General features: G+C 70.3%; 51 protein-coding genes and 3 pseudogenes (1 of these 54 running past the window's edge). 24 read left to right on the top strand and 30 right to left on the bottom strand.

Annotated features, from left to right (window positions below; translation table 11 throughout):
• Window positions 1-558: 558 nt before the first annotated feature.
• Entirely contained in the window at window positions 559-1,260 is a 702-nt protein-coding gene (locus A4E84_RS23285; protein WP_062928444.1) for a histidine phosphatase family protein, read from the bottom strand.
• Window positions 1,257-2,573 (bottom strand): glutamate-1-semialdehyde 2,1-aminomutase, encoded by a 1,317-nt coding sequence (gene hemL, locus A4E84_RS23280; RefSeq protein ID WP_062928443.1) that lies wholly within the window; start codon window positions 2,571-2,573, stop codon window positions 1,257-1,259. The genes A4E84_RS23285 and hemL overlap by 4 nt, the downstream gene beginning before the upstream one ends.
• Before the next feature lie 510 nt (window positions 2,574-3,083).
• On the opposite strand from hemL, the gene A4E84_RS23270 reads away from it, so the two are divergent.
• Window positions 3,084-3,521 carry a hypothetical protein gene (locus A4E84_RS23270; RefSeq protein ID WP_003974483.1) on the top strand — a complete coding sequence of 146 codons (438 nt, stop codon included), beginning with the start codon at window positions 3,084-3,086 and terminating at the stop codon, window positions 3,519-3,521.
• A gap of 67 nt (window positions 3,522-3,588) precedes the next feature.
• Here A4E84_RS23270 and A4E84_RS44685 read toward each other — a convergent pair.
• Both A4E84_RS44685 and A4E84_RS23265 read right to left on the bottom strand, forming a co-directional pair.
• Window positions 3,589-3,874, bottom strand: a pseudogene (locus tag A4E84_RS44685) (site-specific integrase); the annotation flags it as partial.
• 256 nt (window positions 3,875-4,130) lie between these two features.
• Window positions 4,131-5,396: a DUF418 domain-containing protein gene (locus A4E84_RS23265; RefSeq protein ID WP_174569453.1), complete on the bottom strand. Its 1,266-nt coding sequence runs from the start codon at window positions 5,394-5,396 to the stop codon at window positions 4,131-4,133.
• A 457-nt stretch (window positions 5,397-5,853) separates the two neighbouring features.
• Here A4E84_RS23265 and A4E84_RS23260 point away from each other — a divergent pair, with 457 nt between their 5' ends.
• Window positions 5,854-7,641 (top strand): ABC transporter ATP-binding protein, encoded by a 1,788-nt coding sequence (locus tag A4E84_RS23260; protein ID WP_062928440.1) that lies wholly within the window; start codon window positions 5,854-5,856, stop codon window positions 7,639-7,641.
• Between the two features lie 9 nt (window positions 7,642-7,650).
• On the opposite strand, the gene A4E84_RS23255 is transcribed toward A4E84_RS23260, so the two are convergent.
• Window positions 7,651-8,781, bottom strand: a complete 1,131-nt coding sequence (locus tag A4E84_RS23255) for a sensor histidine kinase (RefSeq protein ID WP_062928439.1) — start codon at window positions 8,779-8,781, stop codon at window positions 7,651-7,653.
• Window positions 8,778-9,473 (bottom strand): response regulator, encoded by a 696-nt coding sequence (locus tag A4E84_RS23250; protein WP_062928438.1) that lies wholly within the window; start codon window positions 9,471-9,473, stop codon window positions 8,778-8,780. The genes A4E84_RS23255 and A4E84_RS23250 overlap by 4 nt, the downstream gene beginning before the upstream one ends.
• A 220-nt stretch (window positions 9,474-9,693) precedes the next feature.
• Between A4E84_RS23250 and A4E84_RS23245 the strand changes: the two are divergent.
• A pseudogene (locus A4E84_RS23245) lies at window positions 9,694-10,082 on the top strand (GDP-mannose 4,6-dehydratase); the annotation flags it as partial.
• Between the two features lie 63 nt (window positions 10,083-10,145).
• Here the strand turns inward: A4E84_RS23245 and A4E84_RS23240 are convergent.
• Window positions 10,146-11,195, bottom strand: a complete 1,050-nt coding sequence (locus tag A4E84_RS23240) for a helix-turn-helix transcriptional regulator (protein WP_062928437.1) — start codon at window positions 11,193-11,195, stop codon at window positions 10,146-10,148.
• Window positions 11,196-11,433: 238 nt separating this feature from the next.
• Here A4E84_RS23240 and A4E84_RS23235 point away from each other — a divergent pair, with 238 nt between their 5' ends.
• Window positions 11,434-13,020, top strand: coding sequence for an MFS transporter (locus A4E84_RS23235; RefSeq protein ID WP_237304984.1), 1,587 nt, complete (start codon window positions 11,434-11,436; stop codon window positions 13,018-13,020).
• Window positions 13,021-13,184: 164 nt separating this feature from the next.
• On the top strand, window positions 13,185-13,373 hold the full coding sequence (locus tag A4E84_RS23230) for a hypothetical protein (RefSeq protein ID WP_062928435.1): 189 nt from the start codon (window positions 13,185-13,187) through the stop codon (window positions 13,371-13,373).
• 194 nt (window positions 13,374-13,567) lie between these two features.
• On the opposite strand, the gene A4E84_RS23225 is transcribed toward A4E84_RS23230, so the two are convergent.
• Entirely contained in the window at window positions 13,568-13,927 is a 360-nt protein-coding gene (locus A4E84_RS23225) for a hypothetical protein (RefSeq protein WP_062928434.1), read from the bottom strand.
• 122 nt (window positions 13,928-14,049) lie between these two features.
• On the opposite strand from A4E84_RS23225, the pseudogene A4E84_RS41105 reads away from it, so the two are divergent.
• Window positions 14,050-14,924: pseudogene (locus tag A4E84_RS41105) on the top strand (hypothetical protein); the annotation flags it as partial.
• 50 nt (window positions 14,925-14,974) lie between these two features.
• On the opposite strand, the gene A4E84_RS23215 reads toward A4E84_RS41105, so the two are convergent.
• From A4E84_RS23215 to A4E84_RS23200, 4 genes are all read right to left on the bottom strand, one after another.
• Window positions 14,975-16,408, bottom strand: a complete 1,434-nt coding sequence (locus tag A4E84_RS23215; RefSeq protein WP_062928433.1) for a sensor histidine kinase — start codon at window positions 16,406-16,408, stop codon at window positions 14,975-14,977.
• Window positions 16,409-17,128 (bottom strand): response regulator transcription factor, encoded by a 720-nt coding sequence (locus A4E84_RS23210; RefSeq protein WP_079129083.1) that lies wholly within the window; start codon window positions 17,126-17,128, stop codon window positions 16,409-16,411.
• A 116-nt stretch (window positions 17,129-17,244) separates the two neighbouring features.
• The gene (locus A4E84_RS23205; RefSeq protein ID WP_062928431.1) at window positions 17,245-18,321 is read right to left on the bottom strand and encodes an LLM class flavin-dependent oxidoreductase; all 1,077 of its coding nucleotides are present in this window, start codon (window positions 18,319-18,321) and stop codon (window positions 17,245-17,247) included.
• A gap of 214 nt (window positions 18,322-18,535) precedes the next feature.
• Entirely contained in the window at window positions 18,536-19,429 is an 894-nt protein-coding gene (locus A4E84_RS23200) for an NADP-dependent oxidoreductase (RefSeq protein ID WP_062928430.1), read from the bottom strand.
• Window positions 19,430-19,554: 125 nt separating this feature from the next.
• Here A4E84_RS23200 and A4E84_RS23195 point away from each other — a divergent pair, with 125 nt between their 5' ends.
• Together A4E84_RS23195 and A4E84_RS23190 are read left to right on the top strand one after the other, a co-directional pair.
• Window positions 19,555-19,962 (top strand): winged helix-turn-helix transcriptional regulator, encoded by a 408-nt coding sequence (locus A4E84_RS23195; RefSeq protein ID WP_062928429.1) that lies wholly within the window; start codon window positions 19,555-19,557, stop codon window positions 19,960-19,962.
• A gap of 47 nt (window positions 19,963-20,009) precedes the next feature.
• Window positions 20,010-20,345 carry a YnfA family protein gene (locus tag A4E84_RS23190; protein WP_062928428.1) on the top strand — a complete coding sequence of 112 codons (336 nt, stop codon included), beginning with the start codon at window positions 20,010-20,012 and terminating at the stop codon, window positions 20,343-20,345.
• 15 nt (window positions 20,346-20,360) lie between these two features.
• Here A4E84_RS23190 and A4E84_RS23185 read toward each other — a convergent pair whose 3' ends face one another.
• Window positions 20,361-20,795 (bottom strand): ester cyclase, encoded by a 435-nt coding sequence (locus A4E84_RS23185; protein ID WP_062931568.1) that lies wholly within the window; start codon window positions 20,793-20,795, stop codon window positions 20,361-20,363.
• 125 nt (window positions 20,796-20,920) lie between these two features.
• Between A4E84_RS23185 and A4E84_RS23180 the strand changes: the two genes are divergently transcribed.
• Window positions 20,921-21,697 carry an SDR family NAD(P)-dependent oxidoreductase gene (locus tag A4E84_RS23180; RefSeq protein WP_062928427.1) on the top strand — a complete coding sequence of 259 codons (777 nt, stop codon included), beginning with the start codon at window positions 20,921-20,923 and terminating at the stop codon, window positions 21,695-21,697.
• An 11-nt stretch (window positions 21,698-21,708) separates the two neighbouring features.
• On the opposite strand, the gene A4E84_RS23175 is transcribed toward A4E84_RS23180, so the two are convergent.
• On the bottom strand, window positions 21,709-22,902 hold the full coding sequence (locus tag A4E84_RS23175; RefSeq protein ID WP_062928426.1) for an RtcB family protein: 1,194 nt from the start codon (window positions 22,900-22,902) through the stop codon (window positions 21,709-21,711).
• A 171-nt stretch (window positions 22,903-23,073) separates the two neighbouring features.
• Between A4E84_RS23175 and A4E84_RS23170 the strand changes: the two genes are divergently transcribed.
• The 3 genes from A4E84_RS23170 (at window position 23,074) to A4E84_RS23160 (ending at window position 26,280) form a co-directional block, all read left to right on the top strand.
• The gene (locus tag A4E84_RS23170; protein ID WP_062928425.1) at window positions 23,074-23,892 is read left to right on the top strand and encodes a DUF3558 domain-containing protein; all 819 of its coding nucleotides are present in this window, start codon (window positions 23,074-23,076) and stop codon (window positions 23,890-23,892) included.
• Window positions 23,893-24,026: 134 nt separating this feature from the next.
• Entirely contained in the window at window positions 24,027-24,905 is an 879-nt protein-coding gene (locus A4E84_RS23165) for a DUF3558 family protein (protein ID WP_237304983.1), read from the top strand.
• A gap of 115 nt (window positions 24,906-25,020) precedes the next feature.
• The gene (locus tag A4E84_RS23160) at window positions 25,021-26,280 is read left to right on the top strand and encodes a DUF2637 domain-containing protein (protein WP_062928423.1); all 1,260 of its coding nucleotides are present in this window, start codon (window positions 25,021-25,023) and stop codon (window positions 26,278-26,280) included.
• 53 nt (window positions 26,281-26,333) lie between these two features.
• On the opposite strand, the gene lysS is transcribed toward A4E84_RS23160, so the two are convergent.
• Window positions 26,334-28,076 carry a lysine--tRNA ligase gene (lysS, locus tag A4E84_RS23155; RefSeq protein WP_062928422.1) on the bottom strand — a complete coding sequence of 581 codons (1,743 nt, stop codon included), beginning with the start codon at window positions 28,074-28,076 and terminating at the stop codon, window positions 26,334-26,336.
• Window positions 28,077-28,225: 149 nt separating this feature from the next.
• Between lysS and argS the strand changes: the two genes are divergently transcribed.
• Both argS and A4E84_RS23145 read left to right on the top strand, forming a co-directional pair.
• Window positions 28,226-29,989: an arginine--tRNA ligase gene (gene argS / locus A4E84_RS23150; RefSeq protein WP_062928421.1), complete on the top strand. Its 1,764-nt coding sequence runs from the start codon at window positions 28,226-28,228 to the stop codon at window positions 29,987-29,989.
• 172 nt (window positions 29,990-30,161) lie between these two features.
• The gene (locus A4E84_RS23145) at window positions 30,162-30,494 is read left to right on the top strand and encodes a DUF2690 domain-containing protein (RefSeq protein ID WP_418082221.1); all 333 of its coding nucleotides are present in this window, start codon (window positions 30,162-30,164) and stop codon (window positions 30,492-30,494) included.
• Window positions 30,495-30,506: 12 nt separating this feature from the next.
• On the opposite strand, the gene A4E84_RS23140 is transcribed toward A4E84_RS23145, so the two are convergent.
• Window positions 30,507-31,007: a DinB family protein gene (locus A4E84_RS23140; protein ID WP_062928420.1), complete on the bottom strand. Its 501-nt coding sequence runs from the start codon at window positions 31,005-31,007 to the stop codon at window positions 30,507-30,509.
• Between the two features lie 96 nt (window positions 31,008-31,103).
• Between A4E84_RS23140 and A4E84_RS23135 the strand changes: the two genes are divergently transcribed.
• From A4E84_RS23135 to A4E84_RS23115, 5 genes are all read left to right on the top strand, one after another.
• Window positions 31,104-31,895 (top strand): DUF4253 domain-containing protein, encoded by a 792-nt coding sequence (locus A4E84_RS23135; protein WP_062928419.1) that lies wholly within the window; start codon window positions 31,104-31,106, stop codon window positions 31,893-31,895.
• A 176-nt stretch (window positions 31,896-32,071) separates the two neighbouring features.
• A complete protein-coding gene (locus A4E84_RS43005; protein ID WP_159029613.1) occupies window positions 32,072-32,470 on the top strand; it encodes a hypothetical protein in 399 nt (132 codons plus the stop codon).
• Between the two features lie 15 nt (window positions 32,471-32,485).
• Window positions 32,486-34,894, top strand: a complete 2,409-nt coding sequence (locus A4E84_RS23125; RefSeq protein WP_062928417.1) for an ATP-binding protein — start codon at window positions 32,486-32,488, stop codon at window positions 34,892-34,894.
• A 53-nt stretch (window positions 34,895-34,947) separates the two neighbouring features.
• On the top strand, window positions 34,948-35,757 hold the full coding sequence (locus A4E84_RS23120) for an inositol monophosphatase family protein (protein WP_159029612.1): 810 nt from the start codon (window positions 34,948-34,950) through the stop codon (window positions 35,755-35,757).
• Between the two features lie 60 nt (window positions 35,758-35,817).
• Entirely contained in the window at window positions 35,818-37,758 is a 1,941-nt protein-coding gene (locus tag A4E84_RS23115) for a B12-binding domain-containing radical SAM protein (RefSeq protein WP_062928415.1), read from the top strand.
• Here the strand turns inward: A4E84_RS23115 and A4E84_RS23110 are convergent.
• The 3 genes from A4E84_RS23110 to A4E84_RS23100 form a co-directional block, all read right to left on the bottom strand.
• Window positions 37,745-38,977 (bottom strand): aminotransferase-like domain-containing protein, encoded by a 1,233-nt coding sequence (locus tag A4E84_RS23110; RefSeq protein WP_062928414.1) that lies wholly within the window; start codon window positions 38,975-38,977, stop codon window positions 37,745-37,747. The two genes, A4E84_RS23115 and A4E84_RS23110, sit on opposite strands and share 14 nt — an antisense overlap.
• Window positions 38,978-39,098: 121 nt before the next feature.
• Entirely contained in the window at window positions 39,099-39,998 is a 900-nt protein-coding gene (locus A4E84_RS23105; protein WP_062928413.1) for an SAM-dependent methyltransferase, read from the bottom strand.
• Window positions 39,999-40,118: 120 nt separating this feature from the next.
• Window positions 40,119-40,910 carry a hypothetical protein gene (locus tag A4E84_RS23100; protein ID WP_418082220.1) on the bottom strand — a complete coding sequence of 264 codons (792 nt, stop codon included), beginning with the start codon at window positions 40,908-40,910 and terminating at the stop codon, window positions 40,119-40,121.
• Window positions 40,911-40,920: 10 nt separating this feature from the next.
• Here A4E84_RS23100 and A4E84_RS43000 point away from each other — a divergent pair, with 10 nt between their 5' ends.
• The gene (locus A4E84_RS43000) at window positions 40,921-41,085 is read left to right on the top strand and encodes a hypothetical protein (protein WP_159029611.1); all 165 of its coding nucleotides are present in this window, start codon (window positions 40,921-40,923) and stop codon (window positions 41,083-41,085) included.
• On the opposite strand, the gene hemB is transcribed toward A4E84_RS43000, so the two are convergent.
• Window positions 41,079-42,080: a porphobilinogen synthase gene (gene hemB / locus A4E84_RS23095; protein ID WP_062928412.1), complete on the bottom strand. Its 1,002-nt coding sequence runs from the start codon at window positions 42,078-42,080 to the stop codon at window positions 41,079-41,081. The two genes, A4E84_RS43000 and hemB, sit on opposite strands and share 7 nt — an antisense overlap.
• Window positions 42,081-42,380: 300 nt before the next feature.
• Here hemB and A4E84_RS23090 point away from each other — a divergent pair, with 300 nt between their 5' ends.
• Window positions 42,381-43,769, top strand: a complete 1,389-nt coding sequence (locus A4E84_RS23090; protein ID WP_062928411.1) for an FAD-binding oxidoreductase — start codon at window positions 42,381-42,383, stop codon at window positions 43,767-43,769.
• 20 nt (window positions 43,770-43,789) lie between these two features.
• Here A4E84_RS23090 and A4E84_RS23085 read toward each other — a convergent pair whose 3' ends face one another.
• The 5 genes from A4E84_RS23085 to A4E84_RS23065 form a co-directional block, all read right to left on the bottom strand.
• Window positions 43,790-45,496: a bifunctional uroporphyrinogen-III C-methyltransferase/uroporphyrinogen-III synthase gene (locus tag A4E84_RS23085; RefSeq protein ID WP_062928410.1), complete on the bottom strand. Its 1,707-nt coding sequence runs from the start codon at window positions 45,494-45,496 to the stop codon at window positions 43,790-43,792.
• On the bottom strand, window positions 45,493-46,452 hold the full coding sequence (hemC, locus tag A4E84_RS23080; protein WP_062928409.1) for a hydroxymethylbilane synthase: 960 nt from the start codon (window positions 46,450-46,452) through the stop codon (window positions 45,493-45,495). Before hemC ends, A4E84_RS23085 begins: the two co-directional genes overlap by 4 nt.
• On the bottom strand, window positions 46,449-48,224 hold the full coding sequence (locus A4E84_RS23075; protein WP_062928408.1) for a glutamyl-tRNA reductase: 1,776 nt from the start codon (window positions 48,222-48,224) through the stop codon (window positions 46,449-46,451). The genes hemC and A4E84_RS23075 overlap by 4 nt, the downstream gene beginning before the upstream one ends.
• Complete coding sequence (locus A4E84_RS23070) at window positions 48,221-48,985, bottom strand: redox-sensing transcriptional repressor Rex (protein ID WP_020275182.1); 765 nt, start codon at window positions 48,983-48,985, stop codon at window positions 48,221-48,223. The genes A4E84_RS23075 and A4E84_RS23070 overlap by 4 nt, the downstream gene beginning before the upstream one ends.
• A 313-nt stretch (window positions 48,986-49,298) precedes the next feature.
• Complete coding sequence (locus A4E84_RS23065) at window positions 49,299-49,577, bottom strand: glutaredoxin family protein (RefSeq protein ID WP_174569452.1); 279 nt, start codon at window positions 49,575-49,577, stop codon at window positions 49,299-49,301.
• 162 nt (window positions 49,578-49,739) lie between these two features.
• Here A4E84_RS23065 and A4E84_RS23060 point away from each other — a divergent pair, with 162 nt between their 5' ends.
• The 3 genes from A4E84_RS23060 to A4E84_RS43845 all read left to right on the top strand — a co-directional run bounded on the left by A4E84_RS23060 (window position 49,740) and on the right by A4E84_RS43845 (window position 53,267).
• Entirely contained in the window at window positions 49,740-50,657 is a 918-nt protein-coding gene (locus tag A4E84_RS23060; protein WP_062928407.1) for an HAD family hydrolase, read from the top strand.
• Window positions 50,658-51,006: 349 nt separating this feature from the next.
• On the top strand, window positions 51,007-51,777 hold the full coding sequence (locus A4E84_RS23055) for an ECF subfamily RNA polymerase sigma factor, BldN family (RefSeq protein WP_062928406.1): 771 nt from the start codon (window positions 51,007-51,009) through the stop codon (window positions 51,775-51,777).
• Window positions 51,778-52,013: 236 nt separating this feature from the next.
• The gene (locus A4E84_RS43845; RefSeq protein ID WP_062928405.1) at window positions 52,014-53,267 is read left to right on the top strand and encodes a DUF5667 domain-containing protein; all 1,254 of its coding nucleotides are present in this window, start codon (window positions 52,014-52,016) and stop codon (window positions 53,265-53,267) included.
• 69 nt (window positions 53,268-53,336) lie between these two features.
• Here A4E84_RS43845 and A4E84_RS23045 read toward each other — a convergent pair whose 3' ends face one another.
• The 5 genes from A4E84_RS23045 to A4E84_RS23030 all read right to left on the bottom strand — a co-directional run.
• Window positions 53,337-54,392 (bottom strand): 1-acyl-sn-glycerol-3-phosphate acyltransferase, encoded by a 1,056-nt coding sequence (locus tag A4E84_RS23045; protein WP_062928404.1) that lies wholly within the window; start codon window positions 54,390-54,392, stop codon window positions 53,337-53,339.
• Window positions 54,393-54,406: 14 nt separating this feature from the next.
• Entirely contained in the window at window positions 54,407-55,468 is a 1,062-nt protein-coding gene (locus A4E84_RS23040; RefSeq protein WP_062928403.1) for an NAD-dependent epimerase/dehydratase family protein, read from the bottom strand.
• A 200-nt stretch (window positions 55,469-55,668) separates the two neighbouring features.
• A complete protein-coding gene (locus A4E84_RS41100) occupies window positions 55,669-55,767 on the bottom strand; it encodes a 30S ribosomal protein bS22 (RefSeq protein ID WP_003948845.1) in 99 nt (32 codons plus the stop codon).
• Window positions 55,768-55,921: 154 nt separating this feature from the next.
• Complete coding sequence (locus A4E84_RS23035) at window positions 55,922-56,134, bottom strand: helix-turn-helix domain-containing protein (RefSeq protein WP_004984898.1); 213 nt, start codon at window positions 56,132-56,134, stop codon at window positions 55,922-55,924.
• A gap of 129 nt (window positions 56,135-56,263) precedes the next feature.
• On the bottom strand, window positions 56,264-56,328 hold the final stretch of the coding sequence (locus A4E84_RS23030) for a phosphatase (RefSeq protein ID WP_062928402.1). The gene runs 751 nt beyond the window's last position; the window shows 65 of its 816 coding nt (coding positions 752-816); its start codon lies off the right edge, out of view; its stop codon occupies window positions 56,264-56,266.

Below are 56,328 nucleotides of genomic sequence, written 5' to 3'. Positions count from 1 at the left end.
GGGCCGGGATGACCGGCTCCGGCGGGCGGCTCAGGCTCGGGCGCGAGCCGCCGGCCCCGGCGTACTTCTCCCGGCCGGGCGGGCCGCTTCCAGCGCCGCCCCGCTCGCGGCAGCGCGCACGACTGCCCGCCGCCGACCACGAACCTCCGCTCCCGACCGCAGGTCCTCGACGGCCCGGGCGCCAGGACCGGGCCGGTCACGGCCGAGCACACACGCGGAGCCGGGCTGAACCCAGAGGGGGGCCAAGGCCCCCGGCCGCCCCGCAGGACACGCGCCCCCGGCCGGGCGGGCCGGTTCCCGCGCCGCCACGCTCGCGGCAGCGCGCACGGCTGCCCGCCGCCGACCGCGAAGCCGAAGACCACGCATCGCCCACCGCCCGCCGGCCGCTCCCGGCCGTTGCCCGCCGTCCGGTCGCGAGCCCGGGGCTCTGCCGGGTGCCCTGCGGGGTGCCGCTCACCCGGGTGGCAGGGGACGGCCGCAGGTTTTCGCGTCCGCCAGGGGGCCGGACCGGCGCCCGGGCAGGCCGCTGGTCCGTACACCCCGCACGCGTCCGCGTGCCTACGCTCCGAACGCCTTGTCCTGGCCCTTCACCGGCTTCGCGCCGGCGAGGAGGTGGGCCGGGACTAGGTCGCGGGCGGGCTCGGTGTAGCCGACGGAGACGATCCGGTCGCCCCGGTACGTGAAGGTCGTCAGCGAGGCGAGCGTGCACTGGCGCCTGCGCGGGTCGTGCCAGAGGCGGCGGCGTTCGACGTAGGACCGGACGATCCAGATGGGCAGCTGGTGGCTGACCACGACCGCCTCGTGCCCGCGGGCCTTGTCCTTCGCCGCGCTCAGCGCGCTCATCATGCGGACGACCTGGTCCACGTACGGCTCGCCCCAGGACGGCCGGAACGGGTTGACCAGGTGCTTCCAGTTGCCGGGGTTGCGCAGCGCCCCGTCCCCGACGCCGAACGTCTTGCCCTGGAAGATGTTGTCGGCCTCGATCAGCCGCTCGTCCGTGGCCAGGCCCAGCCCGTGCGCCTTCGCGATCGGCTCGGCCGTCTCCTGCGCCCGCTCCAGCGGCGAGGCGACGACGTGCGTCACATCGCGTCCGGAGAGGTGCTCCGCGACCCGGTCGGCCATGCGGCGGCCCAGGTCGGACAGGTGGTAGCCGGGGAGGCGGCCGTAGAGGATGCCGTCCGGGTTGGCGACCTCGCCGTGCCGCATCAGGTGGACGACGGTGATGTCCTTGTCGCTCTCGAGGCCCGTCACGTCGCTCATGCCGTCGCCTCCGCCGCCGCCCGGGCCGCCGCCGGAAGGGCGTCGGCGATGCGCTGCACGGCCCGCTCGTCGTGCGCGGTGGACACGAACCAGGACTCGAAGGAGGACGGCGGCAGGTAGACGCCGTTCGCCAGCAGCGAGTGGAAGAACGCGGTGAAGCGGAAGGACTCCTGCGCCTTGGCGTCCTCGTAGTTCCGCACGGGCCGGTCGGTGAAGAACACGGAGAACATGTTGGAGGCGGTCTGCAGCCGGTGCGCCACGCCCTCCTTGGTGAGGGCCTCGGTGACGAGCCCCTGGATCTCCTTCGACACGGCGTCGACCTTGGCGTACGCGGCGTCGTCGAGCAGCCGCAGCTGGGCGAGCCCGGCTGCGGTGGCGACGGGGTTACCGGAGAGGGTGCCGGCCTGGTAGACGGGCCCCGCCGGGGCGAGGTGGGCCATGACGTCCGCGCGTCCGCCGAAGGCCGCCGCGGGGAAGCCGCCGCCCATGACCTTGCCGAAGGTCATCAGGTCGGGGACGACGCCGTCGACCCCGAACCACCCGGCGCGGCTGGTCCGGAAGCCGGTCATGACCTCGTCGGAGACGTAGAGGGCGCCGTTCTCGGAGCAGATGTCCTTGAGGCCCTGGTTGAAGCCCTCGGCGGGCGGTACGACGCCCATGTTGCCCGGGGACGCCTCGGTGATCACGCAGGCGATCTCGCCCGGGTGGGCCCGGAAGGCCTCGCGCACGGCGTCGAGGTCGTTGTAGGGCAGGACGATGGTGTCGCCGGCCTGGGCGCCGGTGACGCCCGGGGTGTCGGGCAGCGCGAACGTGGCGACACCGCTGCCGGCCGCGGCGAGCAGCGAGTCGACGTGCCCGTGGTAGCACCCGGCGAACTTGATCACCTTGGTGCGCTGCGTGAACCCGCGCGCGAGCCGGATCGCGGACATGGTCGCCTCGGTCCCGCTCGACACGAGCCGCACCTGCTCCAGCGGCGCGACCCGGGCGGTCATCTCCTCGGCGAGCGCGACCTCGCCCTCACCGGGCGTGCCGAAGGACGTGCCGCGGGAGACGGCGTCCTGCACGGCGGCGATGACCTCGGGGTGGGAATGCCCGAGGATCATGGGTCCCCAGGAACAGACGAGGTCGACGTACTCCCTGCCGTCGGCGTCGGTCAGATAGGGGCCGGTGCCGGACACCATGAACCGCGGCGTGCCGCCGACGGCTCGGAAGGCCCGCACCGGTGAGTTCACGCCGCCGGGCGTGACGGCCGCCGCGCGGTCGAAAAGAGCCTGCGAGGCCGGTGCTTCGTACGGATATGCCAGTTCACTCATGACCTGCGACTTCTCCGACCTTCTCCGACGCTGTCGGGCTCCGGGTGCCAGTGACCTGTTCAGGGTAGGCCAGCGGCGTGGGTGGGCGGGGCGTGGGACAACCCGCCCCCCGGTCCCCCGGCGTCTGCGAGACTGGACCCTGATACCCACAGCTCAAACGCCCCGGGGTGGTCGGGGGCTGCGGAGATCCTGCGGCCAGATGTTTCGACGTACGTTTCGGCGGGCGGCCGTGGGGGAGGTCACTGACACGATGATCGGGTTGCGCGGCGGGGGCGACGCGTCCTAGAAAAGCAGTCGGGTGGAGATATGCATCGCGGTGGCGGACTGGGCGAGGGGACTGATGGCCTGGGTCCTCGACGTGCCCGGCGGGGAAGGCACCGGCGCGAGGCGGAGGACGCTCAGGAACCGCGTCAGACACAGGGTGTACCGAGTGAACCGGATCGGGCCGTCGGACGTACTGAACGGCAGGTCGACGATCTTCGGGCCGGGAGCAGCGGGAATGGTGGTCGGGTGGGGGTGACGTACAAGTACTTCGGTGCGCCCGACGGCGCGACCGCGGCCCGCGTCCCGATCTCGATGCGTCCCGAGGAGCTCGGCGGCGACGAGCTGGGCATGAACGGCATGTTCACGAAGATCAAGCCGGAGACGATGGCGGCCATGGTCCTCACGGGCATCGAGGGCGTCCCCCTGCACAAGGTCCCGCCCCTGGAACTGGTCGTCCTGCACCCCGACTACGCGGTGGTCAAGCTCCCCATGACGGTCGTCGACCCCCTGCGCGGCATCGGCGAGGAGGCCGTGGGCGCGGCGGCGTTCATCTGGTCGACGGTCCCGGACCGCGGCGGCCCCCGCGACGCGTTCAACGTCTACCAGCTGCTGCACGAGTGGCAGGACTTCAGCCATCGGTTGCATGAGGCGGGGCATCAGCCTTATTGCCTGGTGTGGCCCTGAGCTGGGGTTTCTTGCGGATCGGGCGGGGTCTTCGGGCCTCGCCCTTTTGCGTGCCGGGGAACGGCCGTCAGGCGGCCAGGGCACATCGAGGGCGCATTGGTTTTGCTGGGGGTGCTGATGTGCCCTGGGCGGCGGGCGGGTCGCCGTCGTTTTTCGCCTCGGTTTCTGTGAAGGCGTCGTCGATCGCCTTGCGAGTGCGGGTCTCACTGGACGGCAGCAGGTGCGTGTACGTCCGAAGCGTGGAGCCCCGGTCCGAGTCGCCGAGGTGCTCGGAGAGCGCCCTGATGCTGTCCCCCGAGTCAAGGAACGAAGGCGTAGGTATGCCGGAGGGCGTGCAACCCTGAGTGTGGAGAGGGTCTACCGCCCGACGCAGGTGATCAGCCTCGTGCGCCAGATGCGGGACGCAGGCACTGTGACGACCGAACCCCGCTCCACAAGCGCAAAGACACGGGTGTCAGTGGCGATGAACCCACCAAGGGCCGGCAAGACAGCAGAGCAGGGCGCCCTCTGGTGAACCGGTCCGCCAGGGCGCATCCAGGGCATTGAGCCCGCTTGCTGGATCCATGAGCGGTCCGGGCCGGGGTGGAGGTGGGCCACCCCGGTCGGGTCTCATCTGATGTGCTTCGCCGGCTTGGTGGCGGCGTTGAGCAGGTACTCCAGGGGGCCGCGGCGGAAGAAGCGGGACCAGATCGCGGCGAACCCGATCGCCCCGAGGATGAACATGAGCAGCGGCACCCAGGACTGCTGGGTGCTGGTCCCGGCGGGCACGGACAGCGCGGACTGTGCGAGGAAGTGGCCGACGTAGGCGGTCAGGGACATGGTGCCCACGGCGATGACCGGTTTGGCCAGGCGGCGCAGTCGCGGCAGGCGGTCCATCGCCACCGTCGCCCCGACGATCACGAGGATCGCGACACCGACGCTGCCGATGATGTCGAACGTGGTGCCGCTGTGCGGCCCGGCCGTCAGGAGCATCGACGCCGGCCGCTCGGGGAACGACCCGCTGTCGAGGGACACCGATCCACTGTCGAGGGGCAGTGAGCCCGAGCTGCCGGACGACCCGTCTTCGGCCATGCTCCGCAACGCGTCCTTTCCGGCGAGCAGCAAGGACATGCCGTATGCGGAAACGGTGAGAGTGGCACCGAGCGCGGCCAGGCGGCGCTGGACAGTGCCGGAGGACAGGTCGAGGCGGCCCAGCGCCATGCCCGCGATCACGAACGACATCCACGTGAGCGCCGGGTAGAAGCCGGTGAGCAGCAGATCGAGCACTCCCACCTCGCTGAGGCGGCGCAGCGGGTCAGAGGCGTTGATGCTCTGCTGGACCGACTCGCTCAGCAGCGAGGTCAGGGCGAAGGCCAGCTGCGGTGTGACGAGGGCGAACGCGGCCGCGATGATCGCGAGGGTCCTGGCGCGCAGTCGCACCAGGGGCAGGGCCAGCAGGAAGTAGACCCCGTAGAAGCCGAGGATGATCACTCCCCCGTATTCCATCGCCATCACGGTGCCCAGCGCCAGTAGGACGACGGCGCGGATCGCGATCCGGGCTTTCGCCTGCCGACCGGCCAGGCCGGTCTTGGGCTCGCGGCGGCCGGCGAGCAACATCAGTGAGAACCCGGCGAGGGTGGCGAACAGGACCGACGAGTGCCCGTCCGCCAGGTACCGGATCCAGCTGGCGACGCCGTCCGTGGCCGACAGCGGGGGGCCGATGTGCACGACGTACATGCCGAACACCGCCAGCGCGCGGGCCAGGTCCACCCCGACGAGGCGCCCCATCGAGGCACCGGGCGAGGCCGGCTCGGCGGACTCGGGGGAGGTTCGGGGCGGCGGAGGCGAGTTCTCCTGCGGAGCTGACGTCTCCTGCGGCGGCTGTGTCTGTGTCATACGGAGAACTTCGCGTGGACGTCAGGGGGCGGACCATCCGGCGGTCTTCGGTGAGTCCCCCGCCGATCGGCGGGTAACGCCCTGCCGACCGGCGGAGTCCCCGTCCCCGGCCGGTCCGGTACGACCGGACGGCTGTCTTCTTCAGCCACTCGGCGGGGGTGGACCCGACGGTTGCCGGATGGGTGCGGGGCGGACGGGCTTCCAGGCTGGAGGCATGGCACACCGTGCGCGACGCAACCGAGCGCGAGGACGTCCTCGGATCACCGGCCGACGTGACGGACCGTGACGCCACCCCTGGCAGAGGCGAGTTCTCGTCCGCCCCGAGGTAGCCGAAGCGCTGGTGCACACCCTCGCCAGGAGCACAGCCGGACTCGTCCACCGACCCGACACATGCTCACGCCCCGGTGCGCCGGACCGCTGATGCGGTGCCCGGCACACTTGAGAAGAAAGGAATGTCGTGAACACCGCATCCGCCCCGACGACGGATGAAACTCCCCTGTCCACGCGAGAAACGATCAAGGCGCTGTACGCGTACATCCGGCCGCACCGGCGGGCCGTCGCCCTCGGCCTGCTGTGCGCCCTCGTCGGGGCCGCCGGGGGGCTGCTGCAGCCGCTGGCCACGAAGACACTGGTGGACCGGCTCGCCTCCGGTGAGACCATCACCGGAATACTGATCGCGCTCACCGTCCTGGTCCTCCTGGGCACGGCGGTCGAGGCGTTCGGCGCGTACGTGCTGGAGCGGACGGCGGAGTCGGTGGTCCTGGCCGCGCGGCGCACCCTGGTGAGGCGGTTGCTGCGGTTGCGGATCGCGGAGTGGGAGCGGGTCCCGCCGGGTGATCTGATGTCCCGGGTCACCTCGGACACGACGTTGCTGCGGGCGGTCAGCACCCAGGCGGTCGTCTCCGCGGCCACCGGCGCGGTGGCCTTCGTGGCGGCGATCGTGATGATGGCGTTCCTGGACGTCGTACTGCTGGGTGTGACGCTCGGCGTGGTCGTGCTGGTCGGCGGGGCCGCCGCGCTGGTGATGCCACACATCGCCCGCGCCACCGAGCGGGCGCAGGAGGCGGTCGGGGAGATCTCCGTCGCGCTGGAGCGGTCCCTCGGGGCGTTCCGCACGGTGAAGGCGTCCGGTGCCGAGGAGCGGGAGACCGCCCGGGTGGAGGCGGCGGCGCGGCGGGCGTGGCGGCACGGTGTGAAGAGCGCGAAGTGGGAAGCCGTGGCGGGCTCGGCGGACGAACTCGCCGTCCAGCTGGCGTTCCTGGCGGTGCTCGGGGTCGGCGGGGCGCGGGTTGCGTCCGGGGAGATCCCCGTGTCCACCCTCATCGCCTTCCTGCTGTACCTCTTCTACCTGATCGAGCCGGTGTCCAAGCTGGTCGACGCCGTGTCCCACTATCAGGAGGGGGCCGCCGCGATCTCCCGGATCGCGCAGGTGGAACACCTGTCGACAGAGCCGACCGGCCGCCGGACGGGCACCCTGCCCAGGCAGGTGGCAACGGTGTCGGGTCCGGCGTCGGTCCGCTTCGAGGACGTGTCCTTCCGCTACCGTCCGGACCTGCCGTACACCCATCGGCAGGTGAGCTTCGAGGTGCCGCGCACCGGGATGACGGCCTTCGTCGGCCCCTCGGGCGCGGGCAAGTCGACGGTGTTCGCGCTCATCGAGCGGTTCTACGAGGCCACCGGCGGCCGAATCCTGGTCGACGGAAAAGACGTGCGGGACTGGTCCCTGGCCGAGCTGCGGTCCGCCATCGGGTACGTGGAACAGGACGCCCCGGTGCTGGCCGGCACACTCAGGGAGAACCTGGTCTTCGCCGCGCCCGGCGCGACGGACGACGACATCCGCGACGTCCTGGCCCGGACGAAGCTCGACACCCTCGTCGGGCGCCTGCCCCACGGCCTGGACACCCCGGTCGGACACCGCGGCTCGAAGCTGTCGGGCGGCGAGCGGCAGCGCATCGCCATCGCCCGCGCCCTGCTGCGGGGGCCCCGGCTGCTGCTCCTGGACGAGGCGACCTCGCAGCTCGACGCCGTCAACGAGCTCGCGGTGCGGGACGTCGTCACGGAGGTGGCCCGTGAGACCACCGTGCTGGTGGTGGCCCACCGCCTGTCGACGGTGAGCGGCGCCGACCGGATCGTCGTCATGGAATCCGGCCGGGTCCGCTCGGTGGGCACCCATGAGGAACTGGCGACCCAGGACCGGCTGTACGCGCGGCTGGCAGCCACCCAGCTCCTGGCCACCGCGCGATGACCCACCAGATCAGCAGGAGGTTCCGGTCGGTCGGCCCGCCCCGAGCGGGATCCGCAGCCGCACCCGGTAGCCGCCTTCGGCCGTCGGGCCCGACTCCAGGGTCCCGTGCAGGATGTCGGCCCGTTCCCGCAGGCCGATCAGGCCCTGCTGCGAACCGGGCAGGGCCAGGGAGGGACGGGTGGGCGCGGTGTTGGTGACCGTCACTCCGACGTCGTCGCCGTCCTGCCACAGTTCGACGCGGGTCACGGCGCCCGGGGCGTGCTTGCGTACGTTGGTCAGCGCCTCCTGGACCGTGCGGTAGACGGCTCGTTGGGCGGGGGTGCCCACGGCGGGCGGGAGCTCACCGGTCAGCTCCGCGTGAGTGCCGCTTGATTCCACCAGTTTGTGCAGGTCGGCGAGAGTGGGCTGAGGCGTCAGCTCGGTGGCGCGACCGCCGGAGGCGCGCAACAGCGTGACCATGGTGCGCAGTTCGTCGAGCGTGGTGACGCTCAGCGAACGGATCGTGCGGGCGGCCTCCTTGGCGTCCGCGTCCTTGGTGGCAACCTGGAGGGCTCCGGCCCGTACGGCGATCAGGCTGACCTGGTGGGAGACCACGTCGTGCATCTCTCGGGCCAGCTGGGCGCGTTCACGGGCGAGCACGGCCTGGGCGTGCAGGGCCCGCTCGTGTTCCCTGGCCTCCTCGATCTCCTCCAGCCGTCGCGCCAGGTCCCGTTGTGCCTGGAGAAGCTGGCCGAAGAGGACCGGGGCGGCAGAGGTCGCCAGGCCGTACACGAAGAAGACCAGCGTCATGGTCCGGTCGGCCTCGGCCAAGGGCCACGGGGTACTGCCCGCGACGGCGGCCAGGGCGACGCACACCGCGAGGAGACGGCGGTTGCGGGAGCACTCGGCCAGGGTGAACAGCGCCACGAGCACAGCTACGGCGACTTCCTGCATCAGCGCGATGGGCAGGGTGAGCAGGAACACGGCGAGCGGGAACCGGCGCCGGAACGCCAACGCGGCGCAACCGACCGCGGCCAGCGAGACCCCGAGGCCCGTGTGCTCCCACATGTTCAGCCGTACGTCCACGGCCGCCACCGCCACCAGAAGGACGTCGACGACCAGAGTGGGAACCCGCTTCCAGGCAGCTGGGGCGCGGCTCATCGTCCGGCCTGCGGCTGCGGGCGCTCGTCGAGCAGCCCGGCCCGCTGTGCCAGCAGCGCGGCCTGCACCCGGCTCGCCACCCGCAGCTTCGTGAGGATCGCGCTGACGTGGTCCTTGACCGTGCCGGGGCTCAAGTGGATGCGCACCCCGATGTCCGCGTTCGACAGGCCCTCCGCCACCAGAACGAGGACATCGCGCTCCCGGGCGGTGAGCAGCCGGACGCGGGCCGCCTCCTCGTCGACGGCCGCCCCGCTGCCGGGGTGGCCCCGCAGCAGTGTCCGCGACGCCTTGGGGGACAGCACGATGCCGCCCGCGGCAAGGGTGCGCACCAGGTGGGCGAGCTGCTCCGGCTCGGTGTCCTTGAGGAGGAAACCGGCAGCGCCGGAGTGCAGCGCGGTCAGGATGTACTCGTCGGCGTCGAACGTCGTCAGCATCGCCACCACCGGCGGATCCGGCATCGCGCGCAGCTCGCGCAGGACGGTGAGCCCGTCGACGTCCGGCATCCGGATGTCCAGCAGGACCACGTCGGGCCGCTCCCGGCGCACGGTCTCCACGGCACCGCCCCCGCCGGCGGTCGCAACGACCTCGATGTCCTCGGCCGCACCCAGAATGAGTTCGAAGCCGGAACGGACCAGTGCCTCGTCGTCCACCACCACTACCCGGATCACGCGCTCCGCCTCACCCTCGTCCATGCCGTCCGGCCCATGCCGACTCGACCCTAAAGCCCCTGCACAGGCCCGGCGGCCAGACAGACGCCGGCTCCAGCCACACGGCGGGGAAGCTCCCACCGATCGGCAGGGACATCACAGCCTTCTGCCGGCTCGTCAAGGCCCCCTAGGCGCGAAATCTGGGCATGAATGCCTGCCCCGGCACGTGCCCCGAGGGCACATCACCCGGCTCATGCAGGGGCGCACGGTGCGCTGTACGGTGACGGGCTCAACGTCCGCGACTGGCTGCACATCGACGACCACGTCCAGGGCATCGAACTGGTCCGCGCGAAGGGTCGCCCCGGCGAGGTCTACACCATCGGTGGTGGCACCGAACTCACCGACAAGGAGCTGGTGTCCCTGCTGCTGGAGGCGTGCGGAGCCGGCTGGGAGTCGGTGGAGTACGTCCCCGACCGCAAGGGACACGACCGGCGCTACGCGTTGGACCACACCAAGATCACCCGCGAACTGGGATACGGGCCGCGCAAGGATTTCGCCACCGGCCTCGCCGAGACCGTCTCCTGGGACCGCGACAACCGCGACTGGTGGGAGCCACTGCTGCGGCGGGCCGAGCCGGCAGGCCCCGCACTCTGACCCGGCACCGGGGTGGACGGGGGCCTCGCGGAAGGGACCCCGTCCACCGAGTCGCCGGCACGGTCAGCCGGCCGACGTGTCACCGGACTTCACACGGCCGCGATCGAGCGGGGGTTGCCGCTGACCCCGCGGGGCGTCCGTCGGGCCGGGGATGTCGACGTCGATGCGGCCCATCACCCTCCGGGCCGCTTCGACGAGTTCGGGCGGTCCTTCCACGGTGAACCGGCAGCTGAAGGTGATCAGGAAGCCGAGGAGCGCGGACCACGACCAGGCCCCCATCTGGATCCGGGTGATCCGGTCGTCGATCGCTTCGAAACTGGCGGCCCCCGGAGCCCATTTCGCCACCAGCGTCGCGGGGCACTCCATCAGGACGGTGCCCCAGCACGGCCAGGTGTCGGGGGTGTCGCCCCGATCGGGCTGGCTCTGGACGAAGCGGGTGATGTCCTCGTCGGGAACCTCACGCTCGCCGAAGCGCCACGCGGTGGGGGCCAGAGACCGGATGCGGTCGAGCCGGTAGGCATGCCAGGAGCACCGCTGCTGGTCGTAGGCCACCAGGTACCAGCGACCCGACCAGACGACCAGCCGGTGGGGTTCGGCCAGCACCTCGCTGTCCTCCATCGAGTCGTGGTTGATGGAGCGGTAGGAGAACCTCACGAGGTCGCGTTGCTGAGCTGCCGTGCTGAGCTGCGCGAGGAGTGCGGGATCGATCTGGGGCGGAGCGAGTTCCCACGCGTTCTCGATGTGCTCGATGGAGAAGGTCGCAAGACGATGGGCCAGATGAGGTGGCAGCAGCTCCTTGATGGAGTTCAGCGCGCGCTTGGTGGCGTCCCCCATGCCGGTCACCGAGGCCGGAGCGGTCTGGAGGGACAGCGCGATGGCGAGGGCCTGCTCGTCGTCGACTATCAGCGGAGGAAGACGCGCTCCGCGGGACAAGCGGTAGTAGCCGGACGGGCCTTTCGTCGCCGTGACGGGGTAGCCCAGCTCGCGGAGGCGGTTGATGTCGCGCCGTACGGTTCGGGGGGAGACGCCCAGCCGCTGGGCCAGCCCCTCACCGGTCCACTCCTTCTTGGTCTGAAGCAGGCTGAGGAGCTCCAGCGTTCGGTTGGCGATCAAGGATTGCCCTCCGGATCAGTGTGAGTAGAGGTCAGAATGTGTCCTCTTCTCCTGCCATAGTGCCCTTGCGCCGGGGTCCAAAGGGTCTCCGGCCGGCCCGAGCACCCCACCCTTCGGCGGCGGCCGAACCGGGCACTTGCATCACACAGGATGGATCAACACCTTGTCTGACAACCCAACTCGGTCTTCCTTAGCCAACCGAGACCCTTGGCTGGGCCTGCTGGCTGTTTCTCTCGGTGTGTCGCTGGTGGTCGTGGACTTCACCATCGTCAACGTGGTGATGCCGCCGATCATCGACGACCTGGAGATCTCGGCCTTCGACGCCCAGTGGATCCAAGAGTCCTACGCGATCATTCTGGCCGCTCTGTTGTTGGTGATGGGGCGTCTCTCGGACGTCGTGGGAGCACGCCGGCTGTTCCTGATCGGAACCGTGATCTTCGGGCTGGCGAGCATCGCCGCGGCCGTGGCGCCCTCCGGGGAGACCCTGATCGCCAGCCGGTTCGCCCAGGGCGTCGGCGGCGCGATCGTCATGCCGACCTCGCTCGCCCTGCTCAACATGACCTTCCGAGGCCCGGACCGGGGCAAGGCCTTCGCTATCTGGGGCTCCACGATCGGTGCGGCAGCCGCGGTCGGACCGCTGCTGGGCGGCTGGCTCGCCGAGTACTCCTGGCGGTGGGCCTTCGGCATCAACATCTTCGTCGTGGTGCTGATCGTCCTGGGCGTCATGAAGTACCTGGACGAGTCCCCCCGGCAGCCCGGCAAGATCGACGCTGTCGGCGGAGTGCTGTCGGTGCTGGGCCTCGGGCTCCTCGCCTTCGCACTGATCGAGGGGCGCAACTACGGGTGGTGGGAGCCGCAGAAGGACTTCGGCCCCTTCGGTGACGCGCTGAACCTGTCCGTCATCCCGGTCGCTCTGGTCGTCGCCGTGGCCAGTCTGGCGCTGTTCCTGCTGCTCCAGCTCCGGTTGACCCGGGCGGACGGCACGGCACCGCTGATGGACACCTCGTTGTTCGGCATCAAGTCCTTCAGCACGGGCAACATCGCGACGCTGATCATCGCCCTGGCGGAGTTCGGCATGCTCGCCGTCCTGCCCCTGTGGCTCCAGTACACCCTGGGGTACTCGGTGCTCCAGACCGGGCTGATCGTCTTCATCGTCGCCGTGGGCAGCTTCTTCGCGAGTGGGGCGAGCTTCGGCATGGCCGAGAAGGTCGGCCCGATCGGCCTGGTGCGCATCGGCCTGGTGCTCGAGGCCATCGGTCTGCTGATGTTCGGTCTGCTGGCCAGCAGCGACTCGCAGTGGTGGATCATCGGAATCGCCCTGTTCCTGTACGGCATGGGAGTCGGCTTCGCCACCGCGCAGGTCACCAACGTCGTCCTCGCGGACGTGCCGCCGCAGCACGCCGGCCAGGGGTCCGGAATCCAGAGCGCGGCACGTCAGCTCGGTTCCGCCCTCGGCATCGCCGTTCTGACGTCGACCTTCTTCACGGCATTGGACTCCGACCTGTCGGATCGGCTCGTCCAGCAGGGAACGCCCGCGCCCGAGGCGAACGAGCTGTCGTCGGCGGTCTCCGACAGCGCCGGCGCGATGATCTCCGGGCTGAGTGAGAACCCGCAGACGGCACCGGTCGCCGACGCTGCCCGTGACGCCATGTCCCACGCCATTCAGATCAACGGCTACACCTGCGCCGCGCTGCTGGTGCTCGGCATGCTGGCGACCCTCCTCATCCCCCGGCCCAAGGCCGGTGCCCAGCAGTGGGGCGAAGAGCAAGACTCCAGCGAGACCTCGGACTCCGACGTCAACGTCGGGAAGTTCTCCGCCTCTTAGGGCCGGCCCGGACTTCCGGAGGCCCTCGGTCAACCAGGACTGTGCCGAGCCCGACTCCGCACAGCCGTCGCTTCCACCCACCGCAGAGTGCTGCACGACGGGGCCCGTTCGCTCCGTCATGCAGCACTCTGCGCAGTTCAGGCGCTGATTCCCGGGAGCATCCCATGCGGATCATGGGAGGCTGGTGCGCCGGTGTCGTCAGCACGTTCGCGGAACTGGGCGTGGCCGACGGCCTGGCCTCCGGTGGACTGACGCCGGCCCAGCCGGCGGTACGGCTCGGACTGGAGCGCGACACCGCGGAGCGCTTCTCAGCGGATCGCAGTCCGGGCGGGGGCGGCCGACGGGTTCGGTGACGTGCGGTACCTGGAGCGGTTGATCAGGTCCTGCCCGATGGGAGCCCTTGAGCTGGACAGGACGACCGTCGAACCACCTCCTCTGGTGGGACGGGAGAAGTCCTCCTGAACCGCGAGATCGATGTGCCACCGGACATCCATGCGGGAACCGACTGTTCCCGCATGGATGGTCCGCTGTCGACGGAGACGGCGGGTCAGTGATCCGAGTAGCTGAAGTCCCCCACGGACCAAGCGCTCACGTCCTCGATCGCGACCCGGTACATCCCGCCCGTCTCCGGAATCCCCACCGTGCCCTGAAGGATCCGGGCGACATGGAAGTGCAGATGCGTGGGTGGCCCGTGCTCCTTCGTGGGCGTGTCGAAGACGGTGGAGAACTCGCCGAGCCGGGCGGAGCCGGTCAGCACCTCCGACACCCGCTGCCTCCACACGGCTTCCGGAGCCAGCCGGCCGGTGATGACAGCACCACCGGCAACCACGGTCAAGGACATCTGGTTGCTCTGCCCGGACTCCACACGGGCAGCGATGTCAACGATCAGCTCGTCAGGCTTCGCCATGGGAGTGGATTTTATGCACTCGCCCGTCGCGGCGCCTCAGGTGGTGTCGAAACAGGGGTCGGCCGGGGGCGTGACGGGCAGGACGAGTGCGGCGGCAGAGTCGGTGACCTGAGGGGGCGCTCGTGCGTGATCTCGCGGAATCCGTCGAGTCGGTGGAGCAACTCGCCACGGTCCGGCGGGCCATGGTGCTCGACCGGGACCCGCGGGCCGATGTGCGCGACCTGCCGGGCATCGCCGTACGGTGGGCCGACTGCCGGTTCGCCTTCTGGAACTGCGTGACCCTGACGGACGTCGGGGCCGGCGCCGGGCTGCTGAACGACCGGCTGAACGAGGCCGCCGGGATCATGCGGTCGAAGTCCCACGCCGGGTTCCTGTGAGTCTTGGAGGACCTGCTCGACGAGGGGGCGCGTGCCGCGCTCGGAGCGGCCGCCGAACAGGCGGGCCTGCGGTACGCCTTTCCCGGCACGGGCATGGCGGGAGACCTGCTGCCGGTTCCCGGGCCCGTCCACCCCGAGCTGACCTTCGTGCGCGTGGACGACGACGACCTGCTGCGGGCGTACGCGGACATCAACGGGCACGCCTACGGTTCCCTCTGGAGGACGGGCGGGACGGGCTTGCCGGGTCCTCTTGGTGGAAGAGCGGGGTGTTCGCGTACCCCGGGGCTGCGGGACGGGGCCCCGTGACCTGCGCCGCCACGGTCGAGGCGGACGGGCGGCTCTTCGTCGTGCTCGTCGCCGCCGATCCGGCAGGGGAGCGGCGGGGGCACGGGGAGGCCGTGACCCGCAAGGCGCTGTACGGCCGGCTGCTCGCCGGCGCTACCGCGACAAGCCGCGTCAGTGCCTGACGGGCTTGGAGCGACTCCTGGCGGAGAAGCGAGGGTGCCCGGGCGACCGGTCTGACCCGGGCCACGGTGCACGCGACCGCCGCCGGCGCGCCGGTGTACCCGCGGATCGGGTTCCGGCCCGGCTCCCCGCTGCGGTTCTACTCCCTTCGGGACCGACGGATCGGCTCGCGGCGGCGGTGGCGGCCCGGCTGGTCGCTTGCTCCTCACCCCACGTCGTTCGCCGCCGGCCGCCCACCCACCGTGAACCCGGTGACCGTCCCGCCCCCGTCCCGGCGGAACGCGAACGGCGCCCCGCCGTGGGCGAGGGCCACCTCGCGGACGATGGACAGGCCCAGGCCGGAGCCCGGCAGGGAGCGGGCGTCGGCGGCCCGGTAGAAGCGGTCGAAGACGCGGGTGAGGTCGCCGGCGGCGATGCCCGGCCCGCGGTCGAGGACCTCGACCCGGATGGTGCCGGGGCGGGCGGGCCCCGAGACGACGATCTCGATGGGGGCCCGGCCGCCCTGGTCGAACTTCACCGCGTTCTCGACGAGGTTGGACAGCGCCCGGGTCAGCATCCCGGGCCGCCCGTCGGTCGTGGTGTCACCGCTGGCGCGCAGCAGGATCTCGCGGCCGCTGCGGCGCCGGGCCACCCCCGCCACCTCCTCGGCGATGTCCGCGACGTCCACCCGCCGCGGCGGCTCGGTGTCGGACTGCCCGGCCGCGAGGTCCACCAGTTCGTTGACCAGGTCGGTCAGCTCCCGGGCCTCCTGGCCGAGGTCGGTGACCAGTTCCTCGCGGGCCTCCGGCGGGAGTTCGCCGATCCGGCGCAGCAGGGAGATGTTCGTACGCAGCGAGGTGAGCGGCGTGCGCAGTTCGTGGCCCGCGTCCTGGACCAGGCGGCGCTGGTCCTCCTCGGACTGGGCGAGCCGGCCCAGCATGCGGTCGAAGGCCCGGCCGAGGCGGCCCACCTCGTCGTGTCCGGCCACGGGGACCTGGATGCCCAGGCGGCGGGTGCGGGCGACGTCCTCGGCGGCGTCGGTCAGCACGACCAGACGGCGCGTGATCCGCCGGGCCAGCCACCAGCCGAACAGCCCGGCGCCGACCACCACGGCCGCCACCAGCAGCAGCGTCCGCTGCTGGAGCACCCGCAGCAGGTCCTCGACGTCGCTGAACTCCTGGGCGACCTGCATCGCGCCCCGGCCGTCGCCCAGGGAGACGGTGGCGACGCGGTAGACGTCGTCGCCCACGTCGACGTCCTTGTGCTCGGCCACCTCCCCGGACGAGTCCGCGGCGGCGATCCGCACGTCGGTGCCGGTGACCGGCAGCCCCGGGCTGCCCCGGTCGACGACGTGTCCGTCCGGGCCGAGCACCTGCACGTCGGTGCGGGCGGGCCGTACCAGGTCGTGGCCGGGCGCGGCGGACGAGAAGTCGCCGGGCGTCATGCGGTTCTGCCGCACCTCGTCGCGCAGGTCCTGCACGACCTCGTCGAACACCGTCTGCTGGTCCACCCGCACCAGCCGCGCGGCGGCGCTGTACGACAGGATGCCGACCAGGATCGTCACGGCCGCCGTCACCGCCGCGAAGGACACCGCGAAGGTGGTGCGCAGCGAGACGAGCTTCGGCCGCCGCCCGACCGGCAGCCGGCGCAGGCGGCCCACTCAGTCCTCCCGCAGCACGTAACCCACGCCCCGGACCGTGTGGATCAGCTGCGGCGCGTCCGGCTCGTCGAGCTTGCGGCGCAGGTAGCCGACGTAGACGGCGAGGTTCTTCGAGCCGGGCCCGAAGTCGTAGCCCCAGATGCGGTCGTAGATCGTCGAGTGGTCGAGGACGATGCCCGCGTTGCGCACCAGCAGTTCCAGCAGCTCGAACTCGGTGCGGGTCAGCTCCAGCTCGCGCACGCCGCGCCAGGCCCGGCGCGCCTGCGGGTCCATGCGGATGCCGGCGGCGTCGATGAACCGCTCCGGGAGCGGCCTGGGCGCCTCGGCCGCCGGTGCGCTCCCGGCGCCCACCGGGCTGGTGCGGCGCAGCAGGGCGCGCAGCCGGGCGAAGACCTCCTCCACGTCGAAGGGCTTCACCACGTAGTCGTCGGCGCCCGCGTCCAGGCCGGCGATCCGGTCGGCGGTCTCCACGAGGGCCGTCAGCATCAGCACGGGCGTCCGGTCGCCCTCGGCGCGCAGCACCCGGCATACCTGGAGTCCGTCGATGCCGGGCATCATCACGTCCAGGACGAGCACGTCCGGACGGTTGCGGTGGGCCTGCGCCAGCGCCTCGACCCCGTCGGCGACCGCCATGACCTGGTAGCCCTCCAGGGTCAGGGCCCGCTCCAGGGCATGGCGGATGGCGCGGTCGTCTTCGGCGAGCAGCACTGTTTGGGGCACGCGTCCAGTGTGCCAAGCCCGGGGGTTCCCGGAACCTGATGTGCTGCGCCGGAGCGCCCTTCTTACTGCCCTCTCACCAGGGTCGGGCAACCGTGAAGCCGGGCCCTACCGTCCCCTCACCCCCGGTCCCGGGCGAGCCGGGCCGCGTGCGTGGGGGCGTCGGGCACGTCCGCCGGGCGGTCCACGGCGAACTCCTTGCGCAGCACCGGCACGACCTCCTCGCCCAGCAGGTCGATCTGCTCCAGCACGGTCTTCAGCGGCAGCCCGGCGTGGTCGACCAGGAACAGCTGGCGCTGGTAGTCGCCGGCGTACTCCCGGAAGGCCAGCGTCTTCTCGATGACCTGCTGCGGGGAGCCGACCGTCAGCGGCGTCTGGTCCATGAAGTCCTCCAGCGACGGCCCGTGCCCGTACACCGGGGCGACGTCGAAGTAGGGCCGGAACTCGCGCACCGCGTCCTGCGCGTTCTTCCGCATGAAGACGTGTCCGCCGAGCCCGACGATCGCCTGCTCGGGGGTGCCGTGGCCGTAGTGGGCGTACCGCGTCCGGTACAGCTCGACCATGCGCTGGGTGTGGTCGGCGGGCCAGAAGATGTTGTTGTGGAAGAAGCCGTCGCCGTAGTACGCGGCCTGCTCGGCGATCTCCGGGGAGCGGATCGAGCCGTGCCAGACGAAGGGCGGTACGCCGTCCAGCGGGCGGGGCGTGGCCGTGAAGCCCTGCAGGGGCGTGCGGAACTTCCCCTCCCAGTCGACGACGTCCTCGCGCCACAGGCGGTGCAGCAGGGCGTAGTTCTCGACGGCGAGGTTGATGCCCTGCCGGATGTCCTGCCCGAACCAGGGGTAGACCGGGCCGGTGTTCCCGCGCCCCAGCATGAGGTCCACCCGGCCGTCGGCCAGGTGCTGGAGCATCGCGAAGTCCTCGGCGATCTTCACCGGGTCGTTGGTGGTGATCAGGGTCGTGGCCGTGGAGAGGATCAGCCGCTCGGTGCGGGCCGCGACGTAACCGAGCATCGTGGTCGGGGACGAGGGCACGAAGGGCGGGTTGTGGTGCTCGCCGGTCGCGAAGACGTCGAGCCCCACCTCCTCGGCCTTCAGCGCGATGGCGACCATGGCCTTGATCCGCTCGCGCTCCGTGGGCGTCCGGCCGGTCGTGGGGTCGGGCGTGACGTCTCCGACGCTGAAGATCCCGAACTGCATGGTCGCTCACCCTCCAGGTTGTTTACGGTTCAACCATACCCGGGGAACGGTGGGCCCCGTCGAGCTATTCCCCCCTCAATCGGGGCCCTGGTCATGGCGTACACCGCGGGCACCCGGGCCGGGCGCGAGGCCCGGGTACCCGGGGCGCAGGTCGGTGGATGGACGGTCTGCGCCGGGGCGCATGCCGTGCATCCACCGCGACGGCCGCGCACCGTCAGGGCACGAGCACCAGCCGCCCTCGCACTCCCCCCTCGCCCAGCCGGGCGTGCGCCTTCGCCGCATCCTCCAGGGCGTACGTCTCGGCCACTCGCGTCGCCAGCACCCCCTCGTCCAGCAGCCGCACCAGCTCCGCGAGCCGGGTCCCGTCGGCGCTCACCTCGACCGCACCGGTCGCCACGCCCCGCGCGGAGGCGGGCTCGGCGTGCGGGATGACGCCGATGTACCGGCCCCCGTCCCGCACCCACGCCAGGGCCGGCTCGCCGAGGACGGCGGCGTCCAGCACCGCGTCGAAGTCCCGGTCCGCGACCCCGCCGCTCGTGACGTGCCGGGCCCCCAGGGACTGCACGAACGCCTCGTCCCCCTCCCGCGCCAGCCCGGTCACCGCTATCCCCCGGTACGCGGCCAGTCGGACCGCGTAGCCGCCGACCGCACCGGCCGCGCCCGTCACCAGCAGCGACGACCGGCCCGGCGTCAGCTCCAGCCGGTCCAGGGCCTGCGCGGCGGTCAGCGCGTTCAACGGCAGGGTCGCCGCGTGAACGGCGTCCACCGTGGCGGGCGCCGGGGCCACCGCGTCCGCGTCCACGACGACGTACTCGGCATGCGTGCCCAGCGGCTTGACCACGCCGTAGTGGAGCGCGACCACCTCGTCCCCGACGCTCCACGCACCGGCCGCACCCACCGCGTCCACCGTCCCGGCGACGTCCCAGCCGAGCCCGATCCGCTCCCCCGCACCCCCGAAGACACCGGCCCGGACCTCCGCGTCCACCGGATTCAGCGAGGCCGCCGCGACCTTGATCCGCACCTGACGCACACCCGGCTGAGGCACCTCGGTCTCCACGACCTCCACGGCCTCCGGCCCACCGAACGAGTTCACCACTACAGCACGCACAGCAAAGCTCCCTGGATCGTCGGTATCCGGGACGTCCTCCCGGCCACTGCGCACAACCCTAGGAAGAGTTACTATCTATCGGTAAGTAGTTACCTGCGAGTGCGTACATACCCCGGAGGTGAGCCATGGCCACCATGACGGCGGCCCAGCGGCGCGAGCAGGCCCGCATCGAGTACGACGCGTTCCTGAAGAGCTGCCCCACCAACCAGCTCCTGGACCGCATCAGCGACAAGTGGGTCAGCCTCGTCGTGTCCGCACTCGCCCCGGGCCCCCTGCGCTACAGCGACCTCGGCCGCAAGATCGCCGGCGTCAGCCCCAAGATGCTCACCCAGACCCTGCGCTCACTGGAGCGCGACGGCCTCCTCACCCGCACCGTCACCCCGTCCGTCCCGGTCCGCGTCGACTACGAACTCACGCCTCTGGGCCACAATCTGGCCCTGCTGCTGACCGCCGTGAAGGACTGGGCGGAGAACCACTTCGACGAGGTCAAGGACGCCCGCGAGCGCTACGACGCCGAGAACCCGGGCGACTGACACGGGCGGCACGACCAGGGCCTGCCGGGCGTGCGAAGCTGACCGCCATGTTCGTCCTGCGCTCCGCCGCCCTCTTCGTGCTCGCCGCCCTGCTGGAGATCGGCGGCGCCTGGCTGGTCTGGCAGGGCGTGCGCGAGCACAAGGGCTGGCTCTGGGCGGTCGGCGGCGTCCTCGCGCTCGGCGCCTACGGCTTCGTCGCGACGTTCCAGCCCGACGCCCACTTCGGCCGCGTCCTCGCCGCGTACGGCGGGATCTTCGTCGCCGGTTCCATCCTGTGGGGCGTGGTCGCGGACGGCTACCGCCCCGACCGCTGGGACATCACGGGCGCGCTGGTCTGCCTCGCGGGCATGGCGGTCATCATGTACGCCCCGCGGGGAAACTGACCGGCCCCGGGAACCTCAGAACGGCTCGTCGGGCAGCAGTCCCAACTGCCCGAGGAAGTCCATCTCGTCGAAGTACAGCCGGTAGTCGACGATCCGTCCGTCCTTCACGGTGGCGATGTCCACCCCGCGGATCCGGACCTCCTTCTGCGTCGGCGGCAGCGTCTCGCCGTTGGGCAGCTCCAGCGGCCCGGTGTTGCGGCCGCGGTAGATCCCCTCGTCGATGGCCGTGTCACCGGCCTCGTAGGAGTGCAGCACCTCGAACGTCGCGCCGGGAACCGCCTCCGTCATCGTCCGCCAGTACTCGACGATGCTGTCGCGCCCGCGCAACTCGCCCTCGTCGGGCGTGAAGGCGACCGCGTCCTCGGCGTAGAGCTCGCCGACGACCTTCAGATCGGTGTGTGCGGTGACCGCGTCCGTGAGCCGGTCCATGACCTCACGTGCCTCGCCCATGATCGCCTCCAGGAGAATCAGGGGACCACCCAGCCCCATTCTCCCACCGCGGGGCCCGCCTATCCTGGCCGCGGGCCCGACGCGCACGCCGGGCCGCCGCACGCCCGAGGACCCGAGGAGCACCCATGGCCACCGCAGCCCCGCCCGCAGCCTCCCGCATCGCCGTCGTCACGGGTGCGAGCAGCGGGATCGGCGCCGCCACGGCCCGGCAGCTCGCCGCGGCGGGCTACCGCGTCGTCCTCACCGCACGCCGCAAGGACCGCATCGAGGCCCTGGCCGAGGAGATCACCCAGGCCGGCCACCAGGCCACGGCGTACGCCCTCGACGTCACCGACCGCGCCGCCGTCGACGAGTTCGCCACGGCGTTCAAGACGATCGGCGTGCTGGTCAACAACGCGGGCGGTGCACTCGGCGCCGACCCCGTCGCGACCGGCGACCCGGCCGACTGGCGCCAGATGTACGAGACGAACGTCATCGGCACCCTCAATCTCACCCAGGCCCTGCTGCCCAAGCTGATCGCGAGCGGCGACGGCACGGTCGTGGTCGTCTCCTCCACCGCCGGCCACGGCACCTACGAGGGCGGCGGTGGATACGTCGCCGCCAAGCACGGCGCCCACGTCCTCGCCGAGACCCTCCGCCTGGAGATCGTCGGACAGCCGGTCCGCGTCATCGAGATCGCCCCTGGCATGGTCAAGACGGACGAGTTCGCCCTGACCCGCTTCTCCGGCGACAAGGAGAAGGCGGAGAAGGTCTACCAGGGCGTCGCCGAACCCCTCACGGCCGACGACGTCGCCGAGACGATCACGTGGGCGGTCACCCGCCCCGCCCACGTCAACGTCGACCTCCTGGTCCTGCGCCCCCGCGCCCAGGCGTCCAACACGAAGGTGCACCGGGAGGCGTAGGACCGGGCGGGTCAGCCCTTCACGCAGACGACCTGCTTCAGCTTCGCCACGACCTCAACAAGGTCCCGCTGCTGGTCGATGACCTGCTCGATCGGCTTGTACGCGCCGGGGATCTCGTCAACGACACCGGAGTCCTTGCGGCACTCCACACCCTGCGTCTGCTCCTCCAGGTCCTTCGTGGTGAACCGGCGCTTGGCCGCGTTGCGGCTCATGCGCCGGCCCGCGCCGTGCGAGGCCGAGTTGAAGGACTTGGCGTTGCCGAGGCCCTTCACGATGTACGAACCCGTGCCCATGGAGCCGGGGATGATCCCGTAGTCGCCGGAGCCGGCCCGGATCGCGCCCTTGCGGGTCACGAGCAGGTCCATCCCGTCATAGCGCTCCTCGGCCACGTAGTTGTGGTGCGCGCTGATCTCCGGCTCGAAGGTGGGCTTGGCCTTCTTGAACTCCTTGCGGACCACGTCCTTCAGGAGCGCCATCATGATCGAGCGGTTGTGCTTCGCGTACTCCTGCGCCCAGAACAGGTCGTTGCGGTAGGCCGCCATCTGCGGGGTGTCCGCGACGAAGACCGCGAGGTCGCGGTCGACCAGACCCTGGTTGTGCGGGAGCTTCTGGGCCACGCCGATGTGGTGCTCGGCCAGTTCCTTGCCGATGTTCCGGGAACCGGAGTGCAGCATCAGCCAGACAGAACCGGTCGTGTCCGTGCACACTTCAACAAAGTGGTTTCCGCCTCCGAGCGTTCCCATCTGCTTGGTGGCACGTTCCTGACGGAACTTGACCGCTTCGGCGACTCCGTCGAACCGCTCCCAGAACCCGTCCCACCCCGCCGTGGCCAGCCCGTGGAACCGCCCCGGGTCCACGGGTTCGTCATGCATCCCCCGCCCCACCGGAATCACCTGCTCGATCCGCGACCGCAGCCGGGACAGGTCGCCGGGCAGGTCGTTCGCCGTCAGGGACGTCCGCACCGCCGACATTCCGCAGCCGATGTCGACGCCCACCGCCGCCGGGCACACCGCACCCCGCATCGCGATGACCGAGCCGACCGTCGCGCCCTTGCCGTAGTGCACGTCGGGCATGACCGCCAGGCCCTTGATCCACGGCAGCGTGGCGACGTTCTGGAGCTGCTGGAGCGCCGAGCCCTCGACCGAGGCCGGGTCGGCCCACATCCGGATCGGTACCTTCGCACCCGGTATCTCTACATACGACATAACGCCCTCAATCCCCCGTAACTGAACAGAAGTCATCAACAGCAAATACCGGAGCCAAGGTCGACGAAAGGGAAATCGGACCGGCGTTCACGGCAGTGCGTGCGATACACATTGTGTTCATCGCCCGCCGTACGGCGGCAAGCCAATATCCGTGTCGAGAGGAGCCACCACGTGCAACGAAAGGCGTGCGTACCCGGTATCGCCGTGCTCCTCGCGGCGGTACTGGCCGGCTGTACCGGCGGTTCGGCCGGCGACGGCCCGACGGACGGCTCCAACGCCGATGACACGGGCACGGCATCGCCCGCCGCCGAGCCCGGCCGCTACCGCACCCTGCCCGACCCCTGCGCCGAGGTCAGCGAGAGCACACTCGACGAACTCCTCCCCGGTATCCGGCAGATCAGTGACGAGAAGCAGCGCGAGACGGCCTACGAGGGCGAGCCGGCGACCACGTTCGACACCGACCGCAAGGTCGGCTGCCGCTGGAAGGTGGACTCCGCCGCGGCCACCGACCATCTGCTGATCGACTTCGAGCGGGTCGTCTCCTACGACAACGCCGTCAGCGACGACAGCCAGGCGGAGCAGCTCTTCGCGGAGCAGGAGGCGTCGGCCCACCTGCCGGTGCCGACGGCCACCGAGACGGCGGTCTCGGGCAGCGCCCCGGCGGGCGGTTCGTCCGCGTCCCCGGGCGGTTCCCCGTCCCCGTCCGGCTCCTCCTCGCCCTCGGCGGCCCCCTCGGTGACGCCGACCGAGCTGCAGCCCCGGGTGCTGGAGGATCTCGGGGACGAGGCGTTCCTCGACGACGGGCTGAGCAGTTCCGGTTCGACGGCCAAGCAGCGCACGGTGACTGTGGCGTTCCGCACGTCCAACGTCATCGTGACCATCGAGTACGCGGAACAGCCCACGACCGTCGGCGTCGTCCCGGACAGCAAGGAAATGCAGGACAGGGCGCAGAAACTCGCCTCCCAGCTGGCGGATTCGCTGGGCGACTGAGGCCCCTTCACGGCCCCTTCACCCCTGTCCGCAAAGCACGCGAAGGAAGAACACACCGTTGCCTCACCGCGTACGGTGACCACTCGGACCCGTTCCGACCGCAGGGAACCACGAGCGTCATGAGTGAAGGAACCATGCAGCGACAAGCACAGCGAGACCAGCGAGACCAGCGAGCGAAGCGCCTCAACCGCGTCCTTGTCTGCGCGGCCGCCGTCCCCGTGATGCTGGTCGCCGCCGGCTGCTCCTCGGACTCCGGCTCCGGCGACAGCACGGACAAGGCCGCGAAGGCCGCGGCGTCGGCATCGGCGAAGCCCTCGCCGACGGTGCAGGCTGCGGCGTACGGCAAGCTGCCGGAGCCGTGCAAGGTGCTCTCGAAGAAGACGCTGGAGGACCTCGTCCCGAAGGGCAAGTCCGGCAAGGAGGGCAAGTCGGACGACATCTCGACCCGGGGCAGCTGCTCCTGGAACAGCCTCGACAACAACGGCGTGAAGGGTTCGCAGTTCCGCTGGCTGAACGTGTCGATGCTGCGCTTCGAGTCGGACGTCACCCGTGGCCCGGCGGACAAGCTGGCCCAGGAGCACTTCGAGAAGCAGGTCCAGGATGCGCAGGCGGTCGAGGGCGCCAAGAGCGTCAAGACGGAGCCGGTGACCGGCACGGGCGACCGGGCGACGGCCGTGGTCTACGACCTGAAGAAGAAGGAAGGCACCTTCAAACAGCAGACGGTCGTGGCGCGCGTCGAGAACGTCGTGGTCACGCTGGACTACTACGGCGCGGGTCTGGCCGGCGACAAGACGCCGAGCGGCGCGGAGATGCTGAAGGACGCGAAGAAGGCCGCCAAGGAGGCGGTGGACGCGGTGTCCGAGGCGAACGGCGAGGGCGGCGGCAAGGCGGGCGGCGCCCCGTCCGCGTCGGCGTCGAAGCCGTCGTCGAAGGCGCCTTCCGAGGGGGCGTCGGACAAGCCCTCGAAGGGCGCCTCGGCTACGCCGTCCAAGAAGCCCGCGTCGAAGAGCTGAACAGCCCCGACGGGAACCGGCCACCCGTCCTCCGCACATGTGTGCCACCCTGTTGCGCGCAACAACAGGCAAGGGGAGGGGAGTGCGGGTGGCCGCGCCACTGCAACTGACTCGGATGCACCGCATCCTCATCGGCGTGGTCGTGGCCGGTGCCGTGATCATCGCCGGCATCGGTTTCGCCGGTTCGTACGCGGCGGTCCGCGAGTTGGCCCTGAAGAAGGGCTTCGGGAACTTCTCCTACGTCTTCCCGATCGGCATCGACGCGGGCATCTGTGTCCTGCTGGCCCTGGATCTGCTGCTCACCTGGATCAGGATCCCGTTCCCCCTCCTGCGTCAGACGGCGTGGCTGCTGACGGCGGCGACGATCGCCTTCAACGGCGCTGCCGCGTGGCCGGATCCGCTCGGTGTGGGCATGCACGCGGTGATTCCGATCCTGTTCGTGGTCTCGGTCGAGGCGGCCCGGCACGCGATCGGCCGTATCGCCGACATCACGGCCGACAAGCACATGGAGGGCGTCCGCCTCACCCGGTGGCTCCTCTCCCCCGTCCCCACGTTCCTCCTCTGGCGTCGCATGAAGCTCTGGGAGCTCCGCTCCTACGACCAGGTCATCAAGCTGGAGCAGGAGCGGCTGGTCTACCAGGCGCGGCTGCGCTCCCGGTTCGGGCGGGCGTGGCGCAGGAAGGCGCCGGTGGAGTCCCTGATGCCGCTGCGGCTGGCGAGGTACGGGGTGCCGCTGGCGGAGACGGCTCCGGCGGGGCTGGCGGCGGCGGGGATCGAGCCGGCGCTGATACCCCCGCCCCCGCCGCAGGCCGACCTGGCCGCGGGCCGTCGTGCCGGCGGGCCGGCGCCCGACCCGCTGAGGGCGGCGCCTCCCGGCGGGCAGCGACCTCAGCTCGAGAGCAACCACGACGCCGAGTACCTGGAACCGGAACCCGAACCGGAACCGGAACAGAGCCCCTGGTTCAACACCCCCCGCGAGGTCGAGTACCAGGGCGGCTACGACCCCGACTACGACCCCGCCGAGCACTACGCCCACTGGATCGCCGAACAGCAGGAGGCCGAGGAGTACCAGCCCGAGTACGACCGGGCGCCCTCCCCGGAGGACACCGGCAGCTTCCCCATCCCGGTGGGCCCGAACCGCACCCGTGAACTGGGTGACGGCGGCGGCACCCCGCCGGCCCCCGAGCCGGACGAGGAGGCGTACTACCAGGTGTTCCGCCAGTCGATAGACGGCAGCTACCCCACACCCCGCGCCCTCGGCGACAACATCCAGGCCACCTACGGCACGACGCTGAGCCCCGGGGAACTGAAGTCCCTCGCGGAGCGCTTCCAGAAGCGTCACACGGCGGAACTGGAAGAGGACCACATCGCCTGAGACGCCGAAAGAGAAGGGGCCCTCGCTGACGAGGGCCCCTTCTTCGTCACCGCCTACTCACCGAGCAGGTGCCGAACCCGCTCCTGCCCGACCGCGAGCAGCAGGGTGGGCAGCCGCGGGCCGGTGTCCCGGCCCACCAGCAGGTGGTACAGCAGCGCGAAGAACGACCGCTGGGCGGTCTTGATCTCCGGCGGCAGCTCCTTGGGCGTGGCGTCCGCGGAGAACCCGGCCTGCACCTTCGGCACGCCGTAGACGAGGTGCGTCAGGCCGTCGAGCGACCAGTGGCCGGCCAGCCCGTCGAGCAGCAGCCGCAGCGACTCGCGGCCCTGCTCGTCGAGCGACTTCAGCAGCTCGGCGTCCGGCTCGTCGCGCACGATGGTCCGCTGGTCGGCGGGGACGTGCGTGTTGATCCAGGCCTCGGCCTTGTCGTACCGGGGGCGGGCCTCGTCGAGGGAGGTCAGCGGCTGGTCCGGGTCGAGTTCGCTGAGGATGCGCAGCGCCTGGTCCTCGTGTCCGGCGGTGATGTCCGCGACGGACGCCAGCGTCCGGTACGGCAGCGGCCGGGGCGTGCGCCGCAGCTCACCGGCGGCCGTGCCCACCGCGCGGGCGTGCGCGGCCACGTCGGCCGGCAGGGCGCTGCCGTCGGCGACCTTGGCGTCCAGCTTGTCCCACTCGTCGTAGAGCCGCTGGATCTCCTGGTCGAAGGCGATCTTGAAGGACTGGTTGGGCCGACGGCGGGCGTACAGCCAGCGCAGCAGCTGCGGTTCCATGATCTTCAGGGCGTCCGCCGGGGTCGGCACGCCACCGCGCGAGGACGACATCTTCGCCATCCCGCTGATGCCCACGAAGGCGTACATCGGCCCGATGGGCTGCTTGCCGCCGAAGATGCCGACGATCTGCCCGCCGACCTGGAACGACGACCCGGGAGAGGAGTGATCGACACCGCTCGGCTCGAACACGACGCCCTCGTACGCCCAGCGCATCGGCCAGTCGACCTTCCAGACCAGCTTGCCGCGGTTGTACTCGTTCAGCCGGACCGTCTCCGAGAAGCCGCACGCGGTGCAGGCGTACGTCAGCTCGGTGGAGTCGTCGTCGTAGGAGGTGACGGTGGTGAGGTCCTTCTCGCAGTTGCCGCAGTACGGCTTGTACGGGAAGTAGCCGGCGGCGGTGGAGCTGCCGTCGTCCTCACCGGCCGCGCCGGAGCCCTCGGCGGCCTCCAGCTCGGCCTCGTCGACCGGCTTCTGCCCCTGCTTCTTGGGCGGGGCCTTCTTCGTGCGGTACTGGTCGAGGATCGCGTCGATGTCGCCGCGGTGCTTGATGGCGTGCAGGATCTGCTCGCGGTACACGCCGGAGGTGTACTGCTCGGTCTGGCTGATCCCGTCGAACTCCACGCCCAGCTCGGCCAGCGACTCGACCATCGCGGCCTTGAAGTGCTCGGCCCAGTTCGGGTGCGAGGAGCCCTTCGGCGCCGGGACGGACGTCAGGGGCTTGCCGATGTGCTCGGCCCACGACTCGTCGACGCCGGCGATCCCGGCCGGGACCTTGCGGTACCGGTCGTAGTCGTCCCAGGAGATCAGGTGGCGCACCTGGCGGCCCCGGCGGCGGATCTCGTCGGCGACGAGGTGCGGGGTCATGACCTCGCGCAGGTTCCCGAGGTGGATGGGGCCGGACGGGGAGAGCCCGGACGCGACGACGACGGGTTTGCCCGGGGCCCGGCGCTCCGACTCCTCGATGACCTCATCCGCGAAACGGGAGACCCAGTCGGTGGTCTCGGTGCTCTGAGCCACGATCGGCACGTCCTTCTTTCTGCATCGGGCAGCCGGTACGGTCGCACGGCTGACCGCACCATTGTCCCAGACCATGTCGCGCCCGGGAAAATGGCTTTACCCCCCATGGGATACTGGCCGTGTCCATCGATTCCCCCAGGAGAACGGCACCCTCGCCCATGGCCTCGGTCACGTCCCTCAGCGACTCCGTCCACCAGCGCCTCGCGGCGGCCCTGTCGGCAGCTCTGCCGCAGGCCGGCTCCGCGGACCCGCTGCTGCGACGAAGCGACCGGGCCGACTTCCAGGCCAACGGGATCCTGGCCCTCGCCAAGAAGGAGAAGGCGAACCCGCGGGAGCTGGCGACGCAGGTCGTGTCCCGGGTCGAGTCGGGTGAGGTGATCAAGGACGTCGAGGTCTCCGGCCCCGGCTTCCTGAACATCACGATCACCGACCGCGCGATCACCGAGACCCTCGCCGCGCGCTACGCCGACGACACCGGCCGCCTCGGCGTGCCGCAGGCGCAGCAGCCGGGCACCACGGTCATCGACTACGCCCAGCCGAACGTGGCGAAGGAGATGCACGTCGGTCACCTGCGCTCCGCGGTGATCGGCGACTCGGTCATGCGGCTGCTGGAGTTCACCGGCGAGAACGTGGTCCGGCGTCACCACATCGGCGACTGGGGCACCCAGTTCGGCATGCTCATCCAGTACCTGGAGGAGCACCCGCACGAGCTGGACCACAAGGCCGACGAGGTCTCCGGCGAGGAGGCGATGTCGAACCTCGACCGCCTCTACAAGGCCGCCCGCAAGCTCTTCGACGCCGACGAGGAGTTCAAGACCCGGGCCCGGCGCCGGGTGGTGGACCTCCAGGCGGGCGACCCGCAGACCCTCGCCATGTGGCAGAAGTTCGTCGACGAGTCGAAGATCTACTTCTTCTCCGTCTTCGAGAAGCTGGACATGGAGATCCGCGACGAGGACATCGTCGGCGAGTCGGGTTACAACGACATGCTCGCCGAGACCTGCCGCCTCCTGGAGGAGTCCGGTGTGGCGGTCCGCTCCGAGGGCGCGCTCTGCGTCTTCTTCGACGACATCAAGGGCCCGGACGGCAACCCGGTTCCGCTGATCGTGCAGAAGTCGGACGGCGGCTACGGCTACGCGGCGACGGACCTCTCCGCGATCCGCGACCGCGTCTTCGCCATCAAGGCGAACACGCTCCTCTACGTGGTGGACGCCCGCCAGTCGCTGCACTTCAAGATGGTCTTCGAGACGGCCCGCCGCGCGGGCTGGCTGAGCGACGACGTCGAGGCGGTACAGCTCGCCTTCGGCACGGTCCTCGGCAAGGACGGCAAGCCGTTCAAGACCCGTGAGGGCGAGACGGTCCGCCTGGTCGACCTCCTCGACGAGGCGATCGACCGTGCCTCGGCGGTCGTCCGGGAGAAGGCCCAGGACCTCTCCGAGGAGGAGATCGCCGAGCGCGGCACCCAGGTGGGCGTCGGCGCGGTGAAGTACGCCGACCTGTCGACGTCGGCGAACCGCGACTACAAGTTCGACCTGGACCAGATGGTCTCGCTCAACGGCGACACGTCCGTCTACCTCCAGTACGCCTACGCCCGTATCCAGTCGATCCTGCGCAAGGCCGGCGCCTCCCGCCCGGTCGCGCACCCCGAGCTGGAGCTGCACGAGGCGGAGCGCGCGCTGGGCCTGCACGCGGACGCGTTCGGGGCGACGGTCGCGGAGGCGGCGACGGAGTACGCCCCGCACAAGCTGGCGGCGTACCTGTACCAGCTGGCGTCGCTGTACACGACGTTCTACGACAAGTGCCCGGTCCTGAAGGCCGAGACGCAGGAGCAGATCGAGAACCGCCTGTTCCTGTGCGACGTCACGGCCCGCACGCTGCACCGGGGCATGGGCCTGCTGGGCATCCGGACGCCCGAAAGGCTCTGAGCCCGGACTTTTTCCGACCGGCCCCGAGGGCGGCACTCCCCCGTTGAGTGCCGCCCTCGGGCGTTGTCGCGGGCTGCGGTTACCGGCAGTTGACCCACTGGTTGGACTTCTGGAACCGGACGGCGTCGCCGGTCCCCCTGGCCCCGCGCGGGATGACACCGCTGTCGCCGCGGTGGAGGGCAGGAGCCCGATGCAGATGAAGTGCGGCACGGACCCGCGCACCCTCGCCTCGCATCGCACGGCCGGCGGAGTCCACCTCGAACTGCGCTACAGCGCCCGGTGCGGGGCGGGCTGGGCGAGGATGTGGAGCACCCGGATCGGCGACCGCCTGGAACTGCGCGCGGCCGACGGCGGCCCCGCGCACACCGCGGGGATCGGGGACGGCGTCGCCGCGCAGTCCTACGTCTACACGCCCATGACCGAGGCGAGACCCGGTACGACGATCCAGGCCTGCTTCCGCCCGGTGTCGGGAGGCGGCCGCGAGTGCTTCGACGCCCGCGTCTGATGCCCCACCGGGTCAGCGCCGGTCCGTGGTGCTCGCACCGTCCAGGGCCTCCCGGATGATGTCGGCGTGCCCGGCGTGCTGGGCGGTCTCCTTGATCAGGTGCAGCAGGATCCGGCGGGCGGACCAGTACTGAGGCTCCGGCGGCGACCAGGGCGTCTTCGGCAGCGGCACGCTGACGTCCAGGTCCGGCAGCGAGGCCACCGCCTCGTCGGTGGCCTGCGCGGCCCGTGCGTAGCGCTCCAGCAGCGCGGGGAGCGTGTCGCCGCCGGCCATGCGGTACTGCCCCATGTCGAGCATGCCGTCGGGCAGTTCACCGTCGCCCTTGGTCATGATCTGCGTCCACGTCTCCTCTCCCCGGGCCAGGTGATTGACGATGCCGCCGAGGGTCAGCTCGCTCACGGTCGTACGCCGCCCGGCCTGTTCGTCGGTGAGTCCGCGCAGGGGGATCAGCAGCAACGCGCGCTGCTCCGCGAACGCGGCCAGCAGGTCCGTCTTCTCCGGGGAAGTGGTCATGCCCGGACGGTAGGGCACCAATAGGTCAGGTTCTGTCCGCTACGGGGGGCCGCCGGGCCGGTCGGATTGTCAGTGCCCGTCTCTACAGTCACCCCCATGGCGACTCTTCCCAATCCCCTGCCGAAGCTGGCGGCAGACCCGAGCGGCCGATCCCTCGGCCTTCGGCTCCCGGCCGGTGCGCTCGTCGACACCACCTACGAGGGCCCCTGGCCCGAGCCGCTGCTGTGGTGCGCGGACGGCCGGGCCCTTCCGGGCGGCTGGGCGGCACTGGAGCCGGCGCGCCGCGCGGGACTCCTGCCGGTCGTCCTGGAGACGGGATACGGCCATGCCGGCCCGGACCGCTGGGAGTTGAGGCCCGGCAAGGTGTCCTACCCCGGGGATCACGACGCCGAGGAGGTGCTGGCGGAGTACTGGGAGGAACATGCCGCGGAAGGCGCCCCCTGGCCCGGCCCGGCCGAGCCTGTCGACCACGACCACGACCGGGACCCGGACGCCACGGCCGGCGGCCTCGTGGACACGCTGCTGGAGGACGGCGGCCCCCTCAAGGAGCCCCGCCTCGCCCTCGTCCCGGCCCGCCGCAGCGCGGACATCCCGGCGGCGATCGGCTGGACGGGCCCGGCGAACCACGAGGGCGACACCGCCCGCCTCAGCGCGGTGCTCCGCTCCTGGGAGGACCGCTTCGGCATACGCCTCCTCGCCCTCGGCTTCGACCACCTGCTGCTGTCCGTGGCCACGCCGCCCACCACCCCGGGCGCGGCGGAAGCCGTGGCAGCCGAGCACTTCGCGTTCTGCCCGGACAACATCCACCAGGGCGCGGACCCGACGCTGCGGGCCTACGCCGAGCACCAGGTCCTCAACCAGCCGGTGTGGCACTTCTGGTGGGACTAGAACTACGGCCGAATCGCCTCGGGCCCGGAGTGCGATTTTCTGTGACGCAAGCGAAAGGAAAGGCTTAGTGAGTTGATTGTGATTCAACCAAGGGAAAGGCGGCTACGTAATCGGGAACAGACAGCATCCGGATACCGGGTGCTCTGGTACCGTCGTACGACCTTGGCGGAATCCATATGGGGGCCGAAGTGGATGTTGGTCTTGTCGCCGCTGGAGTTGCTGCACTTCTGGCGAAATCAGCCGGGGAAGAGTTCGCGCGAGAGAGCGGAAGAGCCGCTTGGGAGCGCATGCGGGAATTGCTCCAGTCGGTCCGCCGAGCCCTTGCCGGAGATGCCCGCGGGACAGCGGCCCTGGCCGCTGCGGAAACAGATCCGCAGAACGAGTCGGCATTGGTGAATCTCACCGGAGAACTCCAGCAAAGGGCTCTGGAGGACGAATCGTTCGCCTCGACCCTAGCCGAAATCATCCGCGCCTCCCGCGAGGAGCCACGCGCCAACCACATCACTGTGGAAGGGCAAGCGCAGGTCGGAAAGATCGTATCCATGGGGAACATTCAGGGGAACGTGACCTTTTAGAGAGGGATCTCCCTAGTGGTGCGTGACCTTTCCAACAGAGGGCAGGATGCACTGGCTGCCGCTTGGACAGTCCTGCGCGAGTGGCTCCAGGTCGACCTCCAGGGACAGGAAGTATTCCAGTTACTGGTGGACGAGCCGGACCGGGGCGTCCGGGCGCTAGCCGCCCGCCTGGAGCGAACGGGTATTCCTGGGTTCACTGCAGAAGTCTCCGGCGGCATGCTCGGAAAACTGGTACAGATCGCGAGCGCGGAAGCGGTCCACGTCCATCAGGATCGCGACCACCCTCCGGGAAACCTCTCACGTCCGGCGGAACTGCCGCCTGACATCGCCGCGTTCACCGGCCGGATCTCGGAGCTGGAACGCCTGACAGAACTCGTCGGCGCCGCCGAATCGAGGTCTTCGACACCGATCATCGTGGTGGATGGTCCGCCCGGCGTTGGTAAATCCGCGTTGACGATCCATTTTGCTCACATGATTTCCCGCCGGTACCCCGACGGACAACTGTATGTGAACTTACAGGGGGCCACGCCGGGGCTCGCCCCACTCAACCCGATAGACGTACTGGGACGCTTCCTTCGGGCGCTGGGAATGGACGGCAAGGAAATCCCAGTAGATACCGGTGAGGCCGCGACCAGATTCCGCTCGCTCGTGTCCGGGCGAAAAATGCTGATCATGCTCGACAACGCCGCATCCGCCATGCAGGCCCGCCAGCTGATCCCGGCCGGCACCGGATGCGCGGTCCTCATCACGAGTCGCGAAGTGCTCGCCACCCTGGACGGCGTTGTTCACCTGCATCTCAGCGTGCTGTCCGCCACGGAAGCCGTCACGCTTCTGGGCAAGTTCGCAGGCGAAGGGCGGGTCACGGCGGAGCCGGACGCCACGGCCACCCTTGCGAGGCAGTGCGGCCTGCTGCCACTCGCACTGAGAATCGCCGGCGCACGCCTGGCGGCGCGGCCCTCGTGGTCGCTCCAGGCCCTCGCGGGACGCCTGATGGACGAGCGGGCTCGGCTCAACGAGTTGCAGCTCGGTGACCTCGCCGTCCGGGCCAGTTTCGGAATCAGCTACGAGGCGCTCTCAGCGGTCGACGGACCGGCGGAAGCCTCCTGCGCACGCACGTTCCGGCTCCTCGGTCTGCTGGAGGGGCCGGATGTGAGCGTGGATGTCGTGGCCGCGCTGATCGGTGGCACCCATGAGGCCACGGACGAGGCCCTGGAACGACTCGTCGACGCACAACTGCTGGAGTCTTCTTCGCCGGGGCGGTACCAGATGCACGACCTCCTGCGCCTGTTCGCTCGTGAGCATGCCTTCCGGGACGACGCGCAGGACGACCGCCGACTGGCCCTTCACAGGACCTTCGAGTTCTTTCTCTCGCGCGCCCGGGGAGCAAGCGCGCGTCTGCAGCCCACCGATCCGCGCCGCACCGTGCAGAAGGTGGACGACGAGCCCTGGTTCGCCACTCGGACACTCGCCCTGGACTGGTTGGAGGCCGAGCGGCCAAATGTCGTCGCGGCCGCGCAGCAGGCGGCAGCCGCCCCCGATCAGTTCGGAGCCATCGCCACTCAGATCGCTGATGCTCTGTTCTGGTTCTGTCACCTCCGCGCATATCCCCGCGATCTCGCGGTGTTGGGCCGGCTCGCCCTGGCCACCGCTCAGCGGCTCGGCGACCGTGAGGGCGAGGGTCAGAGTCTTCACAATCTTTGTATAGCCAACCTCCGGTTGCGCCGCTTCGAAGAGGCGGTACGCCACGGCAATCGGGGCCTCGAGGTTCGACGCGAGATCGGCGACCACTACGGCGAAGGGCGGACGCTGGATGCACTCGGACGCATTCATTATATGATGGGCCGATTCGAAGATGCCGTCGAATACGGTGAGAAGAGTCTGGCCATCGCCCGAAGGATTCGAGACCGATACAGCGAGAGCGCAGTTCTCTGCAATCTGGTGCCGGCCTATCAGGCGATGCGGCGCTACACAGAGGCAATCACCTGCGGCCAGGAGAGTCTGGCCATCCGGACCGAGCTCGGTGACCGGTACGGAGAAGGCCGGATGCGGATGAGCCTCGGTGTGGCCTACCAGGCGAGTGGCCGACTCGACGAAGCGTTACTGTGCTACGAGGAGAGCCTCTCCGTGTTCAGAGATATAGGAGATCGGTACGATGAGGGACGTTCCCTCTTCCAGCTCGCCGTGGCCCACAGCCTTGGCGGCAGGTTCTCCAAGGCCATTGAATTCTGCGAGTGCAGCATAACGGTGAGAAGGGAAACCGCCGACCGCTACGGCGAGGGTGAGTCGCTCCACCAACTCGGGGAGTTACTGAGGAACATCGGCGACGAAGACGCAGCACGCGAGAGGCTGGACCAGGCGCTGCTCATTTTCGAAGAGCTCGGGGTTCCGAACGCCGAGGAGGTTCGGACACTGCTGGCCACATGATCAGGGGCCTCGACCATGGCAGTCCGGCGATTGCAACCCGGTGGAGGGCGTACATGAGTGACTTTCCGATGGAGTGGCTCGATCCCGTACTCGATCGCTGCAGGTCAGAAGTACTGGAGCACCGTCCGCGCTCATCGACGAAAACTCTTGACGACGGACGCGTCGAACCGGTGACCGATCTGGACCTTCGCATCGAGGGTCGCCTCATTACCGCGGCGCTCAAGGCATTCCCGTCGGCCGACGTCCTCAGCGAGGAGACCCACAGCAATCCCGCGGCGCTCGCCAGTGAGCTGTGCTTCGTCATCGATCCCATTGACGGCACGAAGGAACTCATCGCGGGGACCGCGGATTTCGCCATCTCGGTTGCCCTGTTCCAGCACGGGAGGCCGGTAGTCGGCGTGTTGGACCTTCCGTTCCGTGGTCAGCGCTTTATGTGCGCCGCCGACGGAGGAGCTCGGGTGAACGGCACGCCGGTCCATCTCGAAGAACCACCGCAGTTGCGGGCGGCGAAGCTCGCCGTCAGTCCCACGCAGAGGGCCGACCCCACCCTCGCGTCCGTATGGAACCGTCTGCTTCCTCGGGTCATCGCCCCCGTCGGCGCGTTCACCCCCAAGGTCGCCCAGATCCTGTGCGGAGAATGCCATGCGGCGTTCTATCCACCCAAGCCGGGCAAGAGCATCTTCCTATGGGACTACGCTGCCGCAGCTCTCCTGCTCGCCGAGGCGGGAGGCATGTTGATGTCCCTCGACGGGATGAGCCTGCTGAGCACCTTGCCCCTGGAGCATTCTGGCGGGTGGGTGGCAGGTCCCGCAGATCTCTGCAGGGAAATCCAATCGGCGATGCGGGAGACCGAGAGTGCCTGACCCCGTACCTCTGGTCAGCCACCACCGGACGAGCCGGTTCTGAACAGGGAGGGTGCGCCCATGCGACACAACGTTTATCTGGCTCAGGTCAACAATCGTTTCGGCGACCAAGCGTTTCTTCCGTACTCCGTTGGTGTCATCCAGGCACACTGTCAGAGGCAGCCGGAGATCGCCGAGTGCTTCAGGTTCCAGGAGTTCATTTTCCTTCGCGAGAACATCGACCACCTCGCGGCCCGCCTTCGTGAGCCGCGAATCCTGGGAATCTCGTGCTACATCTGGAACTGGGAGTACAGCAGAGCCCTCGCGCAGGCTGTCCGGTCTGCCCATCCAGACTGCCTCATAGTGATGGGAGGCCCCCAGGTTCCTCTCGATTCCGAGGATTTCTTCATATTGAACCCTGCCGTTGACATCCTGGTGCACCATGAGGGCGAGTTCGCCTTCGCTGACATTTTATGCGAATTCCTGCGGGCCGATCCGAATTACAGCAGGATACCGGGACTCAGTGTGCGGGACGGGAAAGACAGCTGTATCACGACCGGCGTCAGGGAGGCCGTGAAGGATGTGAATCAACTCGCTTCACCATACCTGGACGGAACGTTCGATGCCCTAGTCGACCTTCCGTACCGATGGAACGCGAGTCATGAAACCAACCGGGGATGTCCCTACTCGTGCACCTTCTGCGACTGGGGGTCTGCGGTCTTCACCAAGCTGCGGCACTTCGATGACGATCGACTCATGAAAGAATTGGAATGGTTCGGCCGCAACCGGATCGAGATCCTGTACAACTGCGACGCGAATTTCGGAATCGTTCCTCGGGACATAGCATTAGCCAAGAAGCTCGCGGAAGTGCGAGCGGATTCCGGCTACCCGGTTCAGTTCCGACCCTCGTTCGCCAAGAAGAGCGGCCCGGCGGTCTTCGAAATAGCCAAGGTCTTACAGGAGGTGGGACTCCAGCGGGGCATCACACTCAGCATGCAGAGCATGAGCGACGACTGCCTGACCGTGATCAAGCGGCGGAACATCAAGCAGGACAACCTTACTGACCTGCTCAATCTGTACCGAAGTCACAACATGCCGACGTACACGGAACTCATTCTGGGGCTCCCGGGCGAGACCCTCGAGAGTTTCCGCCGGGGGGTCAGCAGGCTGTTCGGTGCGGGACAGCACGAAGGCCTTCTGATATACCTCTGCGAACTGCTCCCGAACTCCGAGATGGCTACGCTCCAGTACCGCACGCTGCACTCCATCCGCACCACACGCCTGCCTATGCTGTTGGGGTACGCAACCCCCAGTGCGGACGACGTCCAAGAGTACTTCGACGTCGTCATCGAGACGGCGACCTTGCCGTTCGAGGACTGGCAGAAGTGCTTCATGCTGGCCTGGGCCGTCCAGTGTTTCCACTGTCTCAACATCACCCAGGCGCTGGCCATGTTCTTCTGGACCGAGTTCGGTGTTGAGTACCACGCCTTCTACGAGGAGCTGATGGCGTTCGCAGCCGACAATCCCGCACTCTTACTGGGCCGGCACTACGCGGACACGGTGACCGTGATGCTGGAGGGTGCAGATGGGGTCGGCATGGGGCGCTCCGTTCCCGGCTTCGGGGAGTTGATGTGGTACCCGGAGGAGGCATCCTTCCTCAGCATGGTCACCCGCAAGGACGAACTCTTTCTGGAATTGAGCACCTTCGTCGCCCATCTGGCATCCCGCCACGCCCTACCGGTGTCAGCACACCTTCTGGAGGACTTGATTTCCTACCAGAAGGAAAGTCTGGTGGATCCCTTCTCTCCCGCTGAATCGCGCCTACGCCTCAGGCACAACCTCTCGAACTACTTCGAGGAGATCTACTACGGCAGGACTCCGCAGCTGTTCCCGTGGGATGGTCACGTGACATTGCGAGCGGTCGACGAATACGGGGGTGATCTGCGCAAGTACGCCATTCAGGCAGTGCGGTACGGCAGGAAGAACAACCACCTGCGGCGCAGCCACGTCAGGTCTGATTAGACCTCGGCCGGCGCGACCGGCAGCCTTCCGCCAGCCTGCGCAGCCCCTCCCCGATCTCCGCCGGCGTCTGCGTCACGAAGCAGAGCCTCAGGGTCGTCCGGTCGGGCGCGCCGGCGTAGAAGGGCGCGCCGGGCACATAGGCCACGTTCTGCCGGACCACCCGCGGCAGCAGGGCCGTCGTGTCGTACGGCTGCGGGAGGCGCGCCCAGAGGAACATGCCGCCCTCGGGCCGGTTCCAGACCGACCCCGTGGGCAGCGCCGCGGCGAGCCCGGAGAGCATCGCGTCGCGACGTTCGCGGTACACGCCGGCGACGCGGGCGACATGGGCGTCCAGGTCGCTGTCGGCCAGGTAGCGGGCCGCGGCGAGCTGGTTGACGGTCGGGGTGTGCAGATCGGCGGCCTGCTTGGCGACGGCGCAGGCGCGCCGCAGCTCCCCGGGTGCCCGCAGCCAGCCCAGCCGCAGTCCGGGCGCCATGACCTTGGAGAAGCTGCCGAGCAGCACCGTCCGGTCCTCGGCGCCCGGGTGGGCCGCGATCCACGGCAGGCGTTCACCCTCGTAGCGCAGCTCACCGTAGGGGTCGTCCTCGACGATCCACAGTCCGTGCCGGGCGGCGACGGCGGCCACGGCGGCGCGTCGCCCGGCGGGCAGGGTCCGGCCGGTGGGGTTCTGGAAGGTGGGCACGGTGTAGAGCAGCTTGGGCCGCTCGCGCACGACGAGTTCCTCCAGTGCCCCGGGGTCGACGCCGTGCTCGTCACCGGGCACGGCCAGCACCCGCGCCCCGGCGAAGCCGAAGGCCTGAAGTGCCGCCAGATAGCAGGGGTTCTCGACGAGGACGGTGTCCCCGGGTTCGACGAGAGCGGTGGCCAGCAGGGAGAGGGCCTGCTGGCTGCCGGTGGTGACGAGCAGGTCGTCGGGCCCGGTCGGCAGGCCGCGCGCGGTGGTGCGGGCGGCGAGCGCGTCCCGCAGCGCGGGTTCGCCCTCGGTCGTGGAGTACTGCAGCGCCCGCGCGGGCGCCTCGGCGAGCACCGCCTCGTACGCGGCGGCGATGCCCCGGGCGTCGAACAGCTCCGGTGCCGGGAGCCCGCCCGCGAAGTTGATCACCTCGGGGCGGGCGGTGACGGCGAGGATGTCCCGTACGGGCGAGCCGCCGACGGCCCGGGCCCGTGCCGCGAGCGGTGGCACGGAAGAGCGGGTGGGCGAGGGCTCGGCGACGGTCATGACACGGCTCCTTCGGCTGCGGTGACGCCTGGTGCCCGCAGCCTAAGGAGATACGTGCCGCCTACAAGCAGGCTTCCGGGATCCGGACGCCGGACCGGCATGAAGTCCGGGGGCCGGCGCCTCAGCCCTTGGCGCCGGTCGCCGCGTACACGTTGATGTCCGCGTCCGTGACGTCGTTGATGTCGCGGTACCGCACCTTCTCGATCTCCTCCAGTCCGGCGAGGAAGGACTCCTCCGGCTGCTCGGGGACGGGGGCGGCGTGGTCGGGCCGCCAGCGGTGCGCGGGGACGACCCCCGGGTCGGCGATCTCCAGCCCGTTCTCCGTGAAGAACCGCTCGACATCGGCCCGGGAGCGCAGCACGAAGGTGAACCCGCGCTCGGTGTACGTCCGCTGGACCGCGCGGATGTTCTCGGGGTTGAGATCCTCGGTGAGATGGCTCAGCACCAGCCGGCTGCCGGCGGGCAGCTCGTCGAGCAGCCCGCTCACCAGCGGATATGCCTCCTCGTCCGCGACGAAGTGCAGGATCGCAACCAGGCAGAGCCCGACCGGCCGGTCGAAGTCCAGGGTCTTGGCGGCCTGTTCGAGGATGCGGGCCGGGTCCCGCAGATCGGCGTCGACGTAGTCCGTACGCCCCTCGGGACCGCTGGTCAGCAGGGCGCGCGCGTGCGCGAGCACCACCGGGTCGTTGTCGACGTACACGACCCGCGACTCGGGCGCGACGCGCTGCGCGATCTGGTGCACGTTCTCGGCCGTGGGCAGCCCGGTCCCGATGTCGAGGAACTGCCGGATGCCGTCGTGCTCCACGAGTGCGGTCACCGCGCGGCGGAGGAAGTCGCGGTTGTGCCGTACGTCGAGGTACCCGCGCGGGTTGGCGGCCAGGGCGGCGGCGGCCGCGTTCCGGTCGGCGGGGTAGTGGTCCTTGCCGCCGAGGAAGACGTCGTAGACCCGGGCCGGGTGCGCCTTGCTGCTGTCGATCCTCCTCTGCAGCTCGGCTGGATCCTGGCTGAGGGCACCGGACATCGACGTCTCCCTGAAAGTAGGTGGTTCAATCGACAACCACTACGACGGTCAACAACCTAACGGTTCAACCGAGTTGTTGGTGCCCGTGCGGCACGACCACCACGGGACACGCACCCGGGACTACTCCGTCGTCCCCTCCTCGACCCACTTCTCGCCGCCCAGCGGAAACTCGTACGCCGGGCGCCCGTTGTTGCCGCTCGTACGGAAGGGCCGGCCGTGGTCGTCCACGGTCAGCGTGCCCGACCGGTCGCCGCTGGACCAGCGCAGCTCCAGGTACCACCTGACGTCGTACGCGGAGGCGTCGGCGCGGATGCAGTACACCTCCGGATCGGACTCGCTCACCTTGAACGGGAAGTTCGCGTGCCCCGCCTCGGGCACGACACCGGGGCGCGCGGCGTCGAGGGCGACCGTGAAGAACCGGGTCGGCACGCCACCGCCGCAGCCGACGCCCGGATACCCCATGGCGTAGTCGTTCCAGGCGAGCGGCGCCCGCTTCCCGGCCATACGGACCGTCAGCCCCTTGACGACCACGGTCTCCTTGCCCTTCCCCTGCACGGTCGGCTTCAGGAACTGCTTCCCCGACGGCACGGCCCCGTTGGCCGCCACCCAGCCGGGCGCGTCCTGCTCCGGCGGCGGCCCGACCCGTCCCGGCGGCAGATCGATCAGATAGCGCTGGGAGCACGGGCTCTCCCAGGCGTGCGGTTCCGTGTCCACGGTGAGGGGAGCGGAGGCGGGGGCGGTGTCCCGCCCGGGGCGGTCATCGCCGCCGCTTCCGGTGCCGCTGCCGGGGGAGGCCGAGGTGGGGGACGCGGAGGCGGCCTGCTCCCCCCTGCCCTTCTTCTCCTCGTCCTTGCCCTTTCCCTCGCCCTTGTCTTCGCTGCCCGCGGAGGACGGACTGGCCGAGGAGGCCACAGAAGCCGCCGTGCCCTCCGGCCGCAAGCTCACGGTCGGCTTCCAGGGCCGCACGCCGAACAGCGACGGCGGCCCCTCGGCGATCCCCGCCCTGCCGGCCAAGGGCGTGTATTACGACAGCACGCTGACGGTCACCTACTGGCTGCGCGACAGGGACCAGGCGCTGTCCTACTGAAGAACCTTGAGCTTCTGGGCCACTTCGGTGGCCCAGTAGGTGAGGATGCTGCGCGCCCCGGCCCGCCGGATGCCGGTCAGGGCCTCCATGATCGCCCGGTCCCGGTCGATCCAGCCCTTCTCGGCGGCGGCCTCGATCATCGAGTACTCGCCGGAGATCTGGTAGGCGGCAACAGGCACATCCACGGCGTCCGAGACCCGGGCGAGGATGTCCAGGTAGGGCCCGGCCGGCTTGACCATCACCATGTCGGCGCCCTCCTCCAGGTCGAGGGCGAGCTCGCGCAGCGACTCCCGGACGTTCGCCGGGTCCTGCTGGTAGGTCTTCCGGTCCCCCCGCAGGGACGAGCCGACGGCCTCCCGGAAGGGCCCGTAGAAGGCGGAGGCGTACTTGACGGTGTAGGCGAGGATGGCGACATCCTCCCGCCCGATCTGGTCGAGCGCGTCGCGGACGACCCCGATCTGCCCGTCCATCATCCCGCTGGGCCCGACGACATGGGCGCCGGCGTCGGCCTGCACCTGGGCCATCTCCGCGTACCGCTCCAGGGTCGCGTCGTTGTCGACCCGGCCCTGCTCGTCGAGGACGCCGCAGTGCCCGTGGTCGGTGGTCTCGTCGAGGCAGAGATCGGACATGACGAGCAGGTCGTCGCCGACCTCGGCCCGCACGTCCCGCAGGGCGACCTGGAGGATGCCGTCCGGGTCGGTCCCCGGCGTCCCGAGCGCGTCCTTCTTCGACTCCTCCGGCACGCCGAACAGCATGATCCCGGAGATCCCCGCCGCGACCGCCTCCGCGGCGGCCTTCTTCAGACTGTCCCGGGTGTGCTGCACGACCCCCGGCATGGCGGCGATCGGCACGGGCTCGCTGACGCCCTCCCGCACGAAGGCCGGGAGAATGAGATCGGCGGGGTGCAGCCGGGTCTCGGCGACCATCCGACGCATCACGGGGTTGGTCCGCAACCGCCGCGGCCGAGTACCGGGAAAAGATCCGTACGTCGTCATGCCCCTACGCTACGCCCGCCCCAAACCCCCCGATACCGACGCCTTGTCGGCCCCCGCCCCCGCCCCCGCTGCGGGCATGCGTGTCGCCAGGGCGGCACGGGTGGGCGCAGCGGCACCCGCTCCGCCGGGCCGCGAACCCACCCGGCCCCAGTCCCCACGCCGAGCACCTCACAGCCCACCGCCCCGCAATGCGCCCGCCAACCCCCAGGTCCATCCTGAAACCACAGGACAAGGACCCCGACGGCCGGCCCCGACACCCCGCCGCCGCCGTCCCTCCGTACCCGCCCCACGGAGGACGCGATGACCGCCCCCCACCACACCCCCGACCTCTTCGCCCTCTCGGAGATCAACGGCCCCGTCGTCCGCCCCGGCGAACGCGCCTACGCCGACGAAGTCACCGGCTTCAACCTGGCCTCCCTGCACACCCCCGACGTGGCCATCGGGGCGACCGGCCCCGACGACATCGTCACCGCGATGCGCTGGGCCGCCGCAACCCACACCCCCGTCGCCGTCCAGGCCACCGGCCACGGCGCCAACTTCCCCATCGAACACGGCCTGCTGATCAACACGTCCCGGATGACGGACGTCCACGTCGACCCCACCACCCGCACGGCCACCATCGCCGCCGGCGCGAAGTGGAGCCACGTCATGGCCGCGGCCGCCCCCCACGGACTGGCGGGCCTGTGCGGGACCTCCACCGACGCGGGCGTCATCGGCTACACCCTCGGCGGCGGACTCCCGGTCCTCGGCCGGGCCTACGGCTACGCCGCCGACCTGGTGCGCTCCTTCCAGGTCGTCACCCCGGACGGGCACCTGCGCGAGTCGGACCCCCGGCACGAACCGGAACTGTTCTGGGCCCTGCGCGGTGGCAAGGGCAACGTAGGCATCGTCACCTCGCTCGTGACCGAACTGCTGCCTCTGCCCCGGCTCTACGGCGGCGGCATCCACTGCCACGCCGAACACACGGAGGCCCTGCTCAACGCCTGGACGGAGTGGACCCGTACCGTCCCGGACGCGATGTGCAGCATGTTCTCGGTCCTGCGCCTGCCGCCCATCCCGCAGATCCCGGAACCCCTGCGCGGCGGCTTCTGGGCCCGGGTCGCGATCGCCTGGCCGGGCGACACGGCGGAAGGCGAAGCCATGATCGCGCCGCTGCGCGCCGCCGCCCCCGTGGCCGTCGACATGGTCGAGGAGATGGACCACGCGGCCGTGGACCGCATCCACATGGAACCCCAGGACCCGCTCCCGGCACGGGAGTGCTGCATGCTCCTGCGCGATCTGCCCTCCGACGCCATCGACACGTTCCTGGAGCAGGTCGGCCCCGCAGCCGGTGCCGACTTCCCGCTGCTCGTCGCCTCGCTGCGGCACATGGGCGGCGCGCTGTCCCGCCCGTCCGCCGTCGAGGACGCCGTGTGCGCCCGCGACGCCCGCTACTTCATGGAGTCGGTCGGGATCATGCCCGCCCCACCCGTGGCCGAGGCCGTCGAGCAGGCCACGCGCAGCCTCTACACCGCCATGACCCCGTACGGCACGGGCCGCACCATGGTCAACATCCACGGCACCCCGGGCGACGAACAGGACCGCGCCCGCGCCTGGACCCCGGAGGTCTACGCCCGCCTACGCCACGACAAGGCCACCTACGACCCGGACAACCTCCTGCGCTACGGCCACGCGGTGACTCCCGCGTAGCCGCAGCCAGTGAGGGTCGCTCACGTCGTCGAACGCCTCCGCCGCGCCCCCGGCCGCCGCTCGCTCGGCCGCGTCACCGGGTCGCCGGCCTCCACCGCCGCCACCCGGCGCTTCGCGCCGAAGTCGGCCAGGGCTTCCGCCAGCTTGTGGACGGACGGCTCCGGAGCCATGACGTCCACCCGGAGCCCGTGCTCCTCGGCGGTCTTCGCCGTGGCCGGGCCGATGCACGCGATCACGGTGACGTTGTGCGGCTTGCCGGCGATGCCGACCAGGTTCCGCACGGTCGAGGACGAGGTGAAGAGAACGGCGTCGAAGCCACCGCCCTTGATCGCCTCACGGGTCTCCGCCGGCGGCGGCGAGGCCCGCACGGTCCGGTAGGCCGTGACGTCGTCGACCTCCCAGCCGAGCTCGATCAGCCCGGCCACCAGCGTCTCCGTGGCGATGTCGGCACGCGGCAGGAACACTCTGTCGATCGGGTCGAAGACCGGGTCGTACGGCGGCCAGTCCTCCAGCAGACCGGCGGCCGACTGCTCACCGCTCGGCACCAGGTCCGGCTTCACGCCGAACGCGATCAGCGCCTTCGCCGTCTGCTCGCCGACGGCCGCGACCTTGATGCCCGCGAAGGCACGCGCGTCGAGCCCGTACTCCTCGAACTTCTCCCGCACGGCCTTGACCGCGTTCACCGAGGTGAAGGCGATCCACTCGTAGCGGCCCGTGACGAGACCCTTGACCGCCCGCTCCATCTGCTGGGGCGTGCGCGGCGGCTCGACGGCGATCGTCGGCACCTCGTACGGCACGGCCCCGTACGACCGCAGCTGGTCGGAGAGCGACGCCGCCTGCTCCTTCGTCCGCGGCACGAGCACCTTCCAGCCGAACAGCGGCTTGGACTCGAACCACGCGAGCTGGTCGCGCTGGGCGGCGGCGGAACGCTCACCGACCACGGCTATCACCGGCCGGCCGCCGTCGGGCGAGGGCAGCACCTTGGCCTGCTTCAGCGTCTGCGCGATCGTGCCGAGCGTGGCGGACCAGGTGCGCTGCCGGGTGGTCGTACCGGCGACGGTGACCGTCATCGGGGTGTCCGGCTTGCGTCCGGCGGAGACGAGCTCGCCGGCCGCCGCGGCGACGGAGTCCAGCGTCGTGGACACGACGACCGTGCCGTCCGACGCCCCGACCTCCGTCCAGCACCGGTCCGACGCCGTCCGCGCGTCCACGAACCGCACGTCCGCGCCTTGCGCGTCGCGCAGCGGCACACCGGCGTACGCGGGCACGCCGACGGCGCTCGCGATGCCGGGGACGACCTCGAAGGGCACCCCGGCGGCGGCGCACGCCAGCATCTCCTCGGCGGCGTACGTGTCGAGGCCCGGGTCCCCGGACACCGCACGCACGACCCGCCTGCCGCCCCGTGCGGCCTCCATGACAAGATGTGCGGCATCCCGCACCACGGGGACGGCCGCGGTGGTTGACGTTCCGTCAACTACCGTCAGCTGGGGCGCTCCTGTGCCCGGAGCAGGATCCTGGGAAGGATCCGGATCCGTGTGCACTTCGGACACGCCCTGCCTGGCGTGCTGACGTACGACGTCGAGCACCTCGTGCTCGGCGACGAGGACGTCCGCGTGCGCCAGCGCCTCCACGGCGCGCAGAGTCAGTAGTCCCGGATCTCCGGGTCCGGCACCCAGGAAGGTGACGTGCCCGTGTTCAGGACCGGCGGAAAGGGTGGTGGGGCTCACTGTGCTCGCTCCCCCATCAGACCGGCCGCGCCCTGGGCGAGCATCTCGGCCGCGAGTTCGCGACCGAGCGCCATTGCCCCGTCATGCGTCTCGGGCACGGGACCGGTGGTGGACAGCTGCACCATGCGCGTGCCGTCGGTGGTCCCGACGACGCCGCGCAGGCGCATTTCCTTGACAATCTGCCCGTCGGCCAGCAAGTCGGCCAGCGCCCCCACAGGGGCGCTGCAACCGGCTTCCAGGGCGGCGAGCAGTGATCGCTCGGCCGTCACGGCGATCCGTGTGAACGGGTCGTCGAGTTCGGCGAGCGCGGCGATGAGGTCCGCGTTGTCCGCGGTGCACTCGATCGCCAGGGCCCCCTGGCCGGGGGCGGGCAAAATCGTGTCGACCGACAGGAAGTCGGTCACTTCGTCACCGCGGCCGATCCGGTTGAGTCCGGCGGCGGCCAGCACGACGGCGTCGAGCTCTCCGCTGCGCACGAACCCGATGCGGGTGTCGACGTTGCCGCGGATCGGGACCGTCGCTATGTCCAGGCCGTGGCTGCGGGCGTACGCGTTGAGCTGCGCCATGCGGCGCGGCGAACCCGTTCCGATGCGGGCCCCGGAGGGCAGGTCGGTGAACTTCAGCGCGTCCCGGGCGACGATCACGTCCCGCGGGTCCTCGCGCACCGGCACGGCGGCCACGACCAGTTCGTCGGGCTGCGTGGTCGGCAGGTCCTTCAGCGAGTGCACCGCGAAGTCGACCTCACCCTTGAGGAGCGCGTCACGCAGGGCGGTCACGAACACGCCGGTGCCGCCGATCTGGGCCAGCGCCTCGCGCGAGACATCACCGTACGTGGTGATCTCGACGAGCTCGACGGGCCGCCCGGTCACCCGGCTCACGGCTTCCGCCACCTGCCCGGACTGGGCCATGGCGAGCCTGCTGCGCCTGGTACCGAGCCTCAGCGCCTTGTCACTCATGCCGGCCCTCGGTCTTTCTCGGTGGTGCTGTCCTCGGCCCGGGAGACGGCGGCCACCGTCTCGGGGTCGAGGTCGAACAGGGTCCGCAGCGCGTCCGCGTACCCGGCGCCGCCGGGTTCGGCCGCGAGTTGCTTGACCCGCACGGTCGGCGCGTGGAGCAGTTTGTCGACCACGCGCCGCACGGTCTGGGTGATCTCCGCTCGGTGTTTGTCGTCGAGACCGGGCAGCCGTCCGTCCAGCCGGGCGATCTCGCCGGCCACGACATCGGCGGCCATGGTGCGCAGGGCGACCACGGTCGGTGTGATGTGTGCGGCCCGCAGTGCTGCCCCGAAGGCCGCGACCTCGTCGGAGACGATACGCCGTACCTGGTCCACATCGGCAGCCATCGGAGCGCCCGCGGAGGCTTCCGCCAGCGATTCGATGTCCACCAGCCGCACCCCGGCCAGCCGGTGCGCGGCCGCGTCGATGTCGCGCGGCATCGCCAGGTCCAGCAGGAAGAGCACGGGCTCGGGCCGCTGCGGCTCCTCGACCGGCTCGGGCCTGCGGCGCTCGGGGATCCGCCCGACGGTGGCGACGGTCACGGCGAGCGCGGCGATGGCGTCGGTGTCCGCGGCCGGGTCGAGCGTGCCGGTCTGTCCCGGCCGGGCCGTACCGCCCGCGGCACGCCGGTCGCCGCCCGCCGTGCCGTTGTCCACCCACGCCGCGTGCTGTTCGAGGTCGGCGGCGGCCATCCCGGCCACGGCCGCCTCGCCCAGCACGGAGAACCCGGCGGTGCCCTGCACCGAGGACAGCTCCAGCGGGCAGCCGTCCTCGCCGCCGAGGCCGGTGCCCGACGCACCGTCCCGCTGCGCGCCGGAACCGGTCGCGGAGCCGGACTCGCCGCCCGGCGCGCCCGGACCGTCCGTGCCGGGCCCGGCCGACGGCGGGGGCGTACGGCCCTCGATCGCCCCGGCGACCGACTCGGCCGTCAGGACCAGGCCCGTCGCGCCGGTGCAGGAGACGGTCACGTCGGCACGTGTCAGCTCGGCCGGCACCGACTCCATCGGTACCGCGCGGGCCGCCACGTCCGTGTCGTCGCCCTCGGTCAGGATCCGGGCGAGCCGCTCGGCACGGTCGAGGGTGCGGTTGGCGACGACGACCTCGGCGACACCTGCCCGCGCGAGCGTGGCCGCGGCCAGGGAGGACATCGAACCGGCCCCGATGACCAGGGCCTTCTTGCCCCGGGCCCACTGCTGTACGTCGCCGCCCCGGGCCAGCTGCTCCAGACCGAAGGTGACCAGGGACTGGCCGGCGCGGTCGATGCCGGTCTCGGAGTGGGCGCGCTTGCCGACCCTGAGGGCCTGCTGGAACAGGTCGTTCAGGAGGCGGCCGGCGGAGTGCAGGTCCTGGGCTCGGCCCAGGGAGTCCTTGATCTGGCCGAGGATCTGCCCCTCGCCGACGACCATCGAGTCCAGCCCGCAGGCCACCGAGAACAGGTGGTGAACGGCCCGGTCCTCGTAGTGCACGTAGAGATAAGGGGTGAGCTCCTCCAGGCCGACGCCGCTGTGCTGGGCGAGCAGCGTGGACAGCTCGGCGACACCGGCGTGGAACTTGTCCACGTCGGCGTAGAGCTCGATGCGGTTGCAGGTGGCGAGCACCGCGGCCTCGGTGGCCGGTTCGGCGGCGACCGTGTCCTGGAGCAGCTTGACCTGCTCGTCCGCGTTCAGCGCGGCCCGTTCCAGGACGCTGACCGGGGCGCTGCGGTGGCTCAGTCCGACGACGAGGAGGCTCATGCCGGCATCACGGCGGGCATGTCCCCGTCCGGTCCCTGGTCGGCGGAGTCGCTGCGGGCGGCGGCGGCCGGGACGCCCCCGTCGGAGGCGGCGGCCTCCTCCCCGGCCTTGCGCTGCTCGTGGAAGGCGAGGATCTGCAGCTCGATGGAGAGGTCGACCTTGCGCACGTCGACGCCGTCCGGAACGGACAGCACGGTCGGCGCGAAGTTCAGGATGGAGGTGACACCGGCGGCCACGAGCCGGTCGCAGACCGCCTGGGCGGCACCGGCGGGGGTGGCGATGACACCGATCGACACGCCGTTGTCCTGGATGATCTTCTCCAGGTCGTCGGAGTGCTGCACCGGGATCCCGGCGACGGGCTTGCCGGCCATGGCGGGGTCGGCGTCGATCAGCGCGGCGACCCGGAACCCGCGGGAGGCGAAACCGCCGTAGTTGGCGAGGGCGGCGCCGAGGTTACCGATACCGACGATCACGACCGGCCAGTCCTGGGTGAGCCCCAGCTCGCGGGAGATCTGGTAGACGAGATACTCGACGTCGTAGCCGACACCCCTGGTCCCGTAGGAGCCGAGGTAGGAGAAGTCCTTGCGCAGCTTCGCGGAGTTGACCCCCGCCGCGGCCGCGAGCTCCTCGGAGGAGACCGTGGGAACCGAGCGCTCCGACAACGCGGTCAGAGCGCGGAGGTACAGCGGAAGCCGGGCGACGGTGGCCTCGGGAATCCCTCGGCTGCGGGTCGCCGGTCGGTGAGTTCGGCCAGTTGCCACGGTGCTCCTGCGGGTAGAGCGGGGCTGTAGGCGGTCATACGTCCCTACATGACCGCCCCGTCGAAAGCAGGCTATGTCTTTGTGAACGCGTGCACAAAGATGGTGTCCGATTTGCCCGGCCAACGTGACCGGGGTCACGCGCCCCCGGCGCACGCGCGGGGAACCGGCGCATACGCACCACCGTTCCTTGTCTTTCGGGGGCAAAACCGCACACTCTCCTCAGCGAATCCCGCCCCCGAGACCAAGTCACCATCGATCCTAAGCGACACGGCGGCCGCTTTGGACTGATCGGTCAGTTGCTCACCGGGCGGGATCAGTCGGTCAGCGCCTTGCGCAGGCGGCCCTCGTCCACGCGCCAGAACGTGTGCTGCCTGCCGTCCACCAGCACGACGGGGATCTGCTCCCAGTACTGGTCGTGCAGTTCCCGATCCTCGGTGATGTCCTTCTGCTCCCAGGGGACTCCGAGATCACCGCACACCTTCTCCACAACGACCTGTGCGTCATCACACAGATGACAGCCGGGCTTGCGGATCAGGGTGACGAGCCGGTCCCGAGGGGGCGTACGACGGAAGAGGGGACTCATGTCGGCCATTGTCGCGCGCCCGGCGGCAAGCGGAACCCTCGCGAAAGCGCCAGGGGGCGCGCCGGCCGCGTCCGTCCCGCGCGGCATCTTTAACGACACGCTTGCCGAGAGTTCACAGGCTTCCAACCTTCTGACTCCGGAACCCCCGAACAGAATGGCTATGCTCACGCCATGGCCGCTCTCGGATGGCTCACTCCCCGTAGGCGCTCCGCCACGGCGCGGAGCGTTTTGGCAGGCGAGGCCTCGGCGGAGGCAGCCCGCAAGTCCACGCAGGAAGCCGCCGGCACGACCGAGGAACCGCAGTTCCCGGTGCACGGCGACGACCAGGCCGCCGCCTTCTTCGACCTGGACAACACCGTCATGCAGGGCGCCGCCCTCTTCCACTTCGGGCGGGGCCTGTACAAGCGGAAGTTCTTCGAGACGCGCGAACTCGCCAAGTTCGCCTGGCAGCAGGCGTGGTTCCGCCTCGCCGGGGTCGAGGACCCCGAACACATGCAGGAGGCCCGTGACTCGGCCCTGTCGATCGTCCAGGGCCACCGCGTCGCCGAACTGCAGTCGATCGGCGAGGAGATCTACGACGAGTACATGGCCGAGCGCATCTGGCCCGGTACGCGCGCCCTCGCCCAGGCCCATCTGGACGCGGGGCAGAAGGTCTGGCTGGTGACGGCCGCCCCCGTCGAGATCGCCACGGTCATCGCCCGCCGCCTCGGCCTGACCGGCGCCCTGGGTACGGTCGCCGAGTCCGTCGACGGCGTCTACACCGGCAAACTCGTCGGCGAACCGCTGCACGGCCCCGCGAAGGCCGAGGCGGTCCGCGCCCTGGCCGCCGCCGAGGGCCTGGACCTCGGCCGCTGCGCCGCCTACAGCGACTCGCACAACGACATCCCGATGCTCTCGCTGGTCGGCCACCCCTACGCCATCAACCCGGACAGCAAGCTGCGCAAGCACGCCCGCGAGCTGGACTGGCGCCTGCGCGACTACCGCACCGGCCGCAAGGCGGCCAAGGTCGGCATCCCCGCCGCGGCGGGCGTCGGCGCGGTCGCCGGCGGCACGGCGGCCGCCATCGCCCTGCACCGCCGCCGCCGCTGACCACCCGATCAAACCGGGACACGGATGTTTACGGCCTGACAATCGCCGTAAATCCAACTGGCGTACCCCCACAACCTCGTGTCCAGTCCTCTTGGCTGCACACGGCCACAACACGCCCTGGACTCAGCCGCAATCCGAACCTTTTCGATCAACAATCGCTCACGGTCCGGCACTTGATACGGCGTCAATCGGTTACGGAAGCGACGTAATCGATGATTTGAGCAACTCGGTGTAGCAGTGCCTGCACGAAGCGTTATTCTCCTCAGACGCAAACCGGTACCCCACCGTCGCTACGACGGGTGAAAGGTCCCGCACTGCACGTGATGGAAGCTCTGCCTCTGGGAGTCCCGTGTACCCACACGTCGGGGTTGACGCCTCGGGCCTGGCTACGCTGCGCGCAACGGTCCAAAACCTGTTGCGCGGCTTCGTCCCCACCGCGTACGCCAGCCCCGCATTCGCCACCGCCGCGCCCGTCGGCCCGTGCTACGCACTGGCCGACGGCAGCGCCGCGGTCGGCAGACGAGGCCGCCCGTCCGGGGCGGCCACCGCCCGCCGCCCGGCGGCGGACAGCGACAGCGCCCGGATGATGGACCTCGTGGAGCGCGCCCAGGCCGGCGAGTCCGATGCCTTCGGCCGCCTCTACGACCAGTACAGCGACACCGTCTACCGGTACATCTACTACCGGGTCGGAGGAAAGGCGACCGCCGAGGACCTCACCAGCGAGACCTTTCTGCGTGCCCTGCGCCGCATCGGCACCTTCACCTGGCAGGGCCGCGACTTCGGCGCCTGGCTCGTGACCATCGCCCGCAACCTCGTCGCGGACCACTTCAAGTCCAGCCGTTTCCGGCTGGAGGTGACCACCGGCGAGATGCTCGACGCCAACGAGGTCGAGCGCTCCCCCGAGGACTCCGTCCTGGAGTCCCTCTCCAACGCCGCCCTGCTCGACGCCGTGCGGCGGCTCAACCCCCAGCAGCAGGAGTGCGTGACGCTCCGCTTCCTCCAGGGCCTCTCCGTCGCCGAGACCGCCCGCGTCATGGGCAAGAACGAGGGCGCCATCAAGACCCTCCAGTACCGGGCCGTCCGCACCCTCGCCCGGCTCCTCCCGGAAGACGCCCGCTGACCGCCCCGCACAGACGGCGACACCCAACTCACGGTCCGTGAACGTCCGTTGGCTTCGGCATCCGATCAGCCGTGGTCCGTAACCCAAGTGCCACGCCGCTCGTTGTGCGGGATGCAGGCTCCCTGTGGTCACCCCCTGGCCGACTCCGATCACTCGATCGTGTGGTCGTGGTCAGGGTGTGCAACCCTCAGGACCCCCTGGGGAGTCGACCGTCATGACGAGAGGAGGTGCCGCCAGTGATCGCGAACGTATCGGCGCACCGGCGGGCGAACGCCTTCGCCCAGGCCCTGGAGGAGCAGTCCGAGCAGGGCACGGCGGCCGAGCAGCCCGAAGGTTCGGCACCGGCCCCGGCAGTCGTGGGACCGACTGAGCAGGCCCGCCATCTGGCGCTCGCCTCGGGTCTCGGCGCGTTGCCCAAGCCGGAGCTCGACCCGGAGGTCAAGGTCGTTCAGCGGGCCCAGCTGGTGGCCGCCTTCGAGGCCATGCTCCAGGAGGGCACCGTGGGCGGCGGGGCGACGGACAGCGCGGTCCCCGAGCAGCGATCCCGGGGCCGCGGGGCGCACCGCGCGGGTTCGCTGAGGAAGTTCCGGCCGCGTTCCCGGCTCGCCAAGGGCCTCACCGCGGGCGGACTCAGCGTCGGGGTGGCCGCCAGCGCCTTCGGCGGAGTCTCCGCCGCCAGCTCGGACGCCCTGCCCGGCGACTCGCTCTACGGCCTCAAGCGCGGCATCGAGGACGTCAAGCTCGGCCTCGCCGACGGGGCGGACGAACGCGGCCGGGTCTACCTCGACCACGCCTCCACCCGGCTCAGCGAAGCCCGGCGCCTGATGGAGCGCGGCCGGAGCGGCCCGTTGGACCACGAGTCCCTCGGCGAGATCCGCCGCGCCCTGTCCGGCATGCGGCACGACGCGTCCGAGGGCCACCGGCTGCTGAGCGAGGCGTACGAGCGCGACCCGGACTCCCTGGGCCCCATGCAGGCCCTGTCCGCGTTCTCCCGCTCCCACCGCGAGGCCTGGGGCGAACTGCGCGAGCGACTGCCCGTCCAGCTGGGGGACGTCAGCGAGCAGGTGTCCTCGGTGTTCGACGCCATAGAGGAGGACGTCGCCCCGCTGCGGTCCCTGCTGCCCGAACCTCCGGCCACCAGCGGCGGCGACGGCAAGCGGCAGGGCGCCACCGAATCGGCTCCCAGCGGCTCCTCCGGCACCGACCGCTCGGCCCGGCCCAGCGACAGCGGCAGCCGGCACAGCGACGGGGGCAGCACCGGCAGCGGCGGCAGCCCCAGCCGCTCGGCCGGCTCCGGCAGCGCCGGCGACGGCCTGCTCGGCGGCAACACCGGCGGCCTGCTCGACCCGCCGAAGGACAAGGACAGCGAGGCGAGCACCTCCCCGTCGGCGGAGGGCGACACACCCGTCCCCGAGCCGGACGTGACGCTCCCGCCGCTCCTGCCGGGACTGCTGCCCGGCCTGGGCATCGACAGCGAGGACGCGGACTAGCGGACCAGATGGCGACGGTGGGGGCGCCCCTTCAGCAAGGGGCGCCCCCACCGTCGTACGTCGGCAGGATCAGAAGAACACCGACCGCCGCTGCACCAGCAGCTTGTACAGCGTGTGCTGGATCTGCTCCCTGACCTGGTCGGTCAGGTTGAACATCAGCATCGGGTCCTCGGCCGCCTCCGGCGGGTAGCCGTCCGTCGGGATGGGCTCGCCGAACTGGATCGTCCACTTGGTCGGCAGCGGAATCGCCCCGAGCGGCCCGAGCCACGGGAACGTCGGCGTGATCGGGAAGTACGGGAAACCGAGCAGCCGGGCAACCGTCTTGGCGTTGCCGATCATCGGGTAGATCTCCTCGGCCCCGACGATCGAGCAGGGGATGATCGGCGTCCCCGCGCGCAGAGCCGTCGAGACGAAACCGCCACGGCCGAAGCGCTGCAGCTTGTACCGGTCCGCGAAGGGCTTGCCGAGGCCCTTGAAGCCCTCCGGCATCACCCCGACCAGTTCGCCCTGCTCCAGCAGCCGGGACGCGTCCTCGGCGCACGCCAGGGTGTGACCGAGCTTGCGGGCCAGCTCGTTGACCACCGGCAGCATGAACACCAGATCAGCGGCGAGCAGGCGCAGATGTCGGCCCGCCGGATGGTTGTCGTGCACCGCGACCTGCATCATCAGGCCGTCCATCGGCAGGGTGCCGGAGTGATTGGCGACGATCAGGGCCCCGCCCTCGGACGGGATGTTCTCCACGCCCTTCACCTCGACCCGGAAGTACGTCTCGTACAGCGGGCGCAGCAGGGACATCAGGACCTGGTCGGTGAGTTCCTCGTCGTAGCCGAAGTCGTCGACCTCGTAGTCCCCGGTGAGGCGGCGGCGCAGGAAGGCCAGGCCGCCCGCGATCCGCCGTTCGAGACCGCCCGCGCCCTCCCGGGAAGGCTCCGGCGGCTGTTCCTCAGAAGTCACAGGAACATCATCCTGCGGAACAGCCCTGGTGGGCAGGGGCTGCACCTCACGTACCGGCACGGACTCCGCGCCCGGGCGACGGTTCCCGGCGCTCCGGCGCCGCTGGGGACGCTGCACGGCGCTCCCCCGGGACCGGTCGTCGTCGAACGGAATGACCTTGGCGTCCGCCATCGTTGATGCGCTCCTCAGTTGGCGCTCTGCGTCGGGAGGTGTCCGCCGCCCGCGAGGGGCAGGTCGGCGATCCGGTCGACGGCCCCGGCAAGGGCCTCCGGCGGAAGGAGTCCGGGGCCCTGGCTGCGGGCGAAGTCCGCGAACGTCTCCGCGGTCGTGTACTTGGGCTGGAATCCCAGCGTCTCGCGCATCTGGCCCGTGGCCACCACCCGGCCGTGCGTGAGCAGCCGGATCTGCTCGGGCGAGAAGTCCGTCATCCCCAGGGTACGCACCAGCGAGCCCGCCCAGGTGACCGCCGGGAGCAGCAGGGGCACGGTGGGGCGCCCGAGGCGCCGGGAGCACTGGGAGAGCAGCAGCACACCGTCGCCGGCGATGTTGAAGGTGCCGCTGTTGAGCGTGCCGCGGCGGGGTTCGTGCGAGCCGATCCGCAGCACTTCGATCACATCGTCCTCGTGCACGAACTGCAGCCGCGGGTCGTAGCCGAACACGGTCGGCAGGACCGGCAGCGCGAAGTACGAGACGAGCGGGGTGTCCGCGGTCGGGCCCAGGATGTTGGCGAACCGCAGCACGCACACGGCCACGTCGGGCCGCCGGCGTGCGAAGCCGCGGACGTATCCCTCGACCTCGACGGTGTCCTTGGCGAAGCCGCCGCTGGGCAGGGACTTGGGCGGGGTCGTCTCGGTGAACACGGCCGGATCGCGGGGCGCGGAGCCGTAGACGTTCGTACTGGACTTCACGACCAGCCGCTGCACGGACGGGGACTTCTGGCAGGCACCGAGCAGCTGCATGGTGCCGATGACGTTGGTCTCCTTCAGGGAGGCCCGGTTGCCGCTGCCCAGCGGCGTGCCCGTCACGTCCAGGTGGACGATCGTGTCGGCGCCCGTCTCGGCGAGCACCCGCGCGATCCCGGGCTGCCGGATGTCGGCCTGGATGAAGTCGGCACCGCCCAGATGGTGCTCGGGGGGCACCGCGTCCACGGCGACGACCCGTTCCACCTCGGGGTCCCGCTGGATCCGCCTGACGAACCGGCCCCCCAGCTGGCGGGCCACTCCGGTCACGAGCACGACCTTGCCCAAGATCAGCGCCTTCCTTCCGAACCTCTCGCCCCCGCCGCGTTCCCCCGTGGGGCCAACTTAGCGGGTTGCTGTCGCGCTGTGATGACCGCCCGATGCGCGAAGTGACCGGAACCGCCGGACGACCGGAACGGATATGCGTGTGGCCCCCCACCGGTGGTGGGGGGCCACAGCAACGCTCTCGCGGCGTCCGCGTCGCGAACTTACTTCTTGTTGCGACGCTGAACGCGCGTGCGCTTGAGCAGCTTGCGGTGCTTCTTCTTCGCCATCCGCTTGCGCCGCTTCTTGATAACAGAGCCCACGACTACCCTCGCTCACTTCTCATCACTCGGTGTTTGGGCGCCATGGGCCCATACGACCTACGAGGGGCCAGCCTACCCGTCCGAGCGCTGAGGTCGTAATCGAGGAGGCCGGGGAGATCCGAAGTGCCCTGTGAGGATCGCCCCGACCCTGCCGTCAGGCGGTTTCCACCCCCACATAACTCTCGCGGAGGTACTCGTGAACCGCTTGCTCCGGGACGCGGAAGGACCGCCCCACACGGATCGCGGGCAGATGACCGCTGTGCACCAACCGGTACACGGTCATCTTCGACACTCGCATCACCGAGGCGACTTCCGCCACGGTAAGGAACTGAACCTCGTTCAGAGGCCTCTCGCCAGCTGCAGCCATGACACACCTGAACCTTCCGCACTCGACGGCCACCGGCTTCCCCTTCCGGTGACTCTTCGTCGCTGCGTGCTCACTCCCCAATGTAGGGGCCAGTGATGCGAGTGGGGAAGAGGTGCACCCATCGGCGGCCTACTGTGACAGACACGCCCGATTGAGTACGTAGCGGGTAAGCGGCAGGTAGTAATCGGACCGCA

It is taken from the genome of Streptomyces qaidamensis, assembly GCF_001611795.1.
GTDB lineage: Bacteria > Actinomycetota > Actinomycetes > Streptomycetales > Streptomycetaceae > Streptomyces > Streptomyces qaidamensis.
Note: the sequence above shows the minus strand (reverse complement) of the source record. Positions and strands in the feature narration are given on the sequence as shown.

Coding starts and splice junctions, on each gene's coding strand:
- A4E84_RS23035 (WP_004984898.1), bottom strand. CDS start 56,134: ATGGCTGCAGCTGGCGAGAGGCCTCTGAACGAGGTTCAGTTCCTTACC.
- A4E84_RS23190 (WP_062928428.1), top strand. CDS start 20,010: ATGTTCGTCCTGCGCTCCGCCGCCCTCTTCGTGCTCGCCGCCCTGCTG.
- A4E84_RS43005 (WP_159029613.1), top strand. CDS start 32,072: ATGGGGGCCGAAGTGGATGTTGGTCTTGTCGCCGCTGGAGTTGCTGCA.
- hemB (WP_062928412.1), bottom strand. CDS start 42,080: ATGACGACGTACGGATCTTTTCCCGGTACTCGGCCGCGGCGGTTGCGG.
- A4E84_RS23120 (WP_159029612.1), top strand. CDS start 34,948: ATGAGTGACTTTCCGATGGAGTGGCTCGATCCCGTACTCGATCGCTGC.
- hemC (WP_062928409.1), bottom strand. CDS start 46,452: ATGAGTGACAAGGCGCTGAGGCTCGGTACCAGGCGCAGCAGGCTCGCC.
- A4E84_RS23175 (WP_062928426.1), bottom strand. CDS start 22,902: ATGTCGTATGTAGAGATACCGGGTGCGAAGGTACCGATCCGGATGTGG.
- A4E84_RS23225 (WP_062928434.1), bottom strand. CDS start 13,927: ATGGCGAAGCCTGACGAGCTGATCGTTGACATCGCTGCCCGTGTGGAG.
- A4E84_RS23265 (WP_174569453.1), bottom strand. CDS start 5,396: ATGACACAGACACAGCCGCCGCAGGAGACGTCAGCTCCGCAGGAGAAC.
- hemL (WP_062928443.1), bottom strand. CDS start 2,573: ATGAGTGAACTGGCATATCCGTACGAAGCACCGGCCTCGCAGGCTCTT.
- A4E84_RS23250 (WP_062928438.1), bottom strand. CDS start 9,473: ATGGACGAGGGTGAGGCGGAGCGCGTGATCCGGGTAGTGGTGGTGGAC.
- A4E84_RS23180 (WP_062928427.1), top strand. CDS start 20,921: ATGGCCACCGCAGCCCCGCCCGCAGCCTCCCGCATCGCCGTCGTCACG.
- argS (WP_062928421.1), top strand. CDS start 28,226: ATGGCCTCGGTCACGTCCCTCAGCGACTCCGTCCACCAGCGCCTCGCG.
- A4E84_RS23060 (WP_062928407.1), top strand. CDS start 49,740: ATGGCCGCTCTCGGATGGCTCACTCCCCGTAGGCGCTCCGCCACGGCG.
- A4E84_RS23110 (WP_062928414.1), bottom strand. CDS start 38,977: ATGACCGTCGCCGAGCCCTCGCCCACCCGCTCTTCCGTGCCACCGCTC.
- A4E84_RS23165 (WP_237304983.1), top strand. CDS start 24,027: ATGCAGCGACAAGCACAGCGAGACCAGCGAGACCAGCGAGCGAAGCGC.
- A4E84_RS23255 (WP_062928439.1), bottom strand. CDS start 8,781: ATGAGCCGCGCCCCAGCTGCCTGGAAGCGGGTTCCCACTCTGGTCGTC.
- A4E84_RS23115 (WP_062928415.1), top strand. CDS start 35,818: ATGCGACACAACGTTTATCTGGCTCAGGTCAACAATCGTTTCGGCGAC.
- A4E84_RS23140 (WP_062928420.1), bottom strand. CDS start 31,007: ATGACCACTTCCCCGGAGAAGACGGACCTGCTGGCCGCGTTCGCGGAG.
- A4E84_RS23065 (WP_174569452.1), bottom strand. CDS start 49,577: ATGGCCGACATGAGTCCCCTCTTCCGTCGTACGCCCCCTCGGGACCGG.
- A4E84_RS23285 (WP_062928444.1), bottom strand. CDS start 1,260: ATGAGCGACGTGACGGGCCTCGAGAGCGACAAGGACATCACCGTCGTC.
- A4E84_RS23160 (WP_062928423.1), top strand. CDS start 25,021: ATGCACCGCATCCTCATCGGCGTGGTCGTGGCCGGTGCCGTGATCATC.
- A4E84_RS23045 (WP_062928404.1), bottom strand. CDS start 54,392: ATGGCGGACGCCAAGGTCATTCCGTTCGACGACGACCGGTCCCGGGGG.
- A4E84_RS23205 (WP_062928431.1), bottom strand. CDS start 18,321: ATGCAGTTCGGGATCTTCAGCGTCGGAGACGTCACGCCCGACCCCACG.
- A4E84_RS23185 (WP_062931568.1), bottom strand. CDS start 20,795: ATGGGCGAGGCACGTGAGGTCATGGACCGGCTCACGGACGCGGTCACC.
- A4E84_RS23075 (WP_062928408.1), bottom strand. CDS start 48,224: ATGAGCCTCCTCGTCGTCGGACTGAGCCACCGCAGCGCCCCGGTCAGC.
- A4E84_RS23195 (WP_062928429.1), top strand. CDS start 19,555: ATGGCCACCATGACGGCGGCCCAGCGGCGCGAGCAGGCCCGCATCGAG.
- A4E84_RS23105 (WP_062928413.1), bottom strand. CDS start 39,998: ATGTCCGGTGCCCTCAGCCAGGATCCAGCCGAGCTGCAGAGGAGGATC.
- A4E84_RS23230 (WP_062928435.1), top strand. CDS start 13,185: ATGCGGATCATGGGAGGCTGGTGCGCCGGTGTCGTCAGCACGTTCGCG.
- A4E84_RS23135 (WP_062928419.1), top strand. CDS start 31,104: ATGGCGACTCTTCCCAATCCCCTGCCGAAGCTGGCGGCAGACCCGAGC.
- A4E84_RS23090 (WP_062928411.1), top strand. CDS start 42,381: ATGACCGCCCCCCACCACACCCCCGACCTCTTCGCCCTCTCGGAGATC.